The following is a 56,424-nucleotide window of genomic DNA, read 5'->3' as shown; positions in this document are numbered from 1 at the left end:
CGCAGCTGCGCGGCTTGTGCGAGCGCGGGAAGGGGCGCTAGCGCGATGCCTGAGATCACCGAGCACACGGCAAGGCTCGCCGCGCGGAGCGGCGTCAGACTGCTCGTGTATTTCCAATGGCCCATCTATCCGTGCCCGGCATGCTTCGAAGTGTTACCCGAACGTAAAGTCTATTGCTGTTTTACACACACGGCGAAAATCCAATAAGTATGTGAAAACAAACAGAAAATGCGCTTCAGATGTATGCAGCGCATAATGCGCGGGAAACGTTATTTTATGGTTAATCCTTCGTAAAAAAAGAGCTGCTGTCCAACCAAGTCATTGCTCGCAATTCTAGACAATGGCAATATTATTCTCGCATTGATTGAACAAAAAGACATCAAACGCAATTAAAAGTATAGAGCAAGTCGACAACACGGACTTCGACAAGACGTTTCCAAGTGACAAATGCTGGCAAGCATGGAAGTGCCTGAACGAACGTCGATACGAAGTCGAAGTCCTCGGAATGTCCAGCGTGTAGGCCGCACAATGCTGCTAGTCACGGTGGAACAACGCGACAAACTTCTCCGCAACTATGACAACAAGGATGATGATCATATCCACGAACGCGCCGCATTGGCGCAGTGGCAAATGGGAACTTCTAGAAGTCCTGTCGAGCGTCAACCGTGCAGGCTATGCAGCGCGTGCTTGTTGCCGCGCTATGGCGTTCCTGGGGCATCCATGCGTCGGTATGAGTGCGGCTAGTAGCCGGCCTTTCGCCAACCAGCAGCACGCGCTTCTTCCTCCGAGCAGAACCAGCGTTCGTCGTATTGGGGCGATATCTTCGTGGCCTCGTAATAGTGCTGACCCGGCACGTGATAGATGCGCTCGCCGGAATTGATGCTGACATTGCCCTTGATATTGCAGCTCGTGCCTCGTTGGACGATCACGCCGTTGTCGATGATCATTGGCTGTGATGGTGGCGCAGCAAATGAATTCGCAATCGGAGCAGTCACCGAATCCGGTAGCACTGTATAGCCGCCGGCTCCCAAGAATGCCGCCACCGAACATAAACCCACAACCGCTGGAAACTTCATGTCTCACCCCTCGAAACCTCTCAGGGTTGTAACACGAGGCGTTTTAGCACCTCGTATATGAGATCGCTAAAATGCGCGGGATCTTCGTCATCGGGCAGGGGATTTCGCGCGCGCCCATTTTACTCGATAACCAAATGGCCGACGAGCCTTGACCCCAAGAAAAACCCATTGGGGAAGCCACGGCTATGCCAATAACCCCGATTGGGAATTCCCTCGGAAGGAGCGTTAGCGACCGCGAGGAGTCCGAGCGACCGGGTTTGAGTGCCAACGAAAAACGCGAAGCGAGGCGTCAGCCGCCGTTGAAGTACGGAGGAGTGGTAGGGGCATTGCGTCTATAGTCGCGAGTGGCTGACGACGCAAACTGTTGCCGGATAATTGCTGCTCTGTGCTCATACGAACATAGTGAGACCTTTGGTCTCACTATGTTCGTGCATTTTTCACCTCAGCGTAATTCCACCACGGTAACCATTCCTTGCCAAGGCAACACCGGGAACGCTGCCAACCGGGGCGATGGACTTGGCCGCCGAAAACCGCTAACGCATTGGACATGATCAGAAGAGCGGTAAATCTCATCGAAAATGGGGTGCTCGACTCGGCCAAGCGCACGATCGGCACCGAGAGGCGGGCACTCGAGGCTCTGGAAAGGGCACTAGAGGGTAATCTTGCTGAGCCATTCGCGCGGGCGGTTGAGGTCGCGGGCGCTATTTCGGGGCGCGTGATCGTCACCGGTGTCGGCAAGAGCGGCCATATCGGTGTGAAGATAGCGGCGACGCTCGCCTCTACAGGGACGCCCGCCTTTTTCATGCACGCCGCCGAGGCCAATCACGGCGATCTCGGCATGGTCGGAAGGGGCGACGTTGTGCTTGCGCTGTCGAAGGGTGGCGAGAGTGCCGAACTTCGAAACATAGTCGCCTATACGCGACGGTTCTCGATCCCGTTGATCGCGTTGACTTCGTCTGAAAAATCCTCGCTTGCATCGGCCTCGGACGTTGTTCTGCTGATGCCGAACGAGGAGGAAGCCTGTCCGCACGGCCTGGCACCGACGACGTCAACGATGCTGCAGCTTGCCATGGGCGATGCGCTGGCCATTGCGTTGCTCGAGGCGCGTGGCTTTACGGCGCGCGATTTTCACGTGTTCCATCCGGGCGGCAAATTGGGCGCCAGCCTCAGCCACGTCGCCGACATCATGCACACCGGCGAACGCGTGCCTTTGGCGCCGAAGGGCACGTCACTGCCGGAGGCGATTTCAACGCTTTCGCGCAAGCATTTCGGCTGCGTCGGTATTGTCGACGGTGACGGCCGGCTGTGCGGAATCGTCACGGAAGGCGATCTGGCGCGCAACCTGACGCGCAATCTGTCGGAACTGGCGGTCGACGACATCATGACCCGCACACCGAAGACGGTAAAGGCGACGGTCCTGGCGACCGCCGCTCTGGCGCTGCTGAACGAGCACAGCATCGGCGCGCTGATCGTCGTTGATGACGACAACCGGCCGGTCGGGCTCATTCACTTCCACGATCTGCTCAGGATCGGCGTCGCCTGATCAGGCCTCTTCGACCGTCAGGTCGCGGCCGTTGCTTGCGACGACTTTCACGCGCGCGCCGACCGGCAGGTCGGGGCCGCTGACACGCCACTGCGTATCATCGAGCCGAATGCGGCCGCGCCCCTCGTGGATGGGTTCGGCCAGGGTTGCGGTGCGGCCGACGAGGCTGGCGCTGCGCTGGTTCAGGAAGGGTTCGTCGGTGGTGTCGTGGCTGCGAGTTAATCGCCGGCCAATGAAGGTGGCTGCGACTGCAAGGGCGGCAAACAGGATCGCCTGCACTTGCCACAGCCAGAAGGTCTCGTTCCAGAATAGCAGCGAAAGCACGCCCACGGCGAGCGCCGCAAGGCCGATCCAGACGAGAAAGAAGCCGGGGGCGATCATTTCGGCGGCAAGCAGCACCAGTCCGGCGATCCACCAGCTCCAGGGTCCGAGCTCCGCGACGATGGCGGCGATCATCGCTCAGCTCTCCTGATTGGTGTTGAAGGGGTTGATCGGCGGCGTTGTGCGCGCCGGCACCGGGCGCGGGCGCGGCGGGGCAGGCGGCGTCGATGGATCGCCGAAGACTTCCCTGGCAATCGCGCCGATGCCGCTTAGCGAACTCAGAATGGACGAGGCTTCGATGGGCATGAGAACGACCTTGGAATTGCTTGCCGAACCGATTGCGGTCAGCGCTTCCGTGTATTTCTGTGCCACGAAGTAGTTGATCGCCTGGACGTCGCCGGCAGCGATCGCCTGCGACACCATCGTCGTCGCCTTGGCTTCGGCTTCGGCAAGGCGCTCGCGGGCCTCGGCGTTGCGGAAAGCGGCCTCGCGTTGGCCCTCGGCCTGCAGGATCGCCGACTGCTTGGCGCCCTCGGCACGCAGGATCTGCGCGTTTCTGGAGCCTTCGGCTTCGAGAACCTGGGCGCGTTTTTCACGCTCTGCCTTCATCTGTCGGGCCATCGCATCGACGAGGTCGCGCGGCGGCTGGATATCCTTGATCTCCACGCGTGTGACCTTGATGCCCCAAGGCTGGACGGCGTCATCGACGACGCGCAGAAGCCGGTCGTTGATCGCGTCGCGGTTCGACAGCAGTTCGTCGAGATCCATCGAGCCCATGACGGAGCGGATGTTGGTCATGGTCAGGTTGAGAATGGCATTTTCGAGATTGGAGACCTGATAGGCAGCCTGGGCGGCGTTCAGGATCTGGTAGAAGGAGACGGCATCGGCGGAAACGGAGGCGTTGTCCCTGGTGATCACCTCCTGGGTCGGCACGTTGAGGACCTGTTCCATGACGTTCAACCGGGCGCCGACGCGCTCGACAAAAGGCGTGATGATATTGAGGCCGGGTTCCAGCGTCCGGGTGTAGCGGCCAAAACGCTCGACCGTATAGCGATAGCCCTGCGGCACGGTCTTGATCCCGGCAAAGAGCACCAGAATGACAAAGACCACCAATGCGATCACGACAATGTCGAAGCCGCCGAAAACCATGAAACTCCCCCGCGATAGAATCGATTGACCACACCTTAGCGTAGACGACTTCAAACGCCAGCCTGCAGCGCCGCCGCCAATGGATCCTGCTTGATATATGGGTTTTCGATTGGCTCTTCACAACGGGAAGGGGCTGGCGTAAAAGGCGCCGTTATCCGGTCGCAGCCCACCCGGTCAAAACAAGGGACCCCATCATGAAGACTATCGTCATCTGCTCCGGCGGATTGGATTCGGTTTCGCTTGCCCACAAGGTCGCAGCGGAACAGCAACTCATCGGCCTTCTCTCCTTCGACTACGGCCAGCGGCACCGCAAGGAGCTGGATTTCGCCACGGCCTGCGCCAAACGGCTGGGAGTGCCGCACCAGATCATAGACATCCGCACCATCGGTCGGCACCTCACCGGCTCGGCACTGACGGACGATATCGACGTTCCCGACGGTCACTATGCCAAGGAAACGATGAAGGCGACCGTCGTTCCGAACCGCAACGCGATCATGTTGGCGATCGCTTTCGGCCTTGCCGCCGCGCAGAAGGCGGATGCGGTTGCCGTCGCCGTGCATGGCGGCGATCATTTCATCTACCCTGATTGCCGTCCCGGCTTCATCGATGCGTTCCAGGCGATGCAGAACCAGGCGCTCGACGGCTACGCCAGTGTTTTGCTCTACGCGCCCTACGTGAATATCTCCAAGGCCGACATCGTGACGGACGGGGTGAAGAGCGGTACGCCCTTTGCGAAGACATGGTCCTGCTACAAGGGCGGCGCTCGTCATTGCGGACGCTGCGGCACCTGTGTCGAGCGGCGCGAAGCCTTCCACCTGGCCGGCGTCGAAGACCCGACGGAGTACGACGACGCGGACTTCTGGGTCGCTGCGACGAGCGGCTTTTCGGCCGAAGAGGTGAAGTGATGTTCCGTATCACCAAGGAATTCCACTTCTCCGCCTCTCATCAGCTGACGCACCTGCCGGCCGAACATCAGTGCGCGCGCCTGCATGGGCACAACTACATCGTCGAAGTGGAGCTTTCGGCCGCTGAGCTGGACGACAACGGGTTTGTCCGCGACTATCACGAACTGGCGCCGCTCAAGCGCTATATCGACGACAGTTTCGACCACCGGCACCTGAACGATGTGCTCGGCCACGAGCGCGTGACGTCGGAATATCTGGCGAAGCACTTCTACGACTGGTGCAGGGAGCGCTTGCCCGAGACCTCGGCAGTGCGCGTCAGCGAGACGCCGAAGACATGGGCGGAATACCGGCCATGAGCCGGGGTGGCGAGGCGCCAATCCGCGTCAGCGAGATCTTCGGGCCGACGATCCAGGGGGAAGGGGTGCTGATCGGCCGGCCGACGGTGTTCGTCCGGACCGGAGGCTGCGACTACCGCTGTTCGTGGTGCGATACGCTACATGCGGTCGACAGCGACTACCGCGATCAATGGCTGCCCATGTCGGTGGACGAGATCTGGCACGAGGTCCGGCGGCTGTCCGGCGATGTGCCGCTGACGATCTCGCTTTCCGGCGGCAACCCGGCAATCCAGCCGCTTGGAGCTTTGATCGCGCATGGGCATGCGCAAGGCTACACATTCGCGCTGGAGACGCAGGGCAGCGTCGCCAAGGACTGGTTTGCCGATCTCGATACGCTGGTGCTGAGCCCGAAGCCGCCCTCAAGCGGCATGGAGACCGACTGGGCTGCCTGCGACGACTGTCTGCGCAGGGCGGCCGGCGGGCCGCAGGTCGCATTGAAGATCGTCGTCTTCGACGAAAGGGACTATGCCTATGCGCGCGATGCGGCTGCTCGTTACCCGCACCTGCCAGTCTACCTGCAGCCCGGCAACCACACGCCGCCACCGCCAGACGACGACGATGCCAGAATCGACATCGACGGGATCATGGACCGGATGTTGTGGCTTGTCGGCAAGGTGATGGAGGACAGGTGGTTTGCGGCGCGGGTATTGCCGCAATTGCATGTGCTTTTGTGGGGAAATCGACGCGGGGTGTGAGAGGTGTGGAGGGAGTGCCGTGCGGCCCCCCCAATCCGCCTGCTGCCACCTTCTCCCCGATGGGAGACGGGACTTATGGCAATTGCCCGTGCCTCACGTGCAACATTGTGCTGGTTGGCGAAAGGGTGCGGCATATCCCTTCTCCCATCGGGCAGAAGGCGGCCCGATGGGCCGGATGAGGGGCTGCACGGCAAGACACCAATCAAAAAACAAGCCATCGGCCCGAGGCTTTCAACACCTCGCTCTCAATCACGCCCAGCCGAGCAGTTCGCGGCGGATGACCTTCTCCAGGACACGCATGCCATCCTCGCTGTCGTTGAGGCAGGGGATGTGCGTGAACTTGTCCCCGCCGTTCTCGTGGAACGAATGGGCGGCCTGCTCGGCGATTTCCTCCAGCGTTTCCAGGCAGTCGGAGACGAAGCCGGGGTTGAGCACGGCGATCTTCTTGACGCCATTCTGCGCCAGCTTTTCCACCGTCTTGTCGGTGTAGGGCTGCAGCCACTCTTCCGGGCCGAAACGGGACTGGAAGGTGACCATGAACTGCTCCTTGGTCAGGCCGAGCCTTTCGCGCAGCAGCCGGCCCGTCTTTTGGCACTGACAGTGATAGGGATCGCCCTTCTGGAAGTAGGACATCGGGATGCCGTGGAAGGAGGCGAGGATTATCTCGGGTTCCCAGTCCACCGTCGCAAGATGCGTTGTTACCGAGTTTGCCAGCGCTTCGATGTAGGTCTCGTCGTCGTGATAGTCGGGGACGGTGCGCAGCGCCGGTTGCCAGCGCATCTTCAGGAGATGCTGGAAGGCCTTGTCGTTGACAGTCGCGGTCGTTGCTGCGGCATATTGCGGGTAGAGCGGGAAGAGCACGATCCGGTCGCAGCCGTCGTCCTTCAGCGCCTGGATGCGCGAGGGGATCGACGGGTTGCCGTAGCGCATCGCCCAATCGACCGTCACGTTCGGCAGGTCCTTGAGACGCTCGGCCATCAGGTCCGACTGACTGCGCGTGTAGGTGCGCAGATAGCTTTCGTCCTTGTCCTTGTTCCAGATGAGCTCGTAGGCCTTTCCGACTTTGCCCGGACGGGTGTTGAGCACGATCCCGAACAGGATCGGATACCACTTCCACGGGGACCACTCGATGACGCGCTTGTCGGTCAGGAACTCCTTGAGATAGCGGCGCATGGAGGCGTAGTCGGTGCCGTCGGGCGTTCCGAGATTAACGAGAAGGACGCCCACCTTGCCGAACTTCACAGTCGGATGGTCCGCCGGGCGGTGCGCAGTATCGATGCTCGTCATTTAAACCCCAATGCTCGTCGTCTCTGCCCGGCTCATACGAAGCCAAGCGCGGCTGGTTCACCCTATAAGAACAAAAGCCGGCCCGGGAAACCCCGGGCCGGCTCGGGCAGTCGAGACAAATCGTCTTACTTGGACGGAATCTGCAGCTCCTTGCCGATCGTCAGATGACGCGGCGTGGGCGTGCCGTTGGCTTCAGAGATCTTCTTCCAGAGAGTGCTGTCGCCATAGAATTGCTTGGCGAGATCCCAGAGGGTGTCGCCGGATGCGATGACATGGCTGGTGGGTGTGTTCGGCGCAAGCGCTGCGGGGGCCTCCGCCACCGGTGCAGAGGCAGGAGCCGCGGATGTTGTTGGCGCAGCGGGTGCCGCTGGCGCAGCCGGTGCTGTCGTCGCGGACGCCGCAATTTCGCTCACCCGACCGTCGGTGTAGGGCTTGTAGGGCGAATGCGCCGCGATGTAGTCCGCCGTTACGTCGGCGAGGTCGGGGCCGAAGTCGTAGGCGTTCTTGCCGGCTGTCGCGAAAACCGAATAGCCGTCGCCGCCGGCGCGCATGTAGTTGTTGGTGACGACGCCGTAGGTCTTCGCGTCGTCGAGCGGCACGAAGGCATCGCCTTCCCTGGCCTCGACGGAAACCAGACGGCTACCGGCCGGCCTGGACTTGTCGTAGCTGTACGTCAGGCCCGACACCTGCGGGAAACGGCCTGCGCCTTCCTCGATCTTGCCGAGGCCGTTCTCAAGAGCCTTGCGGATATCGGAGCCCGTCAGCTGGAATGTCGCCAGCGTGTTCTGGAAGGGAAGGACGCTGATGACTTCGCCCTGCGTGACGTCGCCGCCATCGATCGAGGCGCGCAGACCGCCGCCGTTCTGGATGGCGATGCTCATGCCCTGGCTCTTGCCGCGCTCGAGCATGGCGTCGGCGACAAGATTGCCCATCGAGCATTCCTTGACGCGGCAAACGGTCCGGTCGCCTTCGATCGGTCCTTCGGACGAACCGATGACCTTCTTGCGAAGCTCTTCGATCGGCTTGGCCAGCTCGGCGATGCGTGCGGTCATCGCGGGATCGGGCGTAAAGGAGGAATCGATTAGGATCGGATCGCCCTTGGCGCTCTTGACGACGCCGTTATCGTCGAAGTCTACGACGAGATCGCCGAGGTACTTGCTGTAGGACGCCGCCTGCACGACCGGCACCTTGTAGCCGCCGGGGTTGTCTACCATCGTCGGATACGGACCCTCGGCCTTCGGGTCGGTGTTCGATAGCAGGCTGTGCGAGTGGCCGCCAACGACGATATCGACATCCGGGATCTTGGCGATGGCCGAGAGATCGCGCGGATAGCCGACGTGGGTTAGCGCGATGATCTTGTTGACGCCCTGCTTCTTCAGGTCCTCGACGGCTGCCGTGATCGTCTGCACGTCGTCGGCAATCAGGACCTTCGGGCCGGGCGAGGAAATTTCTTCCGTATCGTTGGTCACGGCACCGACGATGCCGATCTTCTGGCCGCCGACTTCGAGCACCAGCGAGGGCTTGATGCGGTCTCCGAGCTTGGAGCCGTCTGCGGCGAGCACGTTGGCCGAGATGACCGGGAATTTGACCTTGTCGAGGAAGGTCGCCAGGCCGTCTTCGCTATCATCGAACTCGTGGTTGCCGACGGTCATGACGTCGAACTTCATCTCGTTCAGGAACTCGGCTTCGGCGGCGCCCTTGTAGGTCGTGTAGAAGAGCGAGCCCTGGAAATTGTCGCCGGCGTTGAGAAGCAGGACGTTCTGGCCCGAGAGTGCTGCGCGCCGCTGGTCGATCGCGGTCTTCAGGCGGGCGGCACCGCCGAAGCACTCCTTCTTGCCTTCCTCCTCGGCCGAGCAGGTGGAATCGAACTTGTTGATCGCCTCGATGCGCGAATGGAAATCGTTGATATGCAATATATTGAGCTGGTAGTCGGCAAAGGCGGCACTGCTCGACAGCGCCAGCACCGAGGCGGTCAGCAGACTGAATTGAAATGACTTCGTCATATTGTTCTCCTGGATTTATAGGCGAAGTCTGTACCCCGCACCCCGCCGTCCCTACGCTATCGATGTTTCCACTAAGCACTAGTGGCCGCAAGAGAAAAAGCTGTGACAGCGGGCACCCTTTCCAAGGGCGTAAACAAAAAAAGCTCCCGCGAGGGGAGCTTTTCGAGGGAACCTGACGTTCCTACATGTGGCGGTTCAGCGTGAATTGCGATCCTGCATCCGAGGTGCAGTTCAGCTGGCTCTGTGTCACCAGAGCGCAATTGACCTTGGATTGGGTTTTGCGAACCAACGAGGTCATGTTGATCTCAACCAGCGACGGCGAGGTCTTCACGTAGGTGCCGGACGCCAGCAGCTGGTTGCTGTCTGTCGTCCGGGTCGTGAAGGTGCCGGCCTGGAATGTGGAGATGATGCCGTTCGGATCCGCCCAGGAGCCTTCCACACCCGATGGTGCCGGATTCGCGGCGACCGGCACGGCGCGTGGCGACGGCGAAACACAGGCTGCAAGAGCCGCGCAGGCGCCGACGAGGACAACGAGGGTTTTGATTTTCATAAGCTTCTCCCGGGGATTTCGGAACGAAAACTATCCGTGTGGTTGCGAAAAACATGGCGCGGGCTGTCGGGGAAGGCAAGGCTCCAGGGGAGCGAGACGGCATTTTATACAGCAAGCGTTACAAAAATGCCCGCCTTGCGGCGGGCATTTTCGAGGCAGGTTCAGGCAGCGTTCAGCGAACGAGGATGTTCTTGAACTGCCACGGATCCTTGGTGTCGATGTCCTCGGGAAACAGGCCCGGACGACCGTCGAGCGGGGTCCAGTCGGTGTAGTGGCCCTCGACCGGGCCGAGATACGGCGTCTGCACTTCGAGGCAGCGCTTGTAATCGATCTCGTCGGCTTCGACGATGCCGGCCTTCGGGTTTTCGAGCGCCCAGACCATGCCGGCGAGAACGGCGGAGGTCACCTGCAGGCCCGTTGCGTTCTGGTAAGGCGCGATGCGGCGTGTCTCTTCAAGCGACAGGCGCGAGCCGTACCAATAGGCATTCTTTTCGTGGCCGTAAAGCAGCACGCCCAATTCATCGACGCCGTCTTCCAGCTCGTCCTCGTTGAGAACATGGTGAACCGGCTGGGCGGTGCCGCCGTTGCCGAACATCTCATGCAACGACAGGACCGCGTCGTTTGCCGGATGGTAGGCGTAGTGGCAGGTCGGGCGGAAGGTGACTTCACCGTCCTTGTCGCGCACCGTGAAGTAGTCGGCGATCGAGATGGATTCGTTGTGGGTGACGAGGAAGCCGTATTGCGGGCCGGGGGTCGGGCACCAGGTGCGAACGCGCGTGTTGGCGCCCGGCTGTTCCAGGTAGATCGCCGCCTTGTTGCCCTTCTTGTGCTTCTTGGCGTTCTTCGGCATCCACTCTTCGTGCGTGCCCCAGCCGAGTTCGGCCGGCTGCAGACCTTCGGAGATGAAGCCTTCGACGGACCATGTGTTCCAGAAGACGTCGAGCGGTTTGGGATGCTTGGTGCGCTGGGTGTCGCGCTCGGCGATGTGTACGCCCTTGACGCCGACCTTCTTCATCAGCTTCGCCCAGCCTTCGCGGTCGTGCTGATCCGGCTCGTCAAACTTCACGCCGATCTCGTTGGCGAGGTTGACGAGTGCCTGCTTGACGAACCACGACACCATGCCCGGATTTGCACCGCAGGTGGAAACCGCGGTCGCGCCGCCCGGGTTCTTCTTCTTCTCGTGGCGAACGGTTTCGCGCAGCGCATAGTTGGTGCGGTCGGCGTTCTTCATGCTCTTGTCGAAATAGAAGCCGAGCCAAGGCTCGACGACGGTATCGATATAGAGCACGTCGAGCTTGCGGCAGAGCTTCATCAGGTCGAGAGAGCCGGTGTCGACCGAGAGGTTGACGCAGAAGCCCTGGCCTTCGCCTTCCGTCAGGAGCGGCTTCAGCAGGTCCTTGTAGTTGTCCTTGGTCACATATTCCTTGATGTGACGGACGCCGTGCTTCTTCAGGATCTCCATGTCGGAGGGCTCTTCGCGCGGGTCGATGACGACCAACCGGCTCTTGTCGAACTTGAAGTGGCGCTCGATCAGGGGCAGCGTGCCGCGGCCGATGGAGCCAAAGCCGATCATCACGATCGGACCGGTAATTTCGGCATGTACCGGGTGGGTCTGTTCCGTCATTCTTTTCTCCTGTGGAAGGCGACGAAGGCGATAGGCCTTAACAAACATCTGAAATGGCGCAAAATACTGCGAGGTTGAGCGGCTCTAACCACAAAACGCCGTCACAATAAAGAGTGTTCGGGGGAAGAACGCAAATATCAGGTGGGCGAGAGCGGGTTCGCGAGCTCGCGCAGCTTGGCCGCAAGCTCGGTTTTCTGCACGGTCAGGCCCTTGCAGGCGGTCTGGTCGCTGTCGAGCCCTTCGAGTTGGGCTGCGAAGCATGCAGCGAGTGCTGCGGCGTTCGGGTGGTGGGCGATCGCGGGAGATAGACGCGGAGGGTGAAGAGGATATCGCCCGAGGCAGCTTGCGCAGCGTCTGTCGCTCGACGCGGGCCAAGCGTTCGGCGAGCGTAAAGGCCTCGACTTGCGGCGGACGGCGGTGCTTGGACAGCGGCAGGAAGAGCTCGCCGGTCGTATTGACGGACCAGTTCATTCGCTCGACCGGCTGGGTGACCTGGAGATTGTCGAAGATGCGAGTGGTGACGGCGGCATTGCGGGTGCCTTCGCCAAAGCCCGGCACATCGGCGTGAAGCCATACTGGCCGTCGATGCCCGCGTGGCGGGAATCCCGGGGTTCCGATCGCGAGACTTCAGCCTTCCGAAATCGATATCCGCAAAATCCGATGCCCCCCGGAAAAGGGCGCTTAGCGCGCCGGTGTTCCCTGATGGAAGACCATGCGCCAGACGCCATCGGCATCGTGGCGCCAGATGGAGCTGCGGAGCGAGCGGGCCGGTGCGGTGTCGGGGGCGGTGCGCTCGGAGCGGTAGGTAACAAGCATCACGTCGGGTGCCAGCGGCTGGAGCTCGAAGTCGGCAAGCCTGCGGGTCGTCCCGTCCGCCGGTTCCTGCAGCAGGGCGGCGACGATCTCGTCGAACATATAGAGGCGACCCGAGCTGCCGATCTCGCGGAAATCGGGCGAGAGCAAGCATTCCAGCGAACTGCGCGTGTTGCGCACCTGTTGGTCGAACAGCTTCTCTTCCAGAGACAGGAGACGCGCGCGCAGGTGGTCTGTGCCGTCAATCACTGCTTCAGCCTTTCAAAATACCCAATCCCTCAGCCGTCGTGGTGATTGCGACCTCGGTGATGTCGTATCGTGCAACGCCATGGATCGTGAAGGGGTCGGCCGCCACATAGGCTTCGATTTCGGCGCGTTCGCCCACTGCGAAAACCACGCCGCCGGTGCGTGGGACCTTGCGGCCGGAGGCGAGGAACCAGCCCTTGGCATAGCCTTCTTTGACCCAGGCCATATGCGGCTCCATGTGCTTGTCGGCTTCCTCGTTCGGCTTCACATAGGTCAGGGCGAGGATGAACATCGCTGCGGTTCCTTTCAGGGCGTTTCGTTCCGATACATTTGAGTATTCAATTGTCCCCGAACCATCCATCTTCTTTTTAGGTTTCCGCTCCAAAGTGCGAATCGTTCTTTTTCAGCACGCCCGGAACAATCGGATGACCCAGATATCGGAGCGACTTGCCGAGTTGCAGGAAAATAGTGCCGTCCTGATCGCGCTTTATGATCAGGACGACCGGCTGCGTTATGCAAACGCCGCTTTCCGCGCCACCTTCGCGCTAGAGCCAGACGAGTGCCCTTTTTGGGCGGAACTTATGCGACGCAATACCAAGGCGGGAAAAGGCACGATCATCCGTGCGGCCGACTTCGAGACCTGGCTTGTTTCCGCGCAATCGCGCCGCGGAAAGCTGCCGTTTCGCGCGTTCGAGACCGATGTGACCGGCGGGCGCTGGCTGTGGATGACGGAGACCGTCCAGCGCGACGGATGGATGCTGTGCATCGCCAGCGACATCACGCATCTGAAGGCGAGCGAACGTGACATCAGGCAGGATCGCGACTTCGCGCTGCGGGCCTCGCAGACGGACGAGCTGACTAGCATCTCCAACCGCCGATTCATGATGGCGGCGCTGGACAGCATGATCGAGCGCCAGACATCGGCGCAGGCCGCCGGAGGCTGCATCTGCATCATCGACCTGGATTTCTTCAAACGCATCAATGACTTGTACGGCCACCAGGCCGGCGACGACGTGCTCGTCGATTTTGCCCACCGCGTGCATCCGCTCGTCCGCCGCCGCGACAGCTTTGGCCGCATCGGAGGCGAGGAGTTCATGCTGATCCTGCCGGATACGACGCTGTCGCAAGGCGAGTTGATCGTTGATCGCATACTGTCCACGGTGCGGGACGCCCGGCCGATCCGCACGGCGCCCAGTTTCTCCTACACATGCTCGGCAGGGCTTGCCGAACTGCACGCAGGCGAGACTGCGCGCGAACTTTACGCGCGCGCCGACGAGGCGCTCTACCATGCCAAGCAGAGTGGTCGCGATCGATTGAGGATCGTCGCTTAAAGCAGGGAATACAAAAAATGTAGCGGCTTTCGCCTGAAATCCGGCACTAGACTTGCGATCTAGGTGACGAGGGTTGCGGCGATCAAACCGCGCAGGGAGTTGCCGACGTGAAGGCTGCCGACCCGCAGCTCTTGCACCGAGATGCGGCCGACGCGGGCCTTGCGCTGACAGATGAGTTCGGTGCGGAGCACGCCAGCAAGCAAGCCGCAGGAAATCGGAGGTGTCCGGAGGATACCGGAACCGTCGTCAAGGAAGACCGAGGTAATCGTCCCCTCGCATACCTCGCCGCGCTGGTTGAGCATGATGACTTCGTCGGCGTCCGAAGAAGCATATTCGGCGCGGGCAGCGTCATAGACAGCCCGGTTGGTCGTTTTCACCCGCAGCAGCTTGTCGTTCGAATCAAGGCGGGAATTTGCGATGCGCACCGTCCACAGCGTATCGGCGGGAAGTCGTGCGAAGGGCGCGGTGGTTACCTCCATGCGTCCCTGTCGATCGAGCGTCAAGCGGACGCGCAACGTCTGGGAAGCGCCGTTCACCGCTTCGCTGAGTGTCGCGGCGGCGGACACCGGCTCGGGAAAACCGACCCGGCGAGCAGAACGGGTGAGGCGGGCAAGATGAAGGCGCAGGCGGATGAAGCCGGCGTCCGGCTCGAAGCACAGCGTTTCGATCAGCGAAAAGCCAGTCATCCCGCGATCTCCTGATCGTCCGCGATCTCCTGATCGCCGACAGCGAAGCGGGCCTTGAGGAGACATTCTTCGTATTCGGCCTCGGCGGTGGAATCGAAGACGATGCCGCCGCCGACGTTGAAGATCGCCTTGCCGTCGTCGAAAAGGCTGACGGTGCGGATGGCGACGGAAAAGCGCATGGCGCCATCTGGCGAGATCATGCCGATCGCACCGCAATATGCATCGCGCTGGGTGTCCTCCAGTTGGTGCAGGATCTGCATGGCGCTGATCTTGGGGGCGCCGGTCACCGAACCGCAGGGAAACAGGGCGGAGAAGATATCGCGGATCGAGAGATCGGGGAGGAGCCTCGCCTGGACATGGCTCACCATCTGGTGGACGGTCGGATAGGTCTCGATGTCGAAGAGTTTCGGAACGTCGAGCGTGCCGACCTCGGTGATCCGGGAGATGTCGTTGCGCAGGAGATCGACGATCATGCGGTTTTCGGCCTGCGTCTTGATGTCGTGACGCATGGCCTCGATGATCTCGGCGTCCTCGGCAGCGCTGGCGCCGCGCTTGGCGGTGCCCTTCATCGGATGCGTCTCGATCCAGCCGGTACTGTCGGTGCGGAAGAAGAGCTCGGGAGAGCGGGAAAGGATCACAGGCCCGCCGAGATCGACGAGGGCGCCGTATTTTACCGGCTGGCGCTCGATCAGCGCCCAGAAGGCGGCACGGGGGTCGCCGCTCCAGCGGGCGGTGACAGGCATGGTGAGATTGGCCTGGTAGCAATCGCCCTGTCTGAGGTGCCAGTGCAGGCGATCGAAGCGCTCTTTATATGTCGGGAAGTCCCAGGCGGCCTTCGGGGCTGTCAGGAATTCCTCATTTTCATGACGCTGCGCTGGTTGGGCCAGCGGATGGCCGTCGGCCTGCGGCGTGTCGAAGACGCCGAAGCAGAGGAGCGGGGTCAGCCTGTCCTCCACCGCGAAGGCAGAGAGCTTTTCCTCGAAAAGATACCCGGCCTCATAGGCCATGTAGCCCGCCAGCCATTTGCCGGCGGCCCTGGCTTCCTCCATTCGGGCGAGCGCGGCGAAGAATTCGGCGTGCGTCCTCGCAATGATGATCTCCGCTGGATTGGCGAATAGCATCACTTGCCCGGTGGCGTCGTCCCGGAAGAGCGCATAGGGCTGCCTGTTGGTCATGTCGATACTTGCGCCCCGTGCGGCGTGGTTCGCGGTGCTCCTCTTCTCCCAAGCGGGGAGAAGATGCCCGGAGGGCGGATGAGGGGGTGGAACGACGCGACGAGCAGCAGCTTGTTCAGCGAGGATGTGCCGTGTGGCCCGCTCATCCGCCTGCCGGCACCTTCCCCACGACGGGGAGAAGAGAGACGTGGCCGCCGCCTCATTCCTGTGTCCATCATCGCTGTGCTTGTCACAGGAATCCAGGCACGGCGCTTCTGCGCCGTCAATGATGTCACTCGTCGCAAAGTGCCTCCCATGTCCGAGGACTTGGGCGCACTGGGTTCCTGTGACGAGTACAGGAATGAGGGAGAAGGGGGTGCCTTCATTGTTCCTCTTGAACGTTACGCAAGTCGCAGGCCGAGCGTTGCAGGACTGTTTCGGCCTGCCGGCACCAGCTCCCCACCGGGAAGACAGGACCAGGTGCGCCGCCTTCTCCCTCTTGCGGAGAAAAGCGTTGCTGCCGCCTCAGCCCTTATCTAGCGCTTCCAGCTCGTCGATCAGCCCCTCGATCATCGACAGTCCCTTGCTCCAGAACGACGGATCGGTCGCGTCGAGGCCGAAGGGCTTCAGGAGTTCGGCGTGGTGCTTGGTGCCGCCGGCCTTCAGGAGCTCGAAGTACTTGTCCTGGAAGCCCTTGTCGGCCTTCTGGTAGACGGCATAGAGCGAATTTACCAGGCAGTCGCCGAAGGCATATGCGTAGACGTAGAAGGGCGAATGGATGAAATGGGGGATATAGGCCCAGTAGGTCTCGTAGCCCTCGGAAATCTTGATCGCCGGTCCGAGGCTTTCCGACTGAACGGAGAGCCAGAGTTCACCGATGTCTTCCGAAGTCAGTTCTCCGGCCTTGCGAGCAGTGTGGATCTTGCGCTCGAATTCGTAGAAGGCGATCTGGCGCACGACCGTGTTGATCATGTCCTCGACCTTCTGGGCCAGCATCGCCTTGCGCTCGCGCTTGTCCTTGGTCTTGTCGAGCAGAGCCCGGAAGGTCAGCATTTCGCCGAAGACGGAGGCGGTTTCGGCAAGCGTCAGCGGCGTCTGGCACATCAGGGCGCCTTGCGCGCCGGCCAGAACCTGATGGACGCCGTGGCCGAGTTCGTGGGCAAGCGTCATCACGTCGCGCGCCTTGCCGAGGTAGTTGACGAGCACATAGGGGTGAGCCGACGGCACCGTCGGATGGGCGAAGGCGCCCGGCGCCTTGCCGGGTCGCACCGGTGCGTCGATCCAATGCTCATCGAAGAAGCGCTTGGCGATCGCGGCCATCTCCGGGGCAAAGTTGCCGTAGGCGGATAGTACCGTCTCCTTGGCTTCGTCCCAGGATATCACGGCGTTCGATGTCTCCGGGAGCGGCGCGTTGCGGTCCCAGAACTCCATCTGCTCCATGCCGAGCCACTTGGCCTTCATCTTGTAGTAGCGGTGCGAGAGGCGCGGATAAGCCTGCTTGACGGCTGCGGCCAGCGCATCCACGACGTCGCGCTCGACGCGGTTTGCCAGATGCCTGGAATCGGCGATGTCCTCGAAGCCGCGCCAGCGGTCGGAGATGTCCTTGTCCTTGGCAAGCGTGTTGGTGATGAGCGTGAAGGTGCGCAGGTTCGCCTTGAAGGTCGCGGCGAGGGCCATGGCGGCCTTGTGGCGAGCCTCGGCGTCCTTGTCTTGCAACATGTTGAGCGTCACTTCGAGCGGCAGTTTCTCGCCGTCGATGTCGAACCGCAGCTCTGCCATGGTCTCGTCGAACAGGCGGTTGAAGGCAGCGGCCGATGTCATCGACTTTTCAAGGAAGAGCTGCTCCAGCTTGTCGTCCAGCTGGTAGGGCTTGTCCAGGCGCAGGTCGACCAGCCAGGGACGATAGTGGCCGGCGTCGGGATCGTTCGCCATGCACGCGTCGATGACCGCATCATCGATGCGGTTGAGTTCGAGCGCGAAGAACAGGAGATGACCGGAGAAATCGGTGATCTTCGCCTGCACGTCGCCGTAGAGCTTGCCGTTCACCGGGTTGCTGGTGTCGGAGAAATAGGTGAGGCCTGCAAATGAGCCCAGGCGTCCGATGATGTCGTCCAGCGCCTCGTATTCCTTGAGCGCCTGGCCGATGCCTTCTGCGCCTGTCTTCGTCGTGGCCCCGGCAAGCTTGCCCTTCCACTTCTCTTCGAAGGCAACTGCAAGTCTACCGGCCTTGTCCATGTCGGCGACGAAGGCAGTCGAGGTGGCGGAGGGGTAGAGGTCCTGCAATTTCCATGTCGGCAGATCGCCCAGCGCGGTATCGGTCGCGGAGGCGGCTGAGCTTGCCGAGAAATTAAGATCGGCGCCGGCGAGCGTTTTTTTCATGAGCGGGGTTCCTCTTCCTCTTTTGCGACAGGCTTGACTGTCTATGCGCCTAAAGGCCCGGCATCAAGGGGCTTTCGGCAGCCCGGAAGCTCCGTTTCGAGGCAATCGGGCTCCGTCACAAACGTTAAAATGCGATTATTTCTCAAAACTGGATGTTCAAGCCTTTCTGCGAGAGTGCCTGCAGGTTTCGCATGAAGTGAGGCAGCAATGACCGGTTACAATGAGCTCAAGGGTGCAGCGCAGATACTCGTCGTCGAGGACGATCCAGTACAGCGCCGACTGCTGAAGAACGCGATCGAGCGTCATGGGCACGTCGTCCATCAGGCGGAGAACGGACGCATCGGTCTGGAGATGGTGAAGAGAGCCAGCGGGCTCTACAACGTCATCGTGCTCGACCTGATGATGCCCGAAATGACAGGCCTCGAATTTCTCGAAGCCGTGCACGAATTCGGCACACAAATCCCGGTCATCGTCCAGACAGGACAGGGCGGCATCGAGACGGTTGTACAGGCGATGCGCGCCGGTGCCTTCGATTTCGTGGTCAAGCCGGTGTCACCGGAACGGATTGCCAACTCGATTTCGAACGCCTTGAAGCTCGACCAGCGCGAAATCAAGGCGCGTACCGGTCGCCGGTCCCGTTCCGGGGCAGTCGGTTTCGACGATATCGTCTCGGCCAGTCCCGCAATGCTACGGGTTATCGATCTTGCCCAGCGCGGGGCGCAGTCCACCATCCCGGTGGTTCTGGAAGGCGAATCCGGCGTCGGAAAGGAACTCGTGGCGCGGGCCATCCAGTCCGGCAGCGACCGCTCCGGCAAGCCGTTCGTCACGGTCAACTGTGGCGCCATTCCGCACAATCTCGTCGAGAGCATTCTCTTCGGCCATGAAAAGGGCGCCTTCACCGGCGCGACGGAGCGCCACGTCGGCAAGTTCATGGAGGCCGACGGCGGCACCATCTTCCTCGACGAGATCGGCGACCTTCCGCTCGATGTCCAGGTCAAGCTTCTTCGCGCCGTGCAGCAGGGCGAGATCGAGACAGTGGGCGCGCGCACCGCGCACAAAGTCAATGTTCGCCTGATCTCGGCGACCAACAAGGATCTGATCGAAGAGGTCAAGAACGGCCACTTCCGCGAAGACCTTTACTATCGCCTGAACGTATTCCCGATCACCATCCCGGCGCTGCGCAAGCGCAAGGAGGACATCCCTCATCTTGTGCGTGTTTTCACGGAGCGCTTCTCGACCGAGCAGAAGAACGGCCATCGCATGACGGTCAGCTCGGGCGCGCTGGCGATGCTGACCGCCTATGACTGGCCGGGCAACATCCGGCAACTCGAGAACGCCATCTTCCGTGCCGTGGTTCTTGCCGACGGACCGGAGCTGACCGAAGCAGACTTCCCGCAGATCGCGGCGCAGTTGCCCGAATACGACGTGGTCGATCATCTTGCGCTGGTCGCCGACAACAGCAGCAGCGCGCGCCTGAGCGAACTTGTAGAGGTGGAATATTCTGCCTCGCAGTCGGCCGGTGATCCAGCCATGGCGCGAATCACCGAGGCGTCTGACAACGCAATTGCCAGTACGAACCCCGCCGGCGAGGTGCGCAAGCTTGCCGATGTCGAAGAGGAATTGATAAGATTCGCTCTTAAATTCTACAGGGGTCAGATGAGTCAAGTGGCCCGAAAACTGGGCATCGGACGATCCACACTCTATAGAAAACTCAAGGATTACGGCATCGATCCCGACAATCCGCAGAAGGACGCTGCCTAGCCTGCTAAATTAAGAATCCGGCAAGCATCTTTTGTTACCAATCATAAACCACTTGTTAGTGGCCTGTTCACTATGTAAAGAAAAGGTTGATCACGTGTGGCATTTTTGCCATCGTGTGACCGCATTTAACAGTCAAGGGTCAGATCAAGGGGCCATCGGCTGTCTGACGGGGATTGAGTTTGCCGGATCTGAATTGGAACACGAAGCCTTCGCGCCCGACATGGCGCAAGAGGTGCGCAGACCTTTGCGGAAAGGTGGTTAGGACGGCTATGGCCGCCCTTGTCGCAGTTGCTGTTTCCTCGCCTGTGGTGGTGAGCACGCCCTCCCAGGCGGCTGGCGAAACGCGCAGTCTCAAGCTCTATTTCGTCCATACCGGCGAAAAGGCCGTCATCACCTACAAGCGCAATGGCAGGTTCGACCCCAAGGGTCTCGAGCAGCTGAACCGCTTCCTTCGCGACTGGCGCAAGAACCAGCCGACGAAGATGGACCCGCGTCTTTTCGACCTGATCTGGGAAGTTTACCGCCAGAGCGGCTCGCGCGACTATATCAACGTCGTCTGCGGATTCCGTTCGCCTTCAACCAACGCCATGCTGAAAGGCCGTTCGCGCAATTCCGGCGTGGCCGAGAAAAGCCAGCATATGCTTGGCAAGGCGATGGATTTCTTTATTCCTGACGTCAAACTGGCCACTTTGCGCGGGATCGGCATGAAAATGCAGGTCGGCGGCGTTGGATTCTATCCGAAATCCGGTTCGCCCTTCGTGCATATGGACGTCGGCGGTGTTCGTGCCTGGCCGCGCATGAGCCGTGACGAACTGGTAAGACTCTTTCCGAATGGCAACACGATGCACATCCCTGCGGATGGTCGTCCGCTGCCTGGATATGAGCAGGCCGTTGCCGACTACAAGCGCCGCGTCAGCTCCGGCCAGGTGCAGATGGCAAGCTCCGGCGCCTATTCCGGTTCGTCTTCGGACGAACCGCGGAAGCACAAGACTCTGTTTGCAGCGCTCTTCGGCGGCGGCGCGGACGAGGCCGAAGACACGTCTGATGATGATAGCGGTGCAGCACCGGTGGCTATCGCCAAGGCAACCCCACCCAAGGCGGCCGATATGCCGAACGCGGCCGATCCCGGCCAGCAGGCTCCCGCCCAGCCGACCGAGGTCGCAAGTGTAAACGCGCCGATTCCGCAGGTGCGGCCGGCGTTCGCCGATCAACCAGGCGGAAGCGAAGTGGCCAGCGCCCTTGTCGCTCCGCAATCCGGAAATGCCGCGCAACAGGCCCTTTCTGCCGTGACCGATCAGGGTCCGCAGCAGTTTGCCGATCTCAGCGCCTACAGCATACCGGTTCCTTCGCTGCTTGGACCGCGCCGCCCTGCGGGTGACGCGGAAGTCGCTTCGGCCGATCCGACTGCGATGACGGGGAATCTCGCAGCGGTTCCGAGGCCGGCTGAACGACCGGCGCTTGCCGAAAACCTTCTCGCCGCGGCGAATGCCGATGCGGAAGCAAACGACGACGTGGCAGACCAGGAGGATACGCTTTCTCCGGCTGTTGCCGACGCTCTCGACCAGCATGACTCGGATGGCGACCGTCAGGTCGCATCTAGCCAGCCGCCGGTTTCCAGCGTCGAACAGGCTATAAACGCGGCAATGCCGCAAAAGGTTCCCACCCAGAAGGCGCCGGTTCAAATGGCCGCACTCGCTCCGGCGACGAGGTCGACAGGCTTTGGGGATGGCTTCGACGCACCCCGGGCATCAGACGACGCCGGCATTGCGCAGGGCGTGCCCGCCAAGGGTGGCCGCCCGACCAAGCATGAGGCAGCGGAAGCCGATGCGAGCCGGGCAACAGTCAGAACCGAACCGAAGCTGACAGAGAAGATTATCTCGAAGTGGGCGCTGACCAATTCGCGCATGGAAATGGTGACCAAGCCGGTCAAGGCGCCGCGGTTCGTCAGCCAGACACTGCGCGCCCAGCCGACCTCGGTCTATGCGGAGGGCTTCACCAAGACGGCCTCCATCGATCCGGGCCGGTTCAGCGGCACTGCCGTGAACTTCATGGAAGTGCGCAAGTTCGATTCGAACTGAGTCACCAATGAATGGGACAGGGAAAACCGCCGGACCGTTCCGGCGGTTTTTTCGTTGATCCAAAGTTCGATGCGCTGCTTTCGACGTCGCGCTAAAGAGCGCCCGCCGGAACGAACTGCAGATAGGCCGCCAGACTGGCTACTGAAAGCCAGAGGTCTCCGTCGTGAGCCGACGCCTTCCTCGCGGCCGCAGCCAGGCCCCCGATCAAAACGATCAGCAAGCCGACACAGAGGCCGTTGCCGGCGAAAGCCAGACCCAGCGAGCCGAGACTGACAGCGCTCGCAATCATCGTCTGCGGCGAGGCTGCAACCGAGGAACCCGGTTGGAGACGAAATATACTCGCGAACCGGCAGCCACTGAACGCTATCGACAGGACGAGGAGTGCCGGGGTCATCAAGTGAAACTGCATCATCCGGCCCTTTCGAATGCGATCGCGATCGGCGTGAGGTCACTGTCATCCTGTCCAATTCGGCGCACGGCGAGCGCGTCTCCTACGGCGATCAACACGGGATTGTCGTAGCCGATATGGGCTATGCCGTCGGAGAGACCCGCAAGGCTGCCGCGCCATTTGCGCTCTGTGGTGCGGCTCGCGTCGCTCATGATCACGGCGGGCGTGGCGGGCGGGAGGCCTTCGGCGATCAGCTTCTCAGCGATTGCAGGGGCCGTCCGGCCGCCCATGTAGAAGACCGTGGTCGTGTGCGGATCGGCCACAGTTGCCCAGTTCACATCCGCCGGCAGCCCGCCGCGACGGGAATGGCCGGTGATGAAGCGGACGGACTGCGCATGCTCGCGGTGGGTCAGCGAGATACCCAGGCGGGAGGCCATGGCGCTTGCAGCCGTGATGCCGGGGATCACGTCAACCGGAATGTTCTCGCGATCCAGGTGCGCGATTTCTTCGCCGGCCCGGCCGAAGATCATCGGGTCGCCGGATTTCAGGCGGACGACCCGTTTGCCCGCCTTGGCGAGCTTTACCATCATCTCGTTGATGTCTTCCTGGCGGCAGCTGGTGCGGCCGCCGCGCTTACCCACCAGCATGCGTTTCGCCTCGCGACGGGCGAGCTCCAGAACCTCTGATGAGACGAGATCGTCGAAGAGGATCACATCGGCCGCCTGCAGGGCGCGGACCGCCTTCAGCGTCAACAGCTCCGCGTCACCGGGGCCGGCGCCGACCAGCGTGACGCGGCCACCTCCGCAAGAGTGGGCGGGCGCCTCCCGAAGCCGTTCGGCCTCCCTGAGAAGCAGCCCGCCGACGCCCTCCTCCGGCGTATTGGAACTTGAAAAGGCGCGATCGACGAACCGTTCCCAGAAAGCGCGGCGTAGCGGGCCGGGCGCGATACGCTCATTGATCGTGTCCCGCAGCGACCGGGCAAGTTCTGCCCAGCCTTTCAGCGCCCGCGGAAGCAATGTCTCGATCCGCCGGCGGATCGCCTGGGCGAGGATGGGCGCGGCACCATCGGTCGAGATCGCCACCACGACCGGGGAGCGGTTGACGATCGATCCGAACTGGAACTGGCAGTAATCGGGCTTGTCGATGACGTTGACCGGCACACCGGCTATCCGGGCGGCGTCGAAAAAGGCATGCGCTTCGTGGTCCTCCCCGCAGTCGGCTATGGCGATTGCCGCGCCGGCGATGATCGACCTGTCCCATGTCTGCGGGTGGTGAACGAACGAACCTTGTGGATGTTCTGCGCCGCGCAGGATCAGCTTTTCGAACGTGTCGGACAGTTTCTCTGCATAGACGTGGACTTCTGCACCGCAGGCCGCGAGAAGTTCCGCCTTCCAGGCCGCCGCATCGGAGCCGCCAGCGACGACGACGCGCTTCCCCGCAAGGGCCCAGAAGACCGGGAGCTTGGCGAGCGGCTCCATGCGGGCCGGACTGTCATTCCGCGGCGGCTGCAAGACATCCATCGATGATCCCCCTGATTTCAGCGCGGCAGGAGCCGCAGTTCGTTCCAGCATTGGTTTGGCTTCCGACAGCCTCGACGCTGTGACAGCCGCTTCGGACTGCCCCGACGATCTGGTTGACGCCGACGCTGAAGCAGGAGCAGACGGTGGCGCCTGGATCCGGTTTGTCGGCGCCGGGGCGGCCGGCGACGAGGGCGAAGCGCTTGCGCAGGTCGTCATGACAGGCGCCAAGCTGCGAGATCGCCCAGTTGCGGGCGACCGCCACCGGCTGACGCGCAAGGAACAACGCCGCGATCAAGCGCTTGCCGTCGAAGAAGGCCAGCCTGAGATCGCCGGACTGATGGTCGGCGTAACCGAGTGGTTCGATATTGGTCGGGATTGCGAATGTCTCGCGGCACCAGCTGCACCAGTCTTCGACCGCATCATCGAAGCCAAGTTCCAGCCGCCACCCGCCGTCGGCCTTTGCCAGTGCCCAATAGGCAGCGTCGAGGCGTTCCGGCCTGGCGACCGAGACGGCAAATCCATAGCGCGTCGCCTTGAAAGGGCGTGCTGCGACGGCGACATTCTTCGAAGCAGGCTGGCCGGAGAGCGGATCGGTGATGGGAGCAACGACCACATCGATGCGGGCCCGGGCTGCGAACTGATCGTTCCAGTGCATCGGCACGAAGATGCTGCCGCGCGCCTGCCGCTCGGTAATCAGGGCGCGGACGATGGATTTCCCGTGCGGGCTTTCGATCTCGACCAGGCCGGCATTTCCAACGCCGATCTCGATCGCGTCGCGGGGATGCAGTTCGGCAAAGGGCTCGGCAATATGAGACGACAGGCGGGCGCTTTTGCCGGTGCGCGTCATCGTGTGCCACTGGTCGCGGATCCGGCCGGTGTTGAGGGTGAAGGGGTAATCGGCGTTGGTTCGGTCCGAAGCGGCGGGCTCGATCGCGATGAAGCGGGCCTTGTGGTCGGCGTGGAAGAAGCCGCCCTGGGCGAAAAAGCGGGTATCGGCCTTCGCGTTGCCTGCAGGTTGCGGCCACTGGAACGGGCGCATCGCGTCATAGCTTGCCTCGTCGATGCCAGCATAGGCGCCGATGTCGAAATCGCGGCTGCCGTTGTTCTCGAAGGCGGAGAGTGCCGCGTGCTCTTCGAAGATGTCTGCCGGTGCGGCGAAGGAGAAGGGCTCGGCAAAGCCCATGCGGCGTGCGACTTCGGCCAGTTGCCACCAGTCTGCGCGCGCTTGGCCGGGTGGATCGAGGAAGGGACGCTGGCGGGTGATGCGGCGTTCGGAATTGGTGACCGTGCCGCTTTTTTCGCCCCAGCCGAGAGAGGGGAGAAGCACGTGGGCGTGGCGTGCGGTGTCGGTTTTCCCGAGGACGTCGGAAACGACAACGAATGGGCACGCCTTGATGGCGGCTTCGACGGCATCTGCCTCCGGCATCGAGACGACGGGGTTGGTCGCCATGATCCACAGCGCCTTGATGCGCCCGTCGGCGACTGCCTTGAACATGTCGACGGCTTTCAGGCCGGGCTTCTGCGCCATGTCGGGAGACTGCCAGAAGCGTTGGACACGGTCGCGATCCTCAGCGCTCTCGATCGCCATGTGGGCGGCAAGCATGTTGGCCAGTCCGCCGACCTCGCGCCCGCCCATGGCATTCGGCTGGCCGGTCAAGGAGAAGGGGCCCATGCCGGCACGGCCGATGCGGCCCGTTGCGAGATGGCAGTTGATGATGGCGTTGACCTTGTCCGTGCCCGAGGAGGACTGATTGACGCCCTGGCTGTAGCAGGTGACGACCTTCTCCGTCGTTGCGAACAGGCGGTAGAATTCACGGAGCTGCATGGCGGGCAGGCCGGTGCGCTCAAGGATCTCGCTGAAGGAAACCGTGGAGGCCGATGCGAAGGCTTCGGCAAAGCCGTTGGTGTATTCGGCCACATAGTTCTGGTCGATCGCATTGCTCGAGATCAGATGCGCGAACAGGCCGATGAAAAGGGCGACATCGCTGTCGGGGCGGATTGCCAGATGCAGGTCGGCGATATCTGCCGTCATTGTGCGGCGCGGGTCGATGACGACGACCTTCATGCCCGGGCGCGCAGCCTTGGTCGCCGCCAGCCTTTGATAGATGACAGGGTGACACCAGGCGAGGTTGGACCCCGTGAGGATCACCAGGTCTGCAAGCTCGATGTCCTCGTAGGTGCCGGGCACCGTGTCGGCACCGAAGGCGCGGCGGTGGCCGGCGACGGAGGACGACATGCAGAGCCTCGAATTGGTATCGATGTTGGCCGAGCCGATGAAGCCCTTCATCAGCTTGTTGGCGACATAGTAGTCTTCGGTCAGCAGCTGGCCGGAGACGTAGAAGGCGACGGCATCGGGTCCGTGCTCGGCGATGGTTTGCGAGAAGCTGTTGGCAACGAGGTCAAGAGCGTCGTCCCAGCCGGCCCGCCGGCCAGCGATCTCGGGATGCAGAACGCGTCCGTCGAGATCGATGGTTTCGGCGAGCGCCGAGCCCTTCGAGCACAAGCGCCCGAAGTTGGCGGGATGCTCGGGGTCGCCCCTGACGGACACGATGCCGTCATTGGCGATCTTGGCGATGACGCCGCAGCCGACGCCGCAGTAAGGACAGGTCGTCTTGATCTCTTCTGCCATCTATTCCGCCGCCATCATCAGGCTTTCAAGAGCGATGAAGAGGGCGCCGTCCTCGTTGCGCACGGCAATGGTGCGGACTTCGCCCTCGTCGGCGCCGAGTGCCTTGCCGGTTTCCAGCGAAATCACCCAGTTGTGCAACGGGCAGGTGACCGCCTTGGCGTGGACGATGCCCTGGCTGAGCGGGCCGCCCTTGTGCGGGCAATGGTCCTCGATGGCGAAGACCTCGTTTTCAGCCGTGCGGAAGACGGCGATCTTGCCCTGCGGCGTCTTCACGCAACGCGCGCCGCGCAGCGGAATGTCAGAGATGTTGCCGATCGAATGCCAGTTCATCAAATGCGCTCCTTGTTCATGGGTAAGACCCCTCCCACAAGGGGAGGGACTTCCTGAGCTGCACCGTCATCGCTGGATGCGAGACAGTGCCTCCGGTTCCCACCCTTGTGGGGGAAATGGCAGGCAGGCCGGAGGGGGTATCCAAACTCACTCCGCAGCCTCGGAATACCCGACTGTTGCCATCGGCTTGAACTCATGCTTGTCCTTGCCCGAGACGCGCTCCGACCAGGGGTCGACCTGCGCGAAGGTCTGGGAGAAGACGAAGCGGTCGTAATAAGCTTGGCGCTTTTCGGCATCGCCCATGATCTGCCGGCGGATTTCCTCCAGGCCGACGCGCTTTGCCCACTTGTATATGCGCTCAAGGTAGCGGGCCTGCTCGCGATACATTTGCGTCAGCGCCACGATATGCTCCAGCGCCTCGTCCTCGGTCCTGACGAGCCCGAGGATCTCGGTGCCCTTGATGTCGAGGCCGGCGGCTCCGGCGAAATGGATCTCGAAGCCGGAGTCCACGCAGATGACGCCGATATCCTTGCAGGTGGCCTCCGCGCAGTTTCGGGGACACCCGGAGACCGCGAGCTTCAGCTTTGCCGGCGTCCAGGAACCCCACATGAACTTCTCGATGCGGATGCCGAGGCCGGTCGAATCCTGCGTGCCGAAGCGGCACCAGTCGGAGCCGACGCAGGTCTTCACGGTGCGCAGGCCCTTGGCATAGGCCTGGCCGGAGACGAAACCGGCCTTGCCAAGATCGGCCCAGACGGCCGGCAGATCTTCCTTCTCGATGCCGAGCAGGTCGATGCGCTGGCCGCCGGTGACCTTCACCATCGGGATTTCGAACTTGTCGACAACATCGGCGATGGCGCGCAGCTCGTTGGAATTGGTCACGCCGCCCCACATGCGGGGCACGACGGAGTAGGTGCCGTCCTTCTGGATGTTGGCGTGGACGCGCTCGTTGATGAAGCGAGACTGGTAGTCGTCGGCATACTCGTCCGGCCAGTCGCAGACGAGGTAGTAGTTGAGCGCCGGCCGACATTTGGCGCAGCCGCAGGAGGTCTTCCATTCGAGCTCCTGCATGACGGCAGGAATGCTCTTCAGGCCCTTGGCCTTGATCAGCCGGCGGACGTCGTCGTGGCCGAGTTCGGTGCAGGTGCACATCGGCTGGACGGCGGCCGGGTTGTAGCTGTCGCCCAGCGTCAGCGCCATCAGCTGCTCGACCAGGCCGGTGCAGGAGCCGCAGGATGCGGATGCCTTGGTGTGGGCTCGGACATCGTCCAGCGACGTCAGGCCCTTGCCCGAAATCGTAGAGGTGATTTTGCCCTTGCATACGCCGTTGCAGCCGCAGATTTCCGCATCATCCGGCAAGGCTGCAACGGCCGCCATAGGGTCCAGCGGGGACCCTCCCTGGTAGGCCTGTCCGAAGATCAGCGTCTCGCGCATCTGCGAGATATCGGTCGCCTTCTTCTTGAGATCGTTGAACCACGCACCGTCTGCGGTCTCGCCATAGAGGACGGTGCCGATGATCCTGTTGTCCTTCAGCACCAGGCGCTTGTAGACGCCGGCCGCGGCGTCGCGCAGCACGATCTCCTCGCGATCGTCGCCATCGGCGAAGTCGCCGAGCGAGTAGAGTTCGATGCCTGTCACCTTGAGCTTGGTCGGCGTGTCGGAATGGACGAAGGCCGCCGAGGCGTCGCCGGAAAGGTGTGAGGCGGCGACGCGGGCCATTTCATAGAGCGGCGCGACGAGGCCGTAGACCATGCCGCCGACTTCGGCGCATTCGCCGAGAGACAGAATGCTGCCGTCCGAGGTCTGCATGCCGTCGTCGACGACGATCCCGCGGTTGACCGCAAGGCCGGCGTCCTTTGCGAGGCCGACATTCGGGCGGATGCCGACGGCCATGACGACAAGACTTGCGGGGATGATGCGGCCGTCATCGAGCTCGATGCCCTCGACCTTGGCCTTGCCAACGATCGCCTTGGTGTTGGCCTTGGTGATGACCTTGATCCCGCGCTCCTCGACAGCCTTCTGCAGCAGATAGCCGGCAGCAGGGTCAAGCTGGCGCTCCATCAGCGTCGGCATGACGTGCAGCACGGTCACGTCCATGCCTCGCTGTGCAAGGCCGGCCGCGGCTTCGAGGCCGAGCAGGCCGCCGCCGATGACGATCGCCTTTTCGCGCGACTGGGCGGCAAGCAACATCGCCTGCACGTCGTCGAGGTCGCGGTAGGTGATGACGCCGGGCAGGTCCTTGCCGGGGACGGGGATGATGAAGGGTACGGAGCCGGTGGCGATCACCAGCTTGTCGTAGCTCTCGCAAACGCCGTGGTCCGACGTCACCGTCTTGGCGTGCCGGTCGATCGCGACGATCTTGTGCCCCTTGTAGAGCGTTATGCCGTGGTCGATGTACCAGCCATCGCCATGGATCACGATCTGCTCGTAGGTCTTTTCGCCCGACAGAACCGGCGAGAGCATGATGCGATCGTAGTTGACGCGCGGCTCGGCGTTGAAAATGGTGACCTGGTACTGGCCGGGGGCCTTTTCGAAGAGGTGCTCGAGCATGCGCCCGGGCGCCATGCCGTTGCCGATGATAACAAGTTTCTCGGTCATGTTGGTTACTCCGCGGCTTCGACGAAGCGGTGGCGTTCATAGAGGAACTTCAGCACGGCTTCGCGGCATTTGAGGTAAGTTCTGTCGGAGGCGAGCTCGATGCGGTTGCGCGGGCGGGCGATCGGAACGTCGAGGACTTCGCCGATCTTGGCGGCCGGGCCGTTGGTCATCATCACGATGCGGTCGGAGAGCAGCACGGCCTCGTCGACATCGTGGGTGATCATCACCATCGTGTTGCCAAGGCGGGCATGGATCTCCATCACCGCATCCTGCAGATGGGCGCGGGTGAGCGCGTCAAGTGCGCCGAAGGGCTCGTCGAGGAGCAGGATCTTCGGCTCCATTGAGAGCGCGCGGGCGATGCCGACGCGCTGCTTCATGCCACCGGAGATTTCGGAGGGGCGCTTGTCCTTGGCGTGGGCCATCTGGACGAGGTCGAGATTGGCCATGACCCAGTCGTGGCGCTCCGCCTTGGTCTTCGAATTGCTGAAGACCTTGGAGACGGCGAGGTTGACATTCTCATAGACCGTCAGCCAGGGGAGCAGGCTGTGGTTCTGGAAGACGACGGCCCGCTCGGGGCCAGGGGCGTTGACCTCGCGATTCTCCAGAAGCACGGCGCCAGCCGACACCGGCGTCAATCCTGCGATGAGGTTCAGCAGCGTGGACTTGCCGCAGCCGGAATGGCCGATGATCGAGACGAACTCGCCCTTGGAGATCGTCAGATTGATACCCTTCAGCACCTCCGCGCGTGTTCCTGCCCGGTCGAAGTATTTGTCGATGTGGTCGAGCTTGAGATAAGCGGTCATGATCGTTCCTCTCAATTGGCCGAAGCGCCGCGGGTGATCAGCTTGCCGACGGCTGCGACCAGCTTGTCGAGCGCGAAGCCGACGACGCCGATGTAGGCGAGGGCGACAATGATGTCGGGCAGGCGCGATGAGTTCCACGCATCCCAGATGAAAAAGCCGATACCGACGCCGCCGGTGAGCATTTCGGCTGCGACGATCGCGAGCCAGGAGAGGCCGACGCCGATGCGAAGACCGGTGAAGATGTAAGGGGCGGCGGACGGCAGCATGATCTTGAAGAAGAACTCGATCTGGTTCAGCCGCAGTACCTTGGCGACGTTGCGGTAATCCTGCGGAATGTTGCGCACGCCGACGGCCGTGTTGATGATCACGGGCCAGATCGAGGTGATGAAGATCACGAAGATCGCCGAGGGGTTGGCGTTCTGGAATGCCGCCAGCGACAGCGGCAGCCAGGCGAGTGGCGGCACGGTGCGCAGCACCTGGAAGATCGGATCGAGGCCGCGCATTGCCCAGACCGACTGGCCAATGACGGCGCCGATGACGACGCCGACGACCGCCGCCAGGCCGAAGCCGTAGGCGACGCGCTGCAGCGAGATCAGGACGCGCCAGCCAAGGCCGATATCCTGCGAGCCGTAGTTGAAGAAGGGGTAGGCGATCAGATCGTAGCTTTCCTGCCAGACCTGGTGCGGCGACGGCAGCGAGGCGGTGGGCGACGAACAGAGCACCTGCCAGACGGCAAGCAGGATGGCGAGGACGACCAGCGGAGGGACGACATTGCGTGCGACCGTTGCTGCGATCTTCTTTATGTCGAACTTTGCTGCCGGTCGCTTTGAAAGAGGTAGAATGGTTGCCGTCGTCGACACAGCTGCGGCCGTCGCGATTGTCTGTTTCTTGGCCAGGGCGGGCATGGAACGCTCCTCTTACGAATTCAAGAAAGAACCGACGCGCCAGTCGCGCGCCGGAGGCGTGATCAGGACGCGGCCTTGATCGCGAGGCTATCGAGATAGGCGGACGGGTTTTCCGGGTCGAAGACCTTGCCGTCGAAGAAGGTTTCCTTGCCGCGTGAAGAGGATGCCGGAATGTCGGCTGCCGCGACGCCGAGGTCCTTGGCGGCTTCGCGCCAGATGTCCTCGCGGTTCACCTTGTCGACCAACGCCTTGATATCGGTGTCCGGTGTGAACTTGCCCCAGCGGATGTTCTCGGCAAGAAACCAGGTGTCGTGGCTCTTGAAGGGATAGGAGACGCCGCCCGCCCAGAACTTCATGTAGAGATCGGTTCCGTGGGCGACGCGGCCGTTGCCGTAGTTGATGTCGCCCTTGAGGCGGCCGAGCACGTCCTTCGGCGGTACGTTGAACCACTGGCGCTTGCCGAGGATGGTCGACATTTCCTCCTTGTTGTCCATTCTGTCGCACCATTGCTGGGCTTCCATCACGGCCATCAGGAGGGCCTTGGCGGCGTTCGGATTGTTCTCGACCCAATCGGACCGCATGCCGAGCGCCTTTTCGGGGTGGCCTTTCCAGAGTTCGCCTGTCGTTGCTGCGGTGAAGCCGATGCCCTGGTTGACGAGTTGCTCGTTCCAGGGTTCGCCGACGCAGAAGACGTCCATGTTGCCGACCTTCATGTTCGCCACCATCTGCGGCGGTGGAACGACGATGGTCGAGATGTCCTTGTCCGGATCGATGCCGCCGGCGGCGAGCCAGTAGCGGACCCAGAGATCGTGCGTGCCGCCCGGGAAGGTCATGGCGGCCTTGATTTCCTTGCCTTCGGCCTTCTTCTTCTCGAAGGCGGCCTTCAGCCTGGAGGAGTCGAGCTGCACGCCGGTATCGGCATATTCCTTGGCAACGGAGATGCCCTGGCTGTCGTAGTTCAGCCGGGCGAGGATCGACATCGGCACCGGCTGATTGTTCTGAGTCACCTTGCCTGTTTGCATGAGGTAGGGGAGCGGCGAGAGGATGTGGGCGCCATCGATGCCGTTGGCGGCGCCGCCAAGCACGAGGTTGTCACGCGTGGCGCCCCACGAAGCCTGCTTGGCGACGTCGACGTCAGGAAGGCCGTGCTTTTCGAAGAGACCCTTTTCCTTTGCAACGATCAACGGCGCTGCGTCGGTTAGCGCAATGAAGCCAAGCTTGGCGCCGGGGACTTCAGGACCCGCGGCGGCGGCGAAGGCGCCCGAGGGAAAGGCGGTGCGGACTGCGGTGATCAATGCTGCGGTAGCCGTCGTCTTCAGGATGGCGCGACGAGTGATGCCGGTCGTGACTGTCTTGCTCATGCCGAGGTCCCCTCTGCTGGTGCTGGGCCGGAAATTCGGAAATAAAAAAACGCCGCTCGGAGATTGTGTCTTCGGGAGGGAGGTCCCGGACAGCAAAAACCTTGCGACGTCGATGTCTTTTGTGAACGCCTATCGCGCGTTCATCTTGCTCCGGTCGCCGTTGACCGGTGCGGTTTGAGCCTTGCAAGCAGCGTGCCAGTTTTTTCGTCGCTTGCTAATTATATGAATTAAAAGAGAAAATTTTAGCGCAAGTGCCATTGCCTATTTCTTCGGCTGGCTTGCTTTGTGCCAATGTTTTGGGCTGTTGCCATTGTTGCGGCCTTCGCAGGTGCAACCAATTTGTGCATGGCAGCGAGGGGTCAGGGCTCGTCCGCGGCTGAAGCCGGCTGCCTGTTGCTCCTGACCGCAAAGCCGGAGACGTATTCGACGAAGTGTGCGGGGTCGAAGACGTGGCCGTCCATGAAGCGGTCGCCGTCCTCGTTGCCCTCGATACGGATGTCGGCATCGGGTGGGGTATTGGCCTCTCCCAGGGCGGCGCGATAGAGGTCCGGGCGATAGGCGGATGCGGCGGTCCTTGCGTTGTTGAGCGTCATCTCCGCCTGTCCCCAGCGGACCATCTGGCTGTAGATCCACAGGGCATGGCTGGGGCGCGGATAGTTGGCAAAGCGGCCGTGGAACAGGAAATACTCGTCGATGATGCGCCGGTTGCCCCTGGCGTCAAGGTTGAACTCGCCGGCCAGGACATGGCGAATGATCTGGACGGGAGCGGCGATGTAGCGTGCATCCGCCAATGCTTCGGCAAGCGCGTCGTGGTTCTCGACGCGGTCGCACCAGCGCGCGGCCGCATCGAGCGCGACAATCAGTCGGGAGACGGTTTCCGGGTGGCTTTTGGCCCAGTCCGGCCGCATGCCGATTACCTTTTCCGGTGCCGAAGGCCAGATGTCCTGCTTGGCGGCGACGATGCGTCCGACGCCACGTTCGGAGGCGACCATGTTCCACGGCGCGCCGACGCAGAAACCGTCGATGGCGCCCGCAGCCAGCGCGTCCGACGTGAGAGGCGGCGGCACGACAACAAGCTTGACGTCATTGTCGGGATCGATGCCGCCGGCGGCCAGCCAGTAGCGGAATTCGTAGTTGTGCGACGAGAAGGGGTAGGTCATGGCAAGCGTCGGCAGCGGTTCGCCGCGTGCCTTGATGTCGCGCAGCACCACCGCCAGCGCGCGGGCGCTCTCGAGCGCGCCGGCATTCTCAGCAAGGCCGGCGTCTTGCCGCATCCTGTCAAAGAGCCGCGTCGACAGGGTAATGGCGTTGCCGCCGCGGCCGAGCGAGAAGGCGGTAATCGTCGGCGACGGGTTTGATCCGAGGCCGAGCATGGATGCAACGGGCATCGGCGAGAGCATATGGGCGACGTCGAACTGGCGGAAGGCGAGGCGATCGCGGACATTGGCCCAGGAAACATCCTTGACGAGGTCGAGCGTCAGGCCCTCCTTCTCAGCGAAGCCGAATTCCGCTGCGGCGATCAGCACCGAGGCGTCGACGAGCGGGATGAATCCCGCTCGCAGGGTCTTCGGGCCCTCGGTCAAGGCACGGGCGGGGGCGGCCAGGCCGCCGGTGGAGCTTTCGGTCATTGTCATATCCACTCCGGTTTCCTCCGGATGCCAGGCAGAGGACGCGCGCCCGTCATCACATCAGCAGTCCAGCGGCGGTCACCACGCTTTGGGCGATCTCGGCGATCTTCTTCTTCTCGTTCATTGCAGTTTGCCGCAGGAGGGAAAAGGCTTCCTCTTCTGACAGGCCTCGCATTTTCATCAGTATGCCCTTGGCGCGATCGATGATCTTGCGCTCTTCAAGTGCCGATTTGGCATCGGCAAGCTCGCGCTGCAGGCGGCTGAACGCATTGAAGCGACTGACAGCCATCTCGAGGATCGGCTTGACGCGCTCCTTCTTGAGGCCATCGACGATATAGGCGGATACGCCCGCCTCGACGGCCGCCACGATGGAATCTTCGTCCGACTTGTCGACGAACATGGCGATCGGGCGTTTTACGGCACGCGAGATCTGGAAAATGCTCTCCAGCATGTCGCGGTTAGGGTTCTCCAGATCGATGACGATGACGTCGGGATTGATCTCCTCGATCCGCCGCGCCAGGCCGGTCATGTCGTCAACCACTGTCACACGGTCGTAGCCGGCCTCCCGGAGACCTACCTCGATGATAGATGCCCGGATGCTGTTCTCATCGATGACCAGTACTGTGAGACTGGACTTCAAGGGTTGAGTGGCCACGGATCTACCGGCATCCATTCGTTGTTGAACCCATCGACACGTTAGATAGCGTCGAGCGCATCGCTGGAAATGCGCGAAACAAGCCTCAAAATCAAGCAAATATTTTTCTGCATAATTTTTAGACTTCTCCGTGCCGTAGCACGGCCAAAAAGAAAGCCGCCGATGTGATCGGCGGCTTCGAACGACAGCGACCCGAAGGATCAGCCTTCCGGCGGCGAGTCGATCATGCCGAGCGCGTGCAGGTAAGTATCGAGAATAGCTTCCTCTTCGAGGCGTTGCTGCTCGTCCTTCTTGCGAAGTGCAATCACCTTCTTGAGGATCTTGGTATCGAAGCCGGTTCCCTTGGCTTCACCATAGACGTCCTTGATATCGTCGGCGATGGTCTTCTTTTCTTCTTCCAGCCGTTCAATGCGCTCTATGAAAGCGCGAAGCTGGTCGCGGGCAACGCCGTGAGCATCAGACATCGTGTTCTCCTGATATGAGTGTGGAATTCGGATGGCGTTGACTGCCGTGAAGCGTGGCTGCGGTCAAGCCGATTCGAGAGGTGGGGGTCTAATTGTGCGGTTTGTTCAGGTCAAATGCGGCTTTTTGATCCGGGGAGGCTTCGTTCTGGTGAAGGTCCTTCCACTCCTCGTATGGCATGCCATAGACGATCTCGCGCGACTCGTCCTTGGAAATTGCGACTCCGTCCGCCTCGGCCGCCTCGCGGTACCAGTTGGACAGGCAATTGCGGCAGAAGCCGGCGAGGTTCATCAGGTCGATGTTCTGGACGTCCGACCGTTCGCGCAAATGCGCAACGAGTCGGCGGAATGCCGCGGCCTCGAATTCGGTCAGCTGTTCTTTCGTGAGTGCGTTCATGTCGCTCTCCCTCATCCTAGGGCCTTCATTCGTAGGGGCCGGTACGCGATGCGTGCACATTATAGGCGTGCAGCATCGGATCGGCATTGATTGATTCAAGTATCGGCGCAAGCCGGTCGGCCCAGGCCGCGACACCGCTATCGTCACCGATGAGATCCTGGCGTACTTCGAGCAAGGCATGCGGGATGCCGGTCCGCATACAATGCCGGTACATCGTGTCGCCCTTCAGTGCGCCGTCGTAGGGTTCGTTGTCGCCAACGATCAGATCGGGATCGCGGCGGAGCAACTCAAGCAGCGGGGTGACGGCGCGTTGGTCGCTGTCCCAGAGCACTGCTGCATGCCAGGGTCGCGGCACGCCCTTCCAGGCCGGCGTATAGGAGTGCAGCGAAACCACGAGCGGGGCCGTGTCGGTCCTGTTCGCCACCTCGGCGATCGTCTGGCTGACGGCATTGTGATAGGGGCGGTGGAACGTCTCGATGCGGCCGTTCCACTCTTGCGGGGTGATCGGGTGGTTGCCCGGAACGATGGCGCCGTCGGAGATCTTCATGATCAGCGTCGGATCGTCCTCGCCGCGGTTCGGATCGATTAGCAGCCGCGAAAAACCGCCGAGAACCGCAGGCACGCCGAGCCTTGCCGAGAGCGCGCGCACCAGCGCCTCTATGCCGATATCATAAGCAATATGGCGGGCAAAGGCGCTGTCTGGAAGCCCGAGCCGGCCGTAGCGTTCCGGTAGCCGATTCATGGCGTGGTCGCCCAGAAGCACCATGCCCCTGTCATGATTTCCGGGTAGGATTTCGAAGGATTTAAAGGCGGTCATAAAGGAAATTGCCGATCGAGGTTTGCAAGCATGTCTCTGATCGCACGGGCAAAGGGGAGGTTCAAGCGCGCTCGGCAATCAATCATTGCGGCAATGGTCGGAGCAGGGCCTGCAATACGGAATATAATCGATTAGCATTGCGTTGACTTTCGCCGGGAGGCAGCGCAAGAAGGCACAACAACGAATAACCGGGAGCCAATTGGAAGTCGTGTTGATCCAGACCGCGCCAAGTTTCCTTACGCGTTCCGGGCCGCTTGCCCGTTTTGCCCTTTTCATCCTTGCGGCGGTTTCACCGTTCTTTATTGCCGATGTGGCGCGCGCCGATTTTCGCGTGTGCAATGGGACGCAGAATCTGGTGGGCGTGGCGATCGGGTATCGAGCCAAGGACGGCTGGATGACGGAAGGCTGGTGGCAGGTGCCGGCAACGACCTGCGCGACACTGATCGAAGGGGAGCTGCAGTCCCGATATTACTATCTCTACGCAGAAGACGCCGCCCGGGGGGGCCGATGGACGGGTGACGTGCAGATGTGCGTGGCAGAGAACGAGTTCAAGATCACGGGTGTCAATGATTGCTACGCCCGTGGCTATCAGAAGATGGGTTTCAAGGAATATGACACGGGCCGCCAGGGTAGCTGGATGGTCCAACTTTCCGATACCCCCGGCACGCAAGAAAGCCCGAATTGATGAAGCGCAACCGCAAAGTTAAAATCCTCGCGACCCTCGGACCGGCCTCCTCCGAGGAGACGATGATCGAGAAGCTGCACCAGGCCGGTGCCGACGTTTTCCGTATCAACATGAGCCACGCCAGCCACGACGTGATGCGGTCGCTGATCAAGCGCATCCGCTCGGTCGAGGCCCGCTCGGGTCGGCCGATCGGCATTCTCGCCGACCTTCAGGGTCCGAAGCTGCGCGTTGGCAAGTTTGCCGAAGGCAAGGTCGATCTGAAGCCGGGTGATACCTTCACGCTCGACAACAAGGACGTCCCCGGCGACGCTACCCGCGTTTTCCTGCCGCACCCGGAGATCCTGGAATCGGTAAAGCCTGGACACCGCCTGCTGATCGACGACGGAAAACTGGCGTTGCGCGCCGAGAAGTGCGACGGCAAGAGCATCGTTACGACGGTCATCTCTGGTACGAAGATCTCCGACCGTAAGGGTGTCAGCCTTCCCGATACGCTGCTCACCGTCGGCGTGTTAACGGACAAGGATCGCGTCGATCTCGCGGCCGTCCTCGAGACCGACGACGTCGACTGGGTGGCGCTTTCGTTCGTACAGCGTCCCGAGGATCTGGCCGAAGTGCGCAAGATCGCGCGCGGCCGCGTCGGCATCATGTCGAAGATCGAAAAGCCGCAGGCTATCGAACGGATCGAGGAAATCATCGAGCTTTCCGACGCGCTGATGGTCGCCCGCGGCGACCTCGGCGTCGAAATGCCGCTCGAATCCGTCCCCGGTATACAGAAGCAGTTGATCCGCGCTTGCCGCCGTTCGGGCAAGCCCGTCGTCGTCGCCACGCAGATGCTGGAATCGATGATCACGGCGCCGGTGCCGACGCGCGCCGAGGTGTCCGACGTTGCGACTGCCGTCTTCGAAGGTGCTGACGCCGTGATGCTGTCGGCCGAATCCGCCTCCGGCGACTATCCGGTCGAAGCCGTCGCGACGATGGCCTCCATCGCCAGCGCCATCGAGCGCGAGCCGCATTATCCCGGCATCATCTACGCGCAGCGCGCCCAGCCCGAGGCAACGGGTGCGGATGCGATTTCGCTCGCCGCCCGCCAGATCGCCGAAACGCTGCGGCTATCGGCTATTGTCTGTTACACGTCGTCGGGCACGACTGGTCTGCGTGCATCGCGCGAGCGTCCGCAGGTTCCGATCCTGGCGCTCTCGCCGGTCATTCAGACCGCGCGCCGCCTGGCAATCGTCTGGGGCCTGCACTGTGTCGTCACGCATGATGCGACCGACCTCGACGACATGGTCAACCGCGCCTGCCGCATCGTTGCCGACGAAGGCTTCGGCAAGCCCGGCGACCGAATCATTATCTCGGCCGGCGTCCCGCTTGGAACGCCTGGTGCCACCAACATGCTCCGCATTGCCTATATCGGCTCCGACGGCCAGAGCGGCATCTAAGGTCGTCGCCATCGATTGAAACAAAGCCCGCGGCCTCAAAAAAAAGGCGGCGGGCTTTTTGTTCGCGATGTTTCGAGACGGCTTGCGGTCTGCGACTGCACATGCAAGGCTCGGATCTCAACGCGTGGGAGGGCATCATGCAGACAGTCACGCTTCTCGCATTCGCGGCCGTTTCCCTTGTCGCCATCGCGACGCCGGGGCCCACGGTGCTTATGGCACTGGCCAACGGTTCGCGCTTCGGCGTGCGCCGCGCGAGCGCCGGGCTGGTGGGTGCGGTCCTTTCGGACTTCGTGCTGATCGGTGCCGTGGCCGTCGGACTTGGCGCATTGCTGGCCGCGTCGGAATTCTGGTTCGCGATGCTGAAATATGTCGGTGCCGCTTATCTCGCCTTCCTTGGCGTCATGATGCTGCGGTCGAAGGGCACGTTCGACGCGGCTTTGAAACCCGGCGGACAGCCAGGCAGCGGATCGCCGTTTTCGATCGGCCTGAAGAGCTTCACGGTCGCGGTCACCAATCCCAAGGGCTATTTGTTCTTCTCCGCCTTCCTGCCGCAGTTCATCGATCCCACCATGTCGCAGGCGACGCAGTATACGATGCTGGCGCTGATCTTCGCTTCGCTCGATTTCCTCGTCATGCTCGGCTACGCGATCTTCGGCTCGAGGGCCGTCCGGTTCCTGAAAACGAAGGGTGCGGTGTGGATCGAGCGCGCCTGCGGTGGCGCGCTGCTCGCCCTGGCTGGGTCGCTTGCGCTTTATCGGCGGGCGACTGTCTGATCTAGAGACACGTGGCCGACGCGATAGACCTGGCCGTTTCCGGCAATCAGCGGTGCGGCTCGGTGAAGGCTGAAGCGCACAATTGTCCAGGTCGTCGGCTCGAAGGCCAACACGGTGGCCAAAACATCGCTCGGTCGCGCCTCGCCTTGAGCGCGCCTGCTCTCCTCTCCCCTGATATGCTCAAGCGTCGCATGGGGTTCGATAGGAACGATCTCCCGGGTGGCAAACCTTGCTTGGGTGACAGCTGGTGCCGTTTCGGCGTGCCAGACGATCCAGGTCTTGACCTGCGGCCAGCCGAAGGATTGCGTCAATACCTCAAAACCGGGTCCGCAGAGGAAATCGTTGGCGCCCTCCGGCTTCTGCCAGAGATAGAACGGCGCGTAGAGGTTTTCGCCGGAGCCGTACTCGCCCTTGCGGGCGCTGAGATAGGCTTTGAAGCCGAGGTTCGGAAAGCCGTCGAGCATAGGTCCCTTGTCGCGGATGCGACGATCTATGATCGACATGTCGTAATCGGCGGGCAGGGTAAAGCTGTACTGCATGGCGATCATCGCGACATCTCCACCGGTTCCAGCCAATCGACGAAGTGACCGGCCTCGGCCGCCTGGATGCTGACATAGCTGAAGGGGCTGTCGGAGGCGGCGCCATGCCAGTGCTTTTCGCCGGCGGCAAACCAGACCGCGTCACCGGCGCGCAGGTCTTCGACATGCCCGCCGTCGCGCTGGGCGAGGCCCTTGCCGGAGAGAACATAGAGCAGCTGGCCGCGCGGATGCGTGTGCCAGCTGGTGGTCGTGCCCGGGTCGAGGCTAGCGCGCATGGCGGTGTTCTCCCCGTCCGCCCTGCCTTCCAGCAGCATCTCGACCCAGAACGGCGCTGTTGCTACGCCCTGCGGCGAGCGGACGGCGCCGCCGGGGCGGCGGATTGTCATGCGATCGGGATTTCCGCTCATACCGCGGTCTCCATCGCACGGATTTCCCAACCGGGCTCGGTCATCTGCTGTTTGCCGTTGCCGAACGACCATTCGTCCGGCGTCGTCGTCGTCACGACGATCATGACATCCTCCGGTCTGAGGCCGGGAGATTGCCCGAGCAGTTCGACGGCGCGCTGGAAGAATGCCTTGCGCGTTTCCGTCGAACGCGGCTTGCCGGCAGTGATGGCAAAGAGCACGAAGTCGTCGGAGCGAGGACCGGCGAGATAGTTGCGGTCGAAGATCAGCTCGGCGGGCTCGTGCTGATGAAAGACCTGAAAGCGATCGGCCGGCGGGACGTTGAACGCCTCGACCATGGCGCGGTGGATACTCTCCGAGATGGCCCTGATATAGTCGGGCGACTTTCCTTTCAGGAGCGAAATACGAACGAAGGGCATGGAAGCCTCCCTGATGTGAACTCTTGACAGCAAGAGGATCTCACGACACGATAATCCATAAAATCAGAATTTTATGGATCAATGATCCTGAAAATACGGACGATAATATGCGTCGAACGATCTTCGATCTTGATGTGCTGCGAACCTTCGCGACCGGTATGGAACTTGGCAATTTCGCAAGGGCGGCGGACAGGCTTGGCCGCTCCACCTCGGCGGTCAGCGCGCAACTGAAGAAGCTTGAGGAGCAGGCGGGCACGCCGATCTTCCGCAAGGCGGGGCGCGGGCTTGCGCTGACGGAAGCCGGCGAGACGATGCTGACCTATGCGCGGCGGTTGCTCGAATTGAACGACGAGGCTGCGGCCGCCGTCCACAGCGTCGAGCTGGAGGGGTGGGTGCGGCTTGGTCTGCAGGAGGACTTCGGCGAAAACCTGCTGCCCGACGTGCTCGGCCGTTTTGCGCGAGCCCATCCGAAGGTGAGGATCGAGGCGCGTGTCGTGCGCAATGCGGAGCTGATCGAGCGCGTGAGATCGGGCAAGTTAGACCTCGCGCTGGCATGGAGCGACGCCAGCCTGACGCCGCATTGCGCGCCGATCGCCGAAGTGCCGATGTGCTGGATCGGCCAGGCCTCCGGGCCCTCCGGATGGAGCGTGGAGAGTGGAGAGCCTTTGCCGCTCGCCGCGCTCGAAGCGCCATGCCTGTTGCGGACGGCCGCGATCAAGGCGCTCGACGCGGCCGGGATCGCCTGGCGGCTTGCTTTCGTCAGCCCAAGCCTTGGCGGGCTTTGGGCGGCTGCCGCCGCAGGCCTCGGCGTGACCATCCGAACGCCGATCGGTCTGCCCGACAAGGTCAAGCCGCTTATCTCCTATGAAGCCGGTCTGCCGGAGTTGCCACAGCTCGGGCTCGTGTTGCATCGCGCCGAAGCCGAGCCCGGTCCGGCAACGGCGCGGCTCGCGGAGCTCGTGCTGCAGTCGGTGAGGGGCGCTCTTGGCAGCGCTTTGCCTTCGCCCGTCGGCGGGAAAGTGGCCCGAACGGCCGGATGAGGGGTGCTTGGTGCCGTTGCCGTCCGGCTCTCGTACTAGAACATTGAGACCGTCGTGATCAGCAGGGTCGACGTGGAATGTTTCGGAGGGATTCCAAATGCCCCGGATTCTACAACATCGACGTCCCCGAGACGAAGACGCCCGCCATCGCGCATCAGCGGATCGTGGGGAAATAGGACGGCGGACGTCGGAGAGGGCTGCTTCTCTCACCGGCCACACCGAAGACGGAAATGTCAGCGTTGCAGGCGATGAACGACCTTTGCTTTTCCGTTGGCGTGAAGCGATCGCGACCGTCGCCGCTCTTGTCCGTTCCTGACGGCACTCGGTCTCGCGGGCAGGACGACTTCGGAACCGGGACCCGCCTTAACCTTCGCGGGCGGTTGCTTTTGGGGCGTCCAGGGCGTCTTCCAGCGAACGGCGTCGTTAGCGCAAAGTCAGGCCATGCGGGCGGGAATAGAAACACAGCTCGGACGAAACGGTGGGCAATGGCGAGACCGGTCACGCAGAATTCGGAGTGCCGCTGACAAACTTCGTCTTCGAGGCGAACGCGTCCTGCTCGCAACCTGCGCAGGCGAAATCGCCCTTTCGCTCTCACCAGCAGACTCGTGAACGGCCTTTCGATGCCCTCCTGCCGAAGAACAGCCAGTAGAGTGCATAATGTGCTGTGGGCGGTGCGTGATCATCCCCGTCCTACCGATGAGACCATGTCGAAAAAATCAAGGCGAGTTTTCCCGCTCCGCGAGGCGATGCGCAATTGTCGCGTGCGTAAACGCCAAGACGAAAGGCTGTCGGGAGCGTGATCGAGGCTTGGAGAAGCCGATTGCAATCACGTCCTAGCACGTCGTATCCTTTGAATCTCGCGCGGTTGCCATGGCGATGCAACATGCCCAGTGCGGCGAAACTTTACTGTGAAGGTTGGTCGATGCCGCATCGGTTCGAAGATGATCCTTATGGCGTCCTGAGGCTCAGACCCTTTATCAACTGCTGCGGGACGCGTACGGTTCATGGCGGCAGCCTGATGCTGCCACAGGTTCGACAGGCGATGGATGCGGCGTCGCGTCAGTTCGTCAACATTGACGAGTTAATGGCGCGCGCGCGCCTGCGCATTGCGGCACTGACCGGTGCCGAGGATGGCATTGTTACGGCCGGCGCTGCTGCGGCGATCACGATCGCCACAGCAGCGGCGCTTGTCGCAAACGATCCCGTCGTGATGCTGCGGTTGCCGAGCGACAAGACGGCTCGCTCCAGCGTCGTCATGCTTAGGGGCCACCGCTTTCCCTACGACCAGTCGATAAGGCTGGCTGGTGCGGTGATTATCGAGATCGACGATCTCGACGATCTCACCGCGATCGATCCATCGCAGATTGCCATGATCGCCTACCTCGCCTCGCGCGACAGCACTGCCGGTGTGGCGCTGGAGAAACTCGCTGCATTCGGGCGCGCTCACGCCATCCCACTGTTGGTCGATGCTGCGTCGCTGCCAATCCGCAGGCCGGATGCTTGGCTCTCACGCGGCGCCGACCTAGTCGTCTACAGTGGCGGCAAGCTGCTTCGCGGGCCGGCATCAACCGGGGTACTGCTTGGCCGCCGCGACCTGATCGACGCGGCCTGGGCCAATTCGGCACCGCACCACGCCCTAGGTCGCGCAATGAAGACCGGCAAGGAAGAGATCGTCGGTCTCCTCACCGCGCTGGAAGCATGGTTCTCGCGCGACGAGGCCGCCGAGCGGCGGCACTGGCAGGACTGTTGCGACGCTATCGCGGATGCGCTCCAATCCCTATCTGGCGCGGGGCTGGAGATTATGCCACCTGACGAGGGCGAAGACGCGCCGATGCTGAAGCTCACCTGGAACGGACCGGTGGATGGCATGGAGCTGCGGCGCCGGCTCCTCGCCGGCGATCCACGCATCATGCTCGATGATAATTCGGCCGGGGAAAGCTCCGTCGTCATCGATATTGTCAATCTAGAACCAGGCGACGGAGGCACCGTGGGCGCGGCGATCGTAGCGGCACTGAAGCAACCGGCGACCGACGTGCGAGACCCACAGCCGGGGTTGGATGTCTCGGGTGTATGGGAGATCGAGGTGCTGTTTGCCGGCCATCGGCGCCGACATATCGTATCTCTCACATCGCGGGGAATATCGATCATCGGTAAACAGACATCCGATGGCTTCTCGGGCGGCGTGACCGGCTCGATGCGCGGACCGGAAATCCAGCTTGTTTTCGAGGCTGAGTATGGTGCAGCGATTATCAGCTACCGTTTGGTAGGCGAAGTGGTCGACGGAAGGCTGGCCGGCGAGGCGACGCTCGGCAGCAGTACGCGGCAAGGACGGGGTGTGGTCAATCTTGGCCAGTACGGCACAGTCCGATGGGAGGGTCGCCGTATCTAGAAGCGTTCGGTCCGCGCGAGACTTCCAGCAAGCGACCCATCTTGCCCAAATTCCATCGTGTACATTGGCGCCTAAGAGGAGTCGCGTGGCACGGGCGCGAGATCGATCATCGAGACTTCGCGGCGTATGGCGCTGACGCCGAAAAGATCGCCATGCAACTGATCCAGCCCCTGTCCAAGGGCGCCGACAAGCGTAGCGCGGTTGCCGAGTACGCTCGCCTCAACCGGCACATGCCGCGGCCCAGTGCGTGGCAGCAGGGCGCGGACCCGCTCGACCAGCTCGATCCGCGACCCGATGCTGCCGCCGAGTACTATGAGCTCTGGATCGATGATCGCCTGCACGGCAGTTATGGCAAGCACCAGCAGCCGCGCCGTCTCGCCCACCGCCGCTTCTGCGGCGCGGTCGCCGGTCGCAAGGTTGTCGAAGACATCACGCACCTTCCGGCCAACGGTGCCGCCATAGCCCTCATACCGGCGGATGATCGCCTTGCTGCCGACTGCCATTTCGAATGTGCCGCTATCGAAACCGTTCGGATCGAACGGATCGCCGCCGAGTGGCAAAAAGGCAATTTCGCCCGCCGCGCCGCGGGCGCCGCGAAGCAATTGTCCGTCAGCGACAATTCCCAGCCCGACGCCAGTTCCCAGCGCAACGAAAGCGAAGCTGCGCGCTCCGCGCGCCCCGCCCTGCCAATGCTCTCCGCGCGCCCCGAGATTGACGCCATTCTCGATCGTCAGGTCGAGATCCAGCGCGCGCCGCAACTCCTCTACCACATTGATGTCATTGAGATGCTGGATGCTGGAGGCGATCTCGATGATGCCAGACTTCGGGTCGACCACGCCCGGACTCCCCATTACGCCCAGCCTGACGCGCGAGCGTTCCACTCCCGAAGCTGCGATCAGCGCCTCGAACAGCCGGCCGATCTGGAGGACCACCTCGTGACCGCCGCGTGCGTTGGTCGGCTCGGCGATTTCGGCAACGACATGGCCACGGATATTGGCGAGGGCCATCTGTAGTCGCGTCCCGCCAAGCCTGATGCCAAGCACAAAGGCTGCATCGGGATTGATCTCATACGTCGGCGCGCTGCGGCCGACCGGGCCTTGCGTCTTGCCCACCACCCGTAGCCAGCCCTCGCGCTCCAGCTCGAGGGCCACTTGCGTCGTGGTCTGGCGCGACAGGCCGGTAAGCTTGGCCATCATGGCGCGCGAGATCGGGCCCCCACGCATGATCGCTTCCATGATCGAGCGCACCGAAAGTTGGCGAGCGATGGGCTGACCTTGCGACTTCGACATCGACCGACGCCAGCTCGTGCTAGCGCTCCAGCCTTGCTAGCAGGCTGGAGGTATCCCAGCGCCTTCCGCCCATCGCCTGTACCTCGGCATAGAACTGGTCGACAAGCGCAGTCAGGGGCAGTTTCGCGCCATTGCTCCGCGCCTCGTCGAGCACGATAGAAAGGTCCTTTCGCATCCAATCGACCGCGAAACCAAAGTCGAACTTGCCAGCGTTCATCGTTTTATAGCGGTTCTCCATCTGCCACGACTGCGCCGCTCCCTTGGAAATGACGTCAATCACCGCTTCGATGTCCATGCCGGCCTTCTTGCCGAAATGGACCGCTTCTGCCAAGCCCTGGACGACGCCGGCGATGCAGATCTGGTTCATCATCTTGGCGAGCTGACCAGCACCCGATGGACCCAGCAACCGCGTCGCTTTGGCGAAGCTCATAATGGTTGGCTCCGCTCGTTCGAACACCGCTTGATCGCCACCGACCATGACGGTGAGTTGCCCGTTCTCGGCGCCGGCCTGTCCCCCCGACACCGGCGCATCGAGGAATCCGAAGCCGGCCGTCGTCGCCGCCGCATGAAGTTCGCGGGCGACCTCGGCCGATGCGGTGGTGTGATCGACGAAAATCGCACCCTTCGCAACGCCCTTGAACGCGCCGTTTGGCCCGAGCGTCACTTCTCGTAGGTCGCTGTCGTTGCCGACACAGGCAAAAATCACGTCCTGCCCCGTCGCCGCCTCGACCGGCGTGCGGGCAAGCCGGCCGCCATGCTGTGAAACCCACAATTCCGCTTTTGAGGTTGTTCGGTTGTAGACGGTCACCTCGTGCCCCTTGGCGCTCAGATGCCGTGCCATCGGGAAGCCCATGACTCCGAGACCGATAAATGCCGCTTTGACCATTGTTGGAATATCCTTCTGGTTTTTTCAGGGTTCGAAACGGGTGCGCGCGCGCATACGCTTCAGCCGCGGATCGGGGTGCGGCACGGCGGAAATCAGCGCCTTTGTATAAGGGTGGTCAGGCCTCGTGCAAACGGTTTCGGCAGGACCGATCTCGACAATGCGGCCGCGTCGCATAACCGCGACACGATCGCAGAAATAGCGGACCACGCCAATGTCGTGGCTGATGAACAGGAAACTGAGGCCGAGCCTCTGCTGCAGGTCCAGCAGCAAATCAAGCATCTGACTTCGGATCGAGACGTCGAGCGCCGACGTTGCCTCGTCTGCCACCAAGATGCGCGGATTGAGCGCCAGTGCCCGTGCTATGCCAATACGCTGCCGCTGACCGCCCGAGAAGGCGTGCGGATAGCGTTCCATGGCGAGCGGATCGAGCCCGACCATGGCGAGCAGCTCGCCGACCCGCACCTCAAGTGCCTTCCCGGTCGCGATATGGTTCACCCTTAAAGGATCCCCAACAATCTGCTTAACCGTCATGCGCGGATTGAGTGACGCGAACGGGTCTTGGAAGATCAACCTGATCTCCTGGTGCACAGCGCGCAGTCCGTGCTTGTCAAGGCTGCCGACATCGATGCTGGCGCTAGGCTGCGGCTGGTAGGTGACCGTACCTCCCGTCGGCTCGACGACACGCAGGATCAGGCGGCCAAGCGTCGTTTTGCCCGATCCGCTCTCGCCGACGATGCCCAGGCTCTCTCCCGCCATGAGGTCGAAACTAACGTCCTCAACGGCCTTCACCTCGGCCTTCACGCTACTGCGGAAGAGGCTCTGGCGCGGCTGATAGATCTTGGTCAGGCCGCGCACCGACAGGATTGGGCGATGGACCTCAGGCGTGGCGGCCAGCTTTCGCTCGGACGTGCGCTCCAGTTTCAGAACGGACGACAGCAGTCGCTTGGTGTAAGGATGGCGGGCCTCGTGAAACACCTCATCAACCGGACCAGCCTCAACAATTCGGCCGCGATACATCACCGCCACATCGTCCGCAACTTCCGCCACGACGCCCATGTCGTGGGTGATCAACAGCATCGCCATGCCGAGCTCGCGCTGCATCCGCGAGATGAGGTCGAGCACCTCCGCCTGGGTGGTGACATCAAGGGCCGTTGTCGGCTCGTCGGCGATAAGGAGCTCCGGATTGCAGGCTAGCGCCATGGCAATCATCGCCCGTTGCCGCATGCCGCCGGAGAACTCAAATGTATATCGGTCGATGTTGCGCTCTGGATCGGGGATCTCGACCTGGCGCAACAGTTCGATGGTGCGGGCGCGCGCCTGCTCGCGCCCCATCTTCAGATGCAGCCGCAGCACCTCGACGATCTGCGCGCCGATCGTGTGGACCGGCGAGAGCGAACTCATCGGCTCCTGGAAGATCATGCCGATGCGGCAGCCCCGGATAGCGCGGATTGCCTCACCGCGCGGCGGCAGTTTCGCGATGTCGATGCCGCCTTCGCCGCCAAGCACGATGCTACCGGCGACGATGCGCCCAGGCGCGTCCACCAGTTGCATCAGAGATCGGGCGGTGACGCTTTTGCCCGACCCGCTTTCCCCGACCAGGCAGAGCGTGCGGCCTCTGCGCAGACTGAAACCCGCCTCTCGCACCGCTGTGAAGATGCCCGCCCGCACCCCGAATTCGACGGTGAGATCCCTCACCTCCAGCACGGGCGCCTCGCGGTTAGTTATTATCTCAGTTGCCATAGGGATCCGCCGCGTCACGTAGGCCGTCGCCAAGGAAGTTGAACGACAGCACCGAGATCATCACCGCCTGCGCCGGCCAGAACAGTAGCCACGGCGCATTGGCGATGGCGCGGATGTTCTGAGCATCCTGCAAGAGCACACCCCAGCTGACCACCGGCGGCTTCAGGCCGATGCCGAGGAAACTCAGCGACGTCTCGGCAATGATCATCGCCGGCACTGCAAGCGTCACCATAGCAAGCAGATGGCTGGTGATGGAGGGTAGCATGTGGCGGAAGATCAGCCTCATCTCGCTCGAACCGTCGAGGCGGGCGGCCGTGACGAAGTCCTCGTCGCGCAAAGCGAAGAAGCGGCCGCGTACCTCGCGGGCGAGCGTTGTCCAGCCGAGCAGCGAAACAATGCCAGTGACAGTGAAATAGACCAGCGCTGGGGGCCACACCAGCGGGATCGCCGCCGCTAGCCCCATCCACAGCGGGATCGTCGGCATGGCGCTGACGATCTCGACGATGCGTTGGATCACCGTGTCGACGGCCCCGCCGTAGTAGCCAGAAATACCACCGAGAAAAACGCCGAGTATGAGGCTGATGGCGACGCCAATCAGTCCAATCGACAAGGAGATGCGCGTCCCATAGATCAGCCGGCTGAAGACATCCCTGCCAATCCGATCGCTACCCATGAAATACACTGTCTGCTTGGGATCGATCGGGGCGATGAAATGCCTGTTGGCAGGAAACAGTCCCCAGAGTTTGTAGCTCTCGCCCTCGACAAAGAACCCGAGCGGCACGATCTTTTCCGGATCTGCCTCGAAGCTGCGCCGCATCGCGGCTTCGTCGACGGTAATCTTATAGCCGGCGGCATGCGGCAGGAACCGCCATGCGCCATCTGGCGCGACGACAAAAAGGCTGATCCTCTGAGGTGGCGCATAGGTATATTGCGGCCGGGTCATGTCGGTGCCGTAGGGCGCAAGGAACTCGGCAAAGATGGCCACGAGATAAAGCAGCACGACGACGGCAAGTGCTGCCATGGCGACCTTCTGCCGCCGGAACCGCCACAGCATCAACGTCCACTGGCCCGCGGCAGCCGATTTCGCACCGGCGATAGTGACGAGTTGCGTCTCCGGCTCGATCGAGAGGCTGCTGTCCTGATTGACGGTCATTGGAGGCGAACCCTTGGGTCGAGCAGAGCGAGAAGGATGTCGGAGATTAGCATTCCTACCAGCGTAAGGACGCTCATCAACAGAATGAAGGCGCCAGCAAGGTACATGTCCTGGCTGACCAGAGCGCGCAGGAGCAGCGGACCCGCCATCGGCAGGTTAAGCACGATGGCGGTGATCGTCACACCGGAGATCAGCGCCGGCAAGACCCAGCCAATCGTGGAGACGAACGGGTTCAACGCAATTCGCACCGGGTAGCGCATGATCAGGGTGAATTCCGACAGGCCCTTCGCACGCGCCGTGACGACATAGGGTTTGTTGAGTTCATCGGAGAGGTTGGCGCGCATCACCCGGATCAGGGCAGCGGTGCTGTTCGTGGCAATCACGAGGATCGGGATCCAAAGATGCGCGCACAAATCCCATAACTTGGCCCAACTCCATGGCGCGTCCTGGAACTCGGCCGAGAAAAGCCCACCGACATTTTGCCCCAGATACTTGTAGGAAATATACATCAGCACCAGGGCCATGATGAAGGTTGGGATCGCGAGGCCCACAAAGCCGATCAGCGTGAAAAGGTGGTCGCCGATCGAATAGCGTCGCACCGCCGAGTAGATACCGATCGGCAGCGCGATGGCCCAGATCAGGATCAAACTGAGGATCGACACCAGAAGCGTAATGCCGAGCCGGTCCCAAATCAGCCGGCTCACCGGCTGACTCCAGTCAAAAGACCAACCAAAATCGCCGTGGAAAACGATACCGGAAATCCACTTCCAGTACTGCACATAGAATGGTTGATCGAGGCCATACTGCGCAGTGAGCCTGGCGACTGTCGCGGGGTCAAGCCCCTGCCTGGAGTCGGCGATGGCAGAAAGCAGCGAGGTTAGGAAGTCACCCGGTGGCATCTGGATGATGAAAAACGAGACGATCGACATCCCGATCAGCGTCGGAATCATGTAAAGCAGGCGCTTCAAGACGAATTTCAGCATCTTCCACCTCGTTTACGCGCCAAGGTCGATCAGCACGACTTCGCTCGCGGCGATTTCGGTCACCTCGATCTCCAAGCGACCCGCCTCGATCCGCGTCGCTGGTACCCGACCGGAAACCAAGAGACGGGCCGACGCCTTGGTGCAGCCTGCAGACAGCGCCACGGAGACTGTCTGCTTTCCCACCGGGATAACCTCGCGTATCGGACCTTTCATCATCATCGGATTGGTGAGATTTACGAGGTGTACCGCCAGTCTGCCATCACCTTCGCGCGTCGCAATATCCAACACGCCTGGACCCGTAACCTCCACTCGCGATCTCGTCCCAAGTGCCCAGCGGATGGCGTTTCCGATCAGGATCGAGTGGTCGAAATTGAGCACCTCCCAAAATACCTCGCCTATGTTCCATGGCAGGTAGACGACCCGCCCACCGCCATTGAGCGTCCGCGCGACAGCGGCCGGGGCCGTCGCCGGCTGGCGCACATAGATCTCTTCCATCGGCAGGTCCGGGAAAGGCGGGATGAATCGGAACGGCACCTCGGCCGCAACACCATCATGCAGGCGGATCGGGATCTGCCGCGTCCCCCCCATGATGCGCTGGGCGTCGCCGAAGCCCCGGTTCAGCGCATGCTTGCCGTCCAAGGCGATATAGGTGTTTTTTGCCGGCGCAGTGGTTTCGCCCGCGACGCTCGCCCCGAACAACGCGGCGAGCCCAAAGTCGGCGCGGCGCTTGCCCCACTCGTCATAGAGGGATGTCTCGAAGCCGGCGACGAGATTGCCACCGCGCTCCACATAGGCGGTCAGCGCCTTGCATTGCGCCATCGACAGGAACGAGGCGTTGGCAACGGCGATCAGTTTGTAGCGATCGAGCGCCGCGGCGCTGACGTTGAGGTCGGAATGAAGGTCGAAGGGCAGCCGCGCCTCCACCAGCGCGTGGTAGAGCCCGAGCTCATGACCCTCGGCGCTCTCGCGGTCATCGGGGTGCCAGCTTCGCAGGGTCGTGCTCGGATCAAGCAGGGCGATCTCGGCCGTCGGATGTAACGGGGCAAGCTCCTTCTCCAGCTTCGCATGCAGTCGGAACGTCTCCGCGATCGGCGCGACCCAGCGGCTGTCGGGCACTTTGGCATTGAACTTGGTGAACCAGGGCCGCAGGCCATGCGCCATGCCGTCCGTCATCCACATGCGGATTTCCTCGGGGGATTGCACTGAATCCTTCCAGCGCCATTTCTCCTCCACCGAGGTCGAGGTGATGAGGCCGATGGGACGGTCTCCCATGGCGCCGCGCATCCTCTTGCCGTCCCGGCCCGCCGACCACACCGGCACAACGTCGGTGCGGCCCTGATGGTCGACGAACAGGATCGGCGCATAATTTTCGACCTCGTCGAGATCGAAATCCAGCATCGAGGAGTTGCCGATATTGGGTATGAACCGACCATTCGGGCGTTCACTGGCAACGACGCTGTTCCAGTGACCGATGAGGTCGGTGAGCACGACGCGCGACCAGCCAAGCCAGGCCTGCCATCTCTGGTCGTGTGGATCGCGTTTCCTCGGCAAGTCATAGCCGGTCTTCTGACTGAAGTCGGCCGCGCAATGGGCGCAATAACACACGCCGTGTCCGGACCAGCGGTTGGCAAACACCGCATCGATGTCGTATCCGGCAGCAACCTCGCGAATCACTTCACTCATGAAACTGCGATTGTAGCCGCCCCACGCGCAGGTGATGAAGGCGCCGGGAAACGACCAGTGCCTGCGCGGCTGACCTTCGGCGGTGACCGAGATCCATTCGGGATGTGCGGCCGCCACATCGGCATGCACGGCATGGGGATCGACGCGCGCGACCACATGCATATTACGGGCCCGCGCCCCGGCCACCAGCTCCCCGAATGGGTCGCGGTCGCCGATGAAGCGACTGACATGATGCAGCGGGATTCGGCTCGGATAGTAGGCGACGTAGCCGCCAGCCGAGAGACACGTTGCATTGGATTTTGTATCGTCGAAGATACGGAGCCAGAAATTCAGGTCGTATGTTTGCGGATCGTCCTCGACCAGCGTCAGCTGGGTCCAGCGCGTCGCAGATTCGTACCACGTGGGCGACCGCAGGCCGCCCGCCTGAAAAGTCTTGTTCATCGCTGTTTCCACAAGGAACTAGGCCTTGAAATACTGTTCAGGATTGGTGGGCGCTGGCGCAGGATAGCCAAAGGAATTGAATATCTTGTCGGGAATGTTCCGCATATTGTTCTTGCGGATGCCGTAGCCGTCATTCGGAATCTTGATGCCTATACAGTAGAACTGGTCAGCGGCGATCTCGAGAATTTGCCTGAAGGCCGCGACACGCTTGTCCGCATCTACCGTGCTCTTCATCTCGTCATAGAGCTTCAGCGCCTCTTGGACCTGCTTCGGCGGCTCGACGGCGTTGGCCGCCGCTTTGTTGCCATACCAGATCTGCCAACCAGGCGCGTAGAAGGCGTTGTCACTGAACGGCACGAAATAACGCGGGTCGAGGATGGCAGCAAGACCGCCGCCGCCACCGAAGCGGTTGGTGGTAGCGTCATAGTCCATGTTTTGGCGGATGCGGACCTCCCAGAGCGAGCGGTCCATCAGCCTGAGCTGGCCGTCGATGCCTACTGCCTTCAGCATGGGCATGACGAGCTGCAGCATGTCGACAATTGCCTGCCGGTTCTGGTCAGTCTCGAACACGATGGTAACGCGGCGCCCCGAGGAGTCCAGCCGGAAGCCGTCGGCGTCCTTTTTGGGCACCACTTTGTCAAGCAGCTCATTGGCCTTCGCCAGGTCGAACTCCGTGAACTGCTTGGCAAGCCGCTCATTGTAGAGCGGATCACCCTCGCGCACCGCTGGCTGCGATGGCGAACCAATGCCGACGTAGACCGAGTCGATCAGCGCCTGCCGGTCGATGGCGTGCGACAGACCGGCACGAAAATCCTTCTGCGAATACAGCTCAGCCTTCACCTTGTCCGGGTGGGTCATGTTGAGGGAAATCGCCATCTCGTTCGGCTCGGTCGAGATCATCGTGTAGAAATTATAATCGCCTTTGGCCTGCCCATCGTAGAGCACCGACTTGTTCGTCGGCGTGCCAATATATTGATCGAGCATGTCGATCTCGCCCTGCAGGCACTTCAGCAGCAGAACCTGAGAATCAGCAACGAGGGCGTAATTGATGCGGTCGAGATAGGGCAACTGATTGCCGGCCGTGTCGACCTTAAAGTAGTAGGGGTTTCGCTCGGCGAGCGCTGTCTCGGTGCTTGCGCCTGGTACCACCTTCATTTTCCAAGGGTGCAGGACCGGGATCTCGCTGTTCTGGAAGAAATCGTCCTCAACTGCGGCGCCGGACTTCTTCTGGAAGAGCTGCACCCAACCCGACATGCCGGCCGCGGCCGCGAGCTTATCTGCGTCCGGATTGTACTTCGGCATGAACTGGCTGAGGTAATGCTTGGGGAAGCGCGCCGTCTGGTCGCTATCGGCCCAGGCGAGCAGCAGCAGGAAAAGGCCGTTTGCATTCTTGAACGACACAGTGAACTTCTGGTCATCAATCTTAGCGAAGACAGCCTTGTCGTCGCCGTTGATCAGGTGATCCTGGTTGGTCACCTCCAGGTCCGAATTCATGAAGACGTCCTCGTACCAGAACATTACGTCTTCTGTTGTGTAGGGGTGGCCATCCGACCACTTCATGCCCTTGCGGAGCGTAAAGGTAAACAGCGTTGCGGTGTCGTTGGCCTCGAAGGTTTCCGCGACATTCGGAATGACGCCCGTCCATTCGGGGTTGAAGCGCACCAGCGGCTCATAAGCTTGATACCGGAACAGCATCGAAAGCGACCCGCCCCCAACAATGGCGCTGCGCCATTCGCCGCCATACTTGCCCACCGACGTCAGTGGTGTCACCACCATAGGGTTCTCGGGCAAACGCGAGGCCAGCGGCGGCAGGCTTCCGGCGTCCACCAGCGCCTTGAGCATCGGCGCTTCGCCTGCCGCCGCCATAGCCAGAGCGGGCGCCGACCAGATGCCTACCGCCGATACGGCCAGGGCCGTCGACGACACGCTGAGAAAAAGTCTTCGCGTGATCGATGTCATAATGAGGATATCCCCTTTGTTATCCGTCACATCAGTAGCTATACGCCTGCGGCGCTGCCCACCTGCCCAGCAATCAACCAAAGCGATGAGTGCGACGGCTGATTGCCAGAGATAGTACATGGCACTCCATATTTGTCAATGACATTGACATAATGATGCGACAATCGGATTTTTGACCGCTATCGCCTCGTTCAAGCGAGGCATAAGTCGTATTTGTCTGGTATGAAAGCATGAAAACAACAAGCGAAAAGCTGTGTTTGTCCAATTACGTTACAAATATCGCTCCGGGGCCTGCTCGATCGGATTGAGGTCCGGTGAATAGCGCGGCAGCAACCAGAGCCGCGCACCGGCGGCTTTGATCGTTTGACGGATGGCAGCCGATTTGTGGCTGCCGAGATTGTCCATTATGACGATATCGCCTGGCTTGAGAACAGGAACCAACTGCTGTTCGACATAGGCGCGAAAGCACTGGCCGTTGATCGGCCCGTCGAAGACGCAAGGCGCTGCCAACCGGTCGTTCCTCAAGGCACCGAGGAATGTCAGCGTGCGCCAGTGGCCGTGCGGCGCAAACGCCCGCATACGCCTGCCCTTTGGTCCCCAACCCCTGATGGGTGTCATATTAGTCTTGATCCAGGTCTCATCGATGAAGACGAGGCGTTCAGGATCGAGATGCCGTTGCAAGGTCTTCCATCGCTCTCTTCTGCGGGCGACATCGGCACGAGCCTCCAAGAGCGAACAGCGTTTTTTTTGAAGCGTAGTCCCTCGCTGCGGATGAATTCCCAAATCGTGTTGTGGGAGACAGCAATGCCCCGCGATGCCAACTCCGCCGTCAACCCGTGCAGCGTCAGGTGCGGGTTCTGATCAAGCCGCTCGGCAATTAATCCACGATGCGGCTCCAGAATGCGTTTGCGATGGCCGCCCATCTTCCCGGGACGGACCGCCTCTGTCGTCGTGGCGCTCCCATGTGAATTTGTCCCATAGCGAATCTCTCCAAGCTGACGAGAAGATTGCACCATCAAAATCCGGGATCAAACATCTAGGCATAAACGGACTTTTTCGCGCATCAAAGGAATCAGCGTGAAAAATGGCAAGACGGATCGGATGGCTCTCCGCGAAAAATCGAGTCAGCGTGACAGGAGATCCCTTTTCTTGTCGCGGAAGCTTCCCGCGTTGTAGGACACTAATCTTGCTGCAGCTTTCCAATCGGCTTGGCTGAGAGATGCTTGGCAATCCATTCGGCATTCTGCTCGCTCGACTGATCGAAAGACGCCAGTCGCTCCTCGAGAACGCGCCTTTCGGCGGGCGTCAGTTGGAGCAAAAGACGAGTAAGGTGGTCGATCTCATGTTGAAGTGCGAGGTTGCGGTGAGTTAGATCCGAAACGATTTCCAGGTCCGGAATGAGCGACCGTTCGAGCCGCTGCAGAATCTCGGCATTCATTGAGCGGTTGTTAGCAACAGCGGAACGATCGATGTCCTCTTTGATGCGAGGGGTCATCCTGAGCTTGAACTGCGGATCGGTCTGCTTTGGTGCCATTTCCGATGGATGCACCAAACAAATAGTTGACGCAATTGAACCTACTAGGTATATAAATAGGACCTTCTTGGTTCATTTGTGTAACTCGATGTCACTGATGAACTCAACGACCGGTGACGGATCAAACAAAAAAAGGGGGTCTCGATCAGGCAACCGACTACCCTTGTGGCGAGAACTCAAGCCGAAGAAACCACCTGGAATCAACCATGGAACTGCGCCAATTCTCGTACTTCAAGGCTGTGGCCGAGGAACTGCACTTCGGCCGGGCGGCTGCCAAGATCCGCATTGCCCAGCCGGCGCTGAGCACGCAGGTGCAGGCACTGGAAAAGGAGCTTGGTCTGCAGCTTCTGGTCCGCACCACCAGACGGGTGGAACTGACACGGGCAGGCGAAACTTTCTATGATCGCTGCATCAGGATCCTCAGCGAAATCGATCTGACCACCGAGATCACCAGGGCGGTTGCCGGCAAGACGATGAAGCAGATCAGGATCGGCACCGTCTATCCGGCCACCACAGGGGTGCTGCCGGCGTTCCTGGCAAAGATCGCCCGCAAGTATCCGGATGTGCGCATCCATATTTC

General features: G+C 61.7%; 50 protein-coding genes and 4 pseudogenes (1 of these 54 only partly in view). 14 read left to right on the top strand and 40 right to left on the bottom strand.

Features of this window, described 5'->3' with window-relative positions; genetic code table 11:
- Together AC1D2R_RS14345 and AC1D2R_RS14340 are read right to left on the bottom strand one after the other, a co-directional pair.
- Nucleotides 1-125: the start of an outer membrane beta-barrel protein gene (locus AC1D2R_RS14345; protein WP_477967940.1), read on the bottom strand. It extends 1,405 nt beyond the left edge of the window; 125 of the gene's 1,530 nt are visible here — the first part of the coding sequence; it begins with the start codon at nt 123-125; its stop codon lies beyond the left edge, outside the window.
- Nucleotides 126-740: 615 nt separating this feature from the next.
- On the bottom strand, nt 741-1,076 hold the full coding sequence (locus tag AC1D2R_RS14340; RefSeq protein WP_477967939.1) for a sunset domain-containing protein: 336 nt from the start codon (nt 1,074-1,076) through the stop codon (nt 741-743).
- A gap of 547 nt (nt 1,077-1,623) precedes the next feature.
- Here AC1D2R_RS14340 and AC1D2R_RS14335 point away from each other — a divergent pair.
- A complete protein-coding gene (locus AC1D2R_RS14335) occupies nt 1,624-2,619 on the top strand; it encodes a KpsF/GutQ family sugar-phosphate isomerase (RefSeq protein ID WP_477967938.1) in 996 nt (331 codons plus the stop codon).
- On the opposite strand, the gene AC1D2R_RS14330 is transcribed toward AC1D2R_RS14335, so the two are convergent.
- Complete coding sequence (locus AC1D2R_RS14330; protein ID WP_477967937.1) at nt 2,620-3,075, bottom strand: NfeD family protein; 456 nt, start codon at nt 3,073-3,075, stop codon at nt 2,620-2,622.
- Between the two features lie 3 nt (nt 3,076-3,078).
- Nucleotides 3,079-4,089, bottom strand: a complete 1,011-nt coding sequence (locus tag AC1D2R_RS14325) for an SPFH domain-containing protein (RefSeq protein ID WP_477967936.1) — start codon at nt 4,087-4,089, stop codon at nt 3,079-3,081.
- A 194-nt stretch (nt 4,090-4,283) separates the two neighbouring features.
- Between AC1D2R_RS14325 and queC the strand changes: the two genes are divergently transcribed.
- From queC to queE, 3 genes are read left to right on the top strand one after another with little or no spacing between them, the layout of a single operon-like run.
- Nucleotides 4,284-4,994 (top strand): 7-cyano-7-deazaguanine synthase QueC, encoded by a 711-nt coding sequence (gene queC / locus AC1D2R_RS14320; RefSeq protein ID WP_477967935.1) that lies wholly within the window; start codon nt 4,284-4,286, stop codon nt 4,992-4,994.
- On the top strand, nt 4,994-5,350 hold the full coding sequence (queD, locus tag AC1D2R_RS14315) for a 6-carboxytetrahydropterin synthase QueD (RefSeq protein WP_477967934.1): 357 nt from the start codon (nt 4,994-4,996) through the stop codon (nt 5,348-5,350). Before queC ends, queD begins: the two co-directional genes overlap by 1 nt.
- Complete coding sequence (gene queE, locus AC1D2R_RS14310; protein WP_477967933.1) at nt 5,347-6,084, top strand: 7-carboxy-7-deazaguanine synthase QueE; 738 nt, start codon at nt 5,347-5,349, stop codon at nt 6,082-6,084. Before queD ends, queE begins: the two co-directional genes overlap by 4 nt.
- Nucleotides 6,085-6,333: 249 nt before the next feature.
- Here the strand turns inward: queE and hemH are convergent, their stop codons facing one another.
- The 7 genes and pseudogenes from hemH to AC1D2R_RS14275 all read right to left on the bottom strand — a co-directional run bounded on the left by hemH (nt 6,334) and on the right by AC1D2R_RS14275 (nt 12,899).
- Nucleotides 6,334-7,371: a ferrochelatase gene (hemH, locus tag AC1D2R_RS14305; RefSeq protein WP_477967932.1), complete on the bottom strand. Its 1,038-nt coding sequence runs from the start codon at nt 7,369-7,371 to the stop codon at nt 6,334-6,336.
- A 125-nt stretch (nt 7,372-7,496) separates the two neighbouring features.
- Nucleotides 7,497-9,374, bottom strand: a complete 1,878-nt coding sequence (locus AC1D2R_RS14300; protein WP_477967931.1) for a 5'-nucleotidase C-terminal domain-containing protein — start codon at nt 9,372-9,374, stop codon at nt 7,497-7,499.
- A gap of 181 nt (nt 9,375-9,555) precedes the next feature.
- Complete coding sequence (omp10, locus tag AC1D2R_RS14295; protein WP_477967930.1) at nt 9,556-9,924, bottom strand: outer membrane lipoprotein Omp10; 369 nt, start codon at nt 9,922-9,924, stop codon at nt 9,556-9,558.
- 172 nt (nt 9,925-10,096) lie between these two features.
- Complete coding sequence (locus tag AC1D2R_RS14290; RefSeq protein ID WP_477967929.1) at nt 10,097-11,548, bottom strand: homospermidine synthase; 1,452 nt, start codon at nt 11,546-11,548, stop codon at nt 10,097-10,099.
- Nucleotides 11,549-11,685: 137 nt separating this feature from the next.
- Nucleotides 11,686-12,118, bottom strand: a pseudogene (locus tag AC1D2R_RS14285) (heme-dependent oxidative N-demethylase subunit alpha family protein); the annotation flags it as partial.
- 111 nt (nt 12,119-12,229) lie between these two features.
- Nucleotides 12,230-12,610 (bottom strand): nuclear transport factor 2 family protein, encoded by a 381-nt coding sequence (locus tag AC1D2R_RS14280; RefSeq protein WP_477967928.1) that lies wholly within the window; start codon nt 12,608-12,610, stop codon nt 12,230-12,232.
- A gap of 4 nt (nt 12,611-12,614) precedes the next feature.
- The gene (locus tag AC1D2R_RS14275) at nt 12,615-12,899 is read right to left on the bottom strand and encodes a YciI family protein (protein ID WP_477967927.1); all 285 of its coding nucleotides are present in this window, start codon (nt 12,897-12,899) and stop codon (nt 12,615-12,617) included.
- 133 nt (nt 12,900-13,032) lie between these two features.
- Here AC1D2R_RS14275 and AC1D2R_RS14270 point away from each other — a divergent pair, with 133 nt between their 5' ends.
- Nucleotides 13,033-13,938, top strand: a complete 906-nt coding sequence (locus AC1D2R_RS14270) for a GGDEF domain-containing protein (RefSeq protein WP_477967926.1) — start codon at nt 13,033-13,035, stop codon at nt 13,936-13,938.
- A gap of 59 nt (nt 13,939-13,997) precedes the next feature.
- Here the strand turns inward: AC1D2R_RS14270 and AC1D2R_RS14265 are convergent, their stop codons facing one another.
- The 3 genes from AC1D2R_RS14265 to AC1D2R_RS14255 form a co-directional block, all read right to left on the bottom strand.
- The gene (locus tag AC1D2R_RS14265; protein WP_477967925.1) at nt 13,998-14,624 is read right to left on the bottom strand and encodes an aminotransferase class IV family protein; all 627 of its coding nucleotides are present in this window, start codon (nt 14,622-14,624) and stop codon (nt 13,998-14,000) included.
- Nucleotides 14,621-15,799 (bottom strand): aminodeoxychorismate synthase component I, encoded by a 1,179-nt coding sequence (locus AC1D2R_RS14260; protein ID WP_477967924.1) that lies wholly within the window; start codon nt 15,797-15,799, stop codon nt 14,621-14,623. Before AC1D2R_RS14260 ends, AC1D2R_RS14265 begins: the two co-directional genes overlap by 4 nt.
- A 504-nt stretch (nt 15,800-16,303) precedes the next feature.
- The gene (locus tag AC1D2R_RS14255; RefSeq protein ID WP_477967923.1) at nt 16,304-18,157 is read right to left on the bottom strand and encodes a M3 family oligoendopeptidase; all 1,854 of its coding nucleotides are present in this window, start codon (nt 18,155-18,157) and stop codon (nt 16,304-16,306) included.
- A gap of 207 nt (nt 18,158-18,364) precedes the next feature.
- On the opposite strand from AC1D2R_RS14255, the gene AC1D2R_RS14250 reads away from it, so the two are divergent.
- Both AC1D2R_RS14250 and AC1D2R_RS14245 read left to right on the top strand, forming a co-directional pair.
- The gene (locus AC1D2R_RS14250; RefSeq protein ID WP_477967922.1) at nt 18,365-19,918 is read left to right on the top strand and encodes a sigma-54-dependent transcriptional regulator; all 1,554 of its coding nucleotides are present in this window, start codon (nt 18,365-18,367) and stop codon (nt 19,916-19,918) included.
- A gap of 179 nt (nt 19,919-20,097) precedes the next feature.
- Nucleotides 20,098-21,996 carry a peptidoglycan L,D-endopeptidase MepK gene (locus AC1D2R_RS14245; protein ID WP_477967921.1) on the top strand — a complete coding sequence of 633 codons (1,899 nt, stop codon included), beginning with the start codon at nt 20,098-20,100 and terminating at the stop codon, nt 21,994-21,996.
- A 91-nt stretch (nt 21,997-22,087) separates the two neighbouring features.
- Here AC1D2R_RS14245 and AC1D2R_RS14240 read toward each other — a convergent pair whose 3' ends face one another.
- From AC1D2R_RS14240 to AC1D2R_RS14180, 13 genes are all read right to left on the bottom strand, one after another.
- Entirely contained in the window at nt 22,088-22,405 is a 318-nt protein-coding gene (locus AC1D2R_RS14240) for a hypothetical protein (RefSeq protein ID WP_477967920.1), read from the bottom strand.
- Nucleotides 22,405-23,904, bottom strand: coding sequence for a siroheme synthase CysG (gene cysG / locus AC1D2R_RS14235; protein WP_477967919.1), 1,500 nt, complete (start codon nt 23,902-23,904; stop codon nt 22,405-22,407). Before cysG ends, AC1D2R_RS14240 begins: the two co-directional genes overlap by 1 nt.
- Nucleotides 23,876-26,533, bottom strand: a complete 2,658-nt coding sequence (locus tag AC1D2R_RS14230; protein WP_477967918.1) for a nitrate reductase — start codon at nt 26,531-26,533, stop codon at nt 23,876-23,878. Before AC1D2R_RS14230 ends, cysG begins: the two co-directional genes overlap by 29 nt.
- The gene (gene nirD / locus AC1D2R_RS14225; protein ID WP_477967917.1) at nt 26,534-26,863 is read right to left on the bottom strand and encodes a nitrite reductase small subunit NirD; all 330 of its coding nucleotides are present in this window, start codon (nt 26,861-26,863) and stop codon (nt 26,534-26,536) included. It abuts the gene before it with no gap.
- A gap of 147 nt (nt 26,864-27,010) precedes the next feature.
- Nucleotides 27,011-29,461 (bottom strand): nitrite reductase large subunit NirB, encoded by a 2,451-nt coding sequence (gene nirB, locus AC1D2R_RS14220; protein ID WP_477967916.1) that lies wholly within the window; start codon nt 29,459-29,461, stop codon nt 27,011-27,013.
- 5 nt (nt 29,462-29,466) lie between these two features.
- Complete coding sequence (locus AC1D2R_RS14215; protein ID WP_477967915.1) at nt 29,467-30,264, bottom strand: ABC transporter ATP-binding protein; 798 nt, start codon at nt 30,262-30,264, stop codon at nt 29,467-29,469.
- A gap of 11 nt (nt 30,265-30,275) precedes the next feature.
- Nucleotides 30,276-31,169, bottom strand: a complete 894-nt coding sequence (ntrB, locus tag AC1D2R_RS14210) for a nitrate ABC transporter permease (protein WP_477967914.1) — start codon at nt 31,167-31,169, stop codon at nt 30,276-30,278.
- 62 nt (nt 31,170-31,231) lie between these two features.
- Complete coding sequence (locus tag AC1D2R_RS14205) at nt 31,232-32,530, bottom strand: CmpA/NrtA family ABC transporter substrate-binding protein (RefSeq protein ID WP_477967913.1); 1,299 nt, start codon at nt 32,528-32,530, stop codon at nt 31,232-31,234.
- Between the two features lie 359 nt (nt 32,531-32,889).
- Complete coding sequence (locus AC1D2R_RS14200; protein WP_477968124.1) at nt 32,890-34,164, bottom strand: CmpA/NrtA family ABC transporter substrate-binding protein; 1,275 nt, start codon at nt 34,162-34,164, stop codon at nt 32,890-32,892.
- Nucleotides 34,165-34,213: 49 nt separating this feature from the next.
- A complete protein-coding gene (locus tag AC1D2R_RS14195; RefSeq protein WP_477967912.1) occupies nt 34,214-34,831 on the bottom strand; it encodes an ANTAR domain-containing response regulator in 618 nt (205 codons plus the stop codon).
- 182 nt (nt 34,832-35,013) lie between these two features.
- On the bottom strand, nt 35,014-35,277 hold the full coding sequence (locus tag AC1D2R_RS14190) for a DUF2312 domain-containing protein (protein WP_477967911.1): 264 nt from the start codon (nt 35,275-35,277) through the stop codon (nt 35,014-35,016).
- 88 nt (nt 35,278-35,365) lie between these two features.
- Nucleotides 35,366-35,671 (bottom strand): DUF1244 domain-containing protein, encoded by a 306-nt coding sequence (locus tag AC1D2R_RS14185; RefSeq protein ID WP_477967910.1) that lies wholly within the window; start codon nt 35,669-35,671, stop codon nt 35,366-35,368.
- A 25-nt stretch (nt 35,672-35,696) separates the two neighbouring features.
- Nucleotides 35,697-36,488, bottom strand: coding sequence for an N-formylglutamate amidohydrolase (locus tag AC1D2R_RS14180; RefSeq protein ID WP_477967909.1), 792 nt, complete (start codon nt 36,486-36,488; stop codon nt 35,697-35,699).
- A 199-nt stretch (nt 36,489-36,687) separates the two neighbouring features.
- On the opposite strand from AC1D2R_RS14180, the gene AC1D2R_RS14175 reads away from it, so the two are divergent.
- From AC1D2R_RS14175 to AC1D2R_RS14165, 3 genes are all read left to right on the top strand, one after another.
- On the top strand, nt 36,688-37,173 hold the full coding sequence (locus AC1D2R_RS14175; RefSeq protein ID WP_477967908.1) for a DUF1036 domain-containing protein: 486 nt from the start codon (nt 36,688-36,690) through the stop codon (nt 37,171-37,173).
- Nucleotides 37,173-38,612, top strand: a complete 1,440-nt coding sequence (gene pyk, locus AC1D2R_RS14170) for a pyruvate kinase (protein ID WP_477967907.1) — start codon at nt 37,173-37,175, stop codon at nt 38,610-38,612. The genes AC1D2R_RS14175 and pyk overlap by 1 nt, the downstream gene beginning before the upstream one ends.
- A gap of 137 nt (nt 38,613-38,749) precedes the next feature.
- Nucleotides 38,750-39,385 carry a LysE family translocator gene (locus tag AC1D2R_RS14165; RefSeq protein WP_477967906.1) on the top strand — a complete coding sequence of 212 codons (636 nt, stop codon included), beginning with the start codon at nt 38,750-38,752 and terminating at the stop codon, nt 39,383-39,385.
- Here the strand turns inward: AC1D2R_RS14165 and AC1D2R_RS14160 are convergent.
- The 3 genes from AC1D2R_RS14160 to AC1D2R_RS14150 are packed head-to-tail and all read right to left on the bottom strand — an operon-like array spanning nt 39,364 to nt 40,747.
- A complete protein-coding gene (locus tag AC1D2R_RS14160) occupies nt 39,364-39,933 on the bottom strand; it encodes a DUF4865 family protein (protein WP_477967905.1) in 570 nt (189 codons plus the stop codon). The genes AC1D2R_RS14165 and AC1D2R_RS14160 overlap by 22 nt on opposite strands.
- Nucleotides 39,930-40,331 (bottom strand): cupin domain-containing protein, encoded by a 402-nt coding sequence (locus AC1D2R_RS14155; RefSeq protein WP_477967904.1) that lies wholly within the window; start codon nt 40,329-40,331, stop codon nt 39,930-39,932. The genes AC1D2R_RS14160 and AC1D2R_RS14155 overlap by 4 nt, the downstream gene beginning before the upstream one ends.
- Nucleotides 40,328-40,747 carry a tautomerase family protein gene (locus AC1D2R_RS14150; RefSeq protein WP_477967903.1) on the bottom strand — a complete coding sequence of 140 codons (420 nt, stop codon included), beginning with the start codon at nt 40,745-40,747 and terminating at the stop codon, nt 40,328-40,330. Before AC1D2R_RS14150 ends, AC1D2R_RS14155 begins: the two co-directional genes overlap by 4 nt.
- A gap of 107 nt (nt 40,748-40,854) precedes the next feature.
- On the opposite strand from AC1D2R_RS14150, the gene AC1D2R_RS14145 reads away from it, so the two are divergent.
- Nucleotides 40,855-41,787, top strand: coding sequence for a LysR substrate-binding domain-containing protein (locus AC1D2R_RS14145; RefSeq protein ID WP_477967902.1), 933 nt, complete (start codon nt 40,855-40,857; stop codon nt 41,785-41,787).
- 369 nt (nt 41,788-42,156) lie between these two features.
- Nucleotides 42,157-42,295, top strand: a pseudogene (locus AC1D2R_RS14140) (peptide-methionine (S)-S-oxide reductase); the annotation flags it as partial.
- Between the two features lie 5 nt (nt 42,296-42,300).
- Here the strand turns inward: AC1D2R_RS14140 and AC1D2R_RS14135 are convergent.
- A pseudogene (locus AC1D2R_RS14135) lies at nt 42,301-42,427 on the bottom strand (peptide-methionine (R)-S-oxide reductase); the annotation flags it as partial.
- Nucleotides 42,428-42,709: 282 nt separating this feature from the next.
- Between AC1D2R_RS14135 and AC1D2R_RS14130 the strand changes: the two are divergent.
- Nucleotides 42,710-44,176: an aminotransferase class V-fold PLP-dependent enzyme gene (locus tag AC1D2R_RS14130; protein WP_477967901.1), complete on the top strand. Its 1,467-nt coding sequence runs from the start codon at nt 42,710-42,712 to the stop codon at nt 44,174-44,176.
- Between the two features lie 71 nt (nt 44,177-44,247).
- Here AC1D2R_RS14130 and AC1D2R_RS14125 read toward each other — a convergent pair whose 3' ends face one another.
- The 9 genes and pseudogenes from AC1D2R_RS14125 to AC1D2R_RS14085 form a co-directional block, all read right to left on the bottom strand.
- Complete coding sequence (locus tag AC1D2R_RS14125) at nt 44,248-45,465, bottom strand: ROK family transcriptional regulator (RefSeq protein WP_477967900.1); 1,218 nt, start codon at nt 45,463-45,465, stop codon at nt 44,248-44,250.
- Between the two features lie 19 nt (nt 45,466-45,484).
- Nucleotides 45,485-46,351, bottom strand: a complete 867-nt coding sequence (locus tag AC1D2R_RS14120; RefSeq protein WP_477967899.1) for an NAD(P)-dependent oxidoreductase — start codon at nt 46,349-46,351, stop codon at nt 45,485-45,487.
- Between the two features lie 24 nt (nt 46,352-46,375).
- Entirely contained in the window at nt 46,376-48,091 is a 1,716-nt protein-coding gene (locus AC1D2R_RS14115) for an ABC transporter ATP-binding protein (RefSeq protein ID WP_477967898.1), read from the bottom strand.
- The gene (locus AC1D2R_RS14110) at nt 48,081-49,244 is read right to left on the bottom strand and encodes an ABC transporter permease (RefSeq protein WP_477967897.1); all 1,164 of its coding nucleotides are present in this window, start codon (nt 49,242-49,244) and stop codon (nt 48,081-48,083) included. Before AC1D2R_RS14110 ends, AC1D2R_RS14115 begins: the two co-directional genes overlap by 11 nt.
- Nucleotides 49,241-50,227, bottom strand: coding sequence for an ABC transporter permease (locus tag AC1D2R_RS14105; RefSeq protein ID WP_477967896.1), 987 nt, complete (start codon nt 50,225-50,227; stop codon nt 49,241-49,243). Before AC1D2R_RS14105 ends, AC1D2R_RS14110 begins: the two co-directional genes overlap by 4 nt.
- Before the next feature lie 12 nt (nt 50,228-50,239).
- Nucleotides 50,240-52,351 carry a hypothetical protein gene (locus AC1D2R_RS14100; RefSeq protein ID WP_477967895.1) on the bottom strand — a complete coding sequence of 704 codons (2,112 nt, stop codon included), beginning with the start codon at nt 52,349-52,351 and terminating at the stop codon, nt 50,240-50,242.
- Between the two features lie 18 nt (nt 52,352-52,369).
- Complete coding sequence (locus AC1D2R_RS14095; protein WP_477967894.1) at nt 52,370-54,310, bottom strand: ABC transporter substrate-binding protein; 1,941 nt, start codon at nt 54,308-54,310, stop codon at nt 52,370-52,372.
- Between the two features lie 288 nt (nt 54,311-54,598).
- Nucleotides 54,599-55,257, bottom strand: a pseudogene (locus tag AC1D2R_RS14090) (IS630 family transposase); the annotation flags it as partial.
- A 233-nt stretch (nt 55,258-55,490) separates the two neighbouring features.
- On the bottom strand, nt 55,491-55,844 hold the full coding sequence (locus AC1D2R_RS14085; RefSeq protein ID WP_477967893.1) for an Arc family DNA-binding protein: 354 nt from the start codon (nt 55,842-55,844) through the stop codon (nt 55,491-55,493).
- A gap of 206 nt (nt 55,845-56,050) precedes the next feature.
- Between AC1D2R_RS14085 and AC1D2R_RS14080 the strand changes: the two genes are divergently transcribed.
- The coding region (locus AC1D2R_RS14080) for a LysR family transcriptional regulator (RefSeq protein ID WP_477967892.1) at nt 56,051-56,424 on the top strand (374 nt) is incomplete at its 3' end.

The sequence above is a fragment of the Rhizobium sp. P1_C7 genome (assembly GCF_056406295.1).
This window is presented reverse-complemented; position numbering and strand designations above follow the sequence as displayed.

Coding starts and splice junctions, on each gene's coding strand:
- queC (WP_477967935.1), top strand. CDS start 4,284: ATGAAGACTATCGTCATCTGCTCCGGCGGATTGGATTCGGTTTCGCTT.
- AC1D2R_RS14150 (WP_477967903.1), bottom strand. CDS start 40,747: ATGCCCTTCGTTCGTATTTCGCTCCTGAAAGGAAAGTCGCCCGACTAT.
- nirD (WP_477967917.1), bottom strand. CDS start 26,863: ATGAACTGGCATTCGATCGGCAACATCTCTGACATTCCGCTGCGCGGC.
- queD (WP_477967934.1), top strand. CDS start 4,994: ATGTTCCGTATCACCAAGGAATTCCACTTCTCCGCCTCTCATCAGCTG.
- AC1D2R_RS14110 (WP_477967897.1), bottom strand. CDS start 49,244: ATGACCGTCAATCAGGACAGCAGCCTCTCGATCGAGCCGGAGACGCAA.
- AC1D2R_RS14260 (WP_477967924.1), bottom strand. CDS start 15,799: ATGACCAACAGGCAGCCCTATGCGCTCTTCCGGGACGACGCCACCGGG.
- AC1D2R_RS14205 (WP_477967913.1), bottom strand. CDS start 32,530: ATGAGCAAGACAGTCACGACCGGCATCACTCGTCGCGCCATCCTGAAG.
- nirB (WP_477967916.1), bottom strand. CDS start 29,461: ATGACCGAGAAACTTGTTATCATCGGCAACGGCATGGCGCCCGGGCGC.
- AC1D2R_RS14325 (WP_477967936.1), bottom strand. CDS start 4,089: ATGGTTTTCGGCGGCTTCGACATTGTCGTGATCGCATTGGTGGTCTTT.
- AC1D2R_RS14340 (WP_477967939.1), bottom strand. CDS start 1,076: ATGAAGTTTCCAGCGGTTGTGGGTTTATGTTCGGTGGCGGCATTCTTG.
- AC1D2R_RS14240 (WP_477967920.1), bottom strand. CDS start 22,405: ATGCAGTTTCACTTGATGACCCCGGCACTCCTCGTCCTGTCGATAGCG.
- AC1D2R_RS14145 (WP_477967902.1), top strand. CDS start 40,855: ATGCGTCGAACGATCTTCGATCTTGATGTGCTGCGAACCTTCGCGACC.
- AC1D2R_RS14190 (WP_477967911.1), bottom strand. CDS start 35,277: ATGTCTGATGCTCACGGCGTTGCCCGCGACCAGCTTCGCGCTTTCATA.
- AC1D2R_RS14120 (WP_477967899.1), bottom strand. CDS start 46,351: ATGGTCAAAGCGGCATTTATCGGTCTCGGAGTCATGGGCTTCCCGATG.
- AC1D2R_RS14300 (WP_477967931.1), bottom strand. CDS start 9,374: ATGACGAAGTCATTTCAATTCAGTCTGCTGACCGCCTCGGTGCTGGCG.
- AC1D2R_RS14185 (WP_477967910.1), bottom strand. CDS start 35,671: ATGAACGCACTCACGAAAGAACAGCTGACCGAATTCGAGGCCGCGGCA.
- AC1D2R_RS14125 (WP_477967900.1), bottom strand. CDS start 45,465: ATGTCGAAGTCGCAAGGTCAGCCCATCGCTCGCCAACTTTCGGTGCGC.
- AC1D2R_RS14160 (WP_477967905.1), bottom strand. CDS start 39,933: ATGATCGCCATGCAGTACAGCTTTACCCTGCCCGCCGATTACGACATG.
- pyk (WP_477967907.1), top strand. CDS start 37,173: ATGAAGCGCAACCGCAAAGTTAAAATCCTCGCGACCCTCGGACCGGCC.
- hemH (WP_477967932.1), bottom strand. CDS start 7,371: ATGACGAGCATCGATACTGCGCACCGCCCGGCGGACCATCCGACTGTG.
- AC1D2R_RS14105 (WP_477967896.1), bottom strand. CDS start 50,227: ATGCTGAAATTCGTCTTGAAGCGCCTGCTTTACATGATTCCGACGCTG.
- AC1D2R_RS14290 (WP_477967929.1), bottom strand. CDS start 11,548: ATGACGGAACAGACCCACCCGGTACATGCCGAAATTACCGGTCCGATC.
- AC1D2R_RS14130 (WP_477967901.1), top strand. CDS start 42,710: ATGCCGCATCGGTTCGAAGATGATCCTTATGGCGTCCTGAGGCTCAGA.
- AC1D2R_RS14230 (WP_477967918.1), bottom strand. CDS start 26,533: ATGGCAGAAGAGATCAAGACGACCTGTCCTTACTGCGGCGTCGGCTGC.
- AC1D2R_RS14255 (WP_477967923.1), bottom strand. CDS start 18,157: ATGAAAAAAACGCTCGCCGGCGCCGATCTTAATTTCTCGGCAAGCTCA.
- AC1D2R_RS14270 (WP_477967926.1), top strand. CDS start 13,033: ATGACCCAGATATCGGAGCGACTTGCCGAGTTGCAGGAAAATAGTGCC.
- AC1D2R_RS14195 (WP_477967912.1), bottom strand. CDS start 34,831: ATGGATGCCGGTAGATCCGTGGCCACTCAACCCTTGAAGTCCAGTCTC.
- AC1D2R_RS14250 (WP_477967922.1), top strand. CDS start 18,365: ATGACCGGTTACAATGAGCTCAAGGGTGCAGCGCAGATACTCGTCGTC.
- AC1D2R_RS14265 (WP_477967925.1), bottom strand. CDS start 14,624: ATGACTGGCTTTTCGCTGATCGAAACGCTGTGCTTCGAGCCGGACGCC.
- AC1D2R_RS14095 (WP_477967894.1), bottom strand. CDS start 54,310: ATGACATCGATCACGCGAAGACTTTTTCTCAGCGTGTCGTCGACGGCC.
- AC1D2R_RS14330 (WP_477967937.1), bottom strand. CDS start 3,075: ATGATCGCCGCCATCGTCGCGGAGCTCGGACCCTGGAGCTGGTGGATC.
- ntrB (WP_477967914.1), bottom strand. CDS start 31,169: ATGCCCGCCCTGGCCAAGAAACAGACAATCGCGACGGCCGCAGCTGTG.
- AC1D2R_RS14215 (WP_477967915.1), bottom strand. CDS start 30,264: ATGACCGCTTATCTCAAGCTCGACCACATCGACAAATACTTCGACCGG.
- AC1D2R_RS14155 (WP_477967904.1), bottom strand. CDS start 40,331: ATGAGCGGAAATCCCGATCGCATGACAATCCGCCGCCCCGGCGGCGCC.
- AC1D2R_RS14115 (WP_477967898.1), bottom strand. CDS start 48,091: ATGGCAACTGAGATAATAACTAACCGCGAGGCGCCCGTGCTGGAGGTG.
- AC1D2R_RS14275 (WP_477967927.1), bottom strand. CDS start 12,899: ATGTTCATCCTCGCCCTGACCTATGTGAAGCCGAACGAGGAAGCCGAC.
- AC1D2R_RS14165 (WP_477967906.1), top strand. CDS start 38,750: ATGCAGACAGTCACGCTTCTCGCATTCGCGGCCGTTTCCCTTGTCGCC.
- cysG (WP_477967919.1), bottom strand. CDS start 23,904: ATGGATGTCTTGCAGCCGCCGCGGAATGACAGTCCGGCCCGCATGGAG.
- omp10 (WP_477967930.1), bottom strand. CDS start 9,924: ATGAAAATCAAAACCCTCGTTGTCCTCGTCGGCGCCTGCGCGGCTCTT.
- queE (WP_477967933.1), top strand. CDS start 5,347: ATGAGCCGGGGTGGCGAGGCGCCAATCCGCGTCAGCGAGATCTTCGGG.
- AC1D2R_RS14335 (WP_477967938.1), top strand. CDS start 1,624: ATGATCAGAAGAGCGGTAAATCTCATCGAAAATGGGGTGCTCGACTCG.
- AC1D2R_RS14200 (WP_477968124.1), bottom strand. CDS start 34,164: ATGACAATGACCGAAAGCTCCACCGGCGGCCTGGCCGCCCCCGCCCGT.
- AC1D2R_RS14100 (WP_477967895.1), bottom strand. CDS start 52,351: ATGAACAAGACTTTTCAGGCGGGCGGCCTGCGGTCGCCCACGTGGTAC.
- AC1D2R_RS14180 (WP_477967909.1), bottom strand. CDS start 36,488: ATGACCGCCTTTAAATCCTTCGAAATCCTACCCGGAAATCATGACAGG.
- AC1D2R_RS14085 (WP_477967893.1), bottom strand. CDS start 55,844: ATGGCACCAAAGCAGACCGATCCGCAGTTCAAGCTCAGGATGACCCCT.